Source organism: Arenibacter flavimaris, from assembly GCF_030291335.1.
Classification (GTDB): Bacteria; Bacteroidota; Bacteroidia; order Flavobacteriales; family Flavobacteriaceae; genus Arenibacter.
The window spans coordinates 1-57,671 of the sequence record NZ_JASWIM010000034.1; the positions used below are offsets into that span (position 1 = coordinate 1).

35 protein-coding genes and 1 pseudogene (1 of these 36 running past the window's edge) are annotated in these 57,671 nt (G+C 40.8%); 28 read left to right on the forward strand and 8 right to left on the reverse strand.

Annotation, left to right across the window (positions count from 1 at the left end):
• Positions 1–118 precede the first annotated feature (118 nt).
• From QSE00_RS20255 to QSE00_RS20270, 4 genes and pseudogenes are all read left to right on the forward strand, one after another.
• Positions 119–1,180, forward strand: a pseudogene (locus tag QSE00_RS20255) (efflux RND transporter periplasmic adaptor subunit); the annotation flags it as partial.
• Positions 1,177–4,473: an efflux RND transporter permease subunit gene (locus QSE00_RS20260; protein ID WP_286107267.1), complete on the forward strand. Its 3,297-nt coding sequence runs from the start codon at positions 1,177–1,179 to the stop codon at positions 4,471–4,473. The pseudogene QSE00_RS20255 and the gene QSE00_RS20260, both read left to right, overlap by 4 nt.
• A 4-nt stretch (positions 4,474–4,477) precedes the next feature.
• Entirely contained in the window at positions 4,478–5,842 is a 1,365-nt protein-coding gene (locus QSE00_RS20265) for a TolC family protein (protein WP_110354678.1), read from the forward strand.
• Between the two features lie 76 nt (positions 5,843–5,918).
• On the forward strand, positions 5,919–6,101 hold the full coding sequence (locus tag QSE00_RS20270) for a CPXCG motif-containing cysteine-rich protein (protein WP_286107268.1): 183 nt from the start codon (positions 5,919–5,921) through the stop codon (positions 6,099–6,101).
• A 249-nt stretch (positions 6,102–6,350) separates the two neighbouring features.
• On the opposite strand, the gene QSE00_RS20275 is transcribed toward QSE00_RS20270, so the two are convergent.
• A complete protein-coding gene (locus QSE00_RS20275) occupies positions 6,351–9,065 on the reverse strand; it encodes a M16 family metallopeptidase (RefSeq protein WP_286107269.1) in 2,715 nt (904 codons plus the stop codon).
• A gap of 163 nt (positions 9,066–9,228) precedes the next feature.
• Here QSE00_RS20275 and QSE00_RS20280 point away from each other — a divergent pair, with 163 nt between their 5' ends.
• Both QSE00_RS20280 and QSE00_RS20285 read left to right on the forward strand, forming a co-directional pair.
• Entirely contained in the window at positions 9,229–10,260 is a 1,032-nt protein-coding gene (locus QSE00_RS20280) for a formylglycine-generating enzyme family protein (RefSeq protein ID WP_110354681.1), read from the forward strand.
• Positions 10,261–10,307: 47 nt separating this feature from the next.
• On the forward strand, positions 10,308–10,856 hold the full coding sequence (locus QSE00_RS20285) for a YceI family protein (RefSeq protein ID WP_286107270.1): 549 nt from the start codon (positions 10,308–10,310) through the stop codon (positions 10,854–10,856).
• A gap of 67 nt (positions 10,857–10,923) precedes the next feature.
• Here the strand turns inward: QSE00_RS20285 and QSE00_RS20290 are convergent, their stop codons facing one another.
• Entirely contained in the window at positions 10,924–11,793 is an 870-nt protein-coding gene (locus QSE00_RS20290) for a helix-turn-helix domain-containing protein (RefSeq protein ID WP_286107271.1), read from the reverse strand.
• Between the two features lie 194 nt (positions 11,794–11,987).
• Here QSE00_RS20290 and QSE00_RS20295 point away from each other — a divergent pair, with 194 nt between their 5' ends.
• The 9 genes from QSE00_RS20295 (at position 11,988) to QSE00_RS20335 (ending at position 26,649) form a co-directional block, all read left to right on the forward strand.
• Positions 11,988–15,209, forward strand: a complete 3,222-nt coding sequence (locus QSE00_RS20295; RefSeq protein WP_286107272.1) for a DUF1553 domain-containing protein — start codon at positions 11,988–11,990, stop codon at positions 15,207–15,209.
• A 34-nt stretch (positions 15,210–15,243) separates the two neighbouring features.
• Entirely contained in the window at positions 15,244–16,755 is a 1,512-nt protein-coding gene (locus tag QSE00_RS20300; protein ID WP_110354816.1) for a DUF1501 domain-containing protein, read from the forward strand.
• Positions 16,756–16,806: 51 nt separating this feature from the next.
• Positions 16,807–18,201: a c-type cytochrome domain-containing protein gene (locus QSE00_RS20305; protein ID WP_286107273.1), complete on the forward strand. Its 1,395-nt coding sequence runs from the start codon at positions 16,807–16,809 to the stop codon at positions 18,199–18,201.
• A 220-nt stretch (positions 18,202–18,421) separates the two neighbouring features.
• A complete protein-coding gene (locus QSE00_RS20310; RefSeq protein WP_286107274.1) occupies positions 18,422–20,764 on the forward strand; it encodes a PSD1 and planctomycete cytochrome C domain-containing protein in 2,343 nt (780 codons plus the stop codon).
• Positions 20,765–20,769: 5 nt separating this feature from the next.
• Positions 20,770–22,230, forward strand: coding sequence for a DUF1501 domain-containing protein (locus QSE00_RS20315; RefSeq protein WP_286107276.1), 1,461 nt, complete (start codon positions 20,770–20,772; stop codon positions 22,228–22,230).
• A 3-nt stretch (positions 22,231–22,233) separates the two neighbouring features.
• Positions 22,234–23,670 carry a c-type cytochrome domain-containing protein gene (locus tag QSE00_RS20320; protein ID WP_286107277.1) on the forward strand — a complete coding sequence of 479 codons (1,437 nt, stop codon included), beginning with the start codon at positions 22,234–22,236 and terminating at the stop codon, positions 23,668–23,670.
• Between the two features lie 125 nt (positions 23,671–23,795).
• The gene (locus QSE00_RS20325; RefSeq protein ID WP_286107278.1) at positions 23,796–24,710 is read left to right on the forward strand and encodes an FAD:protein FMN transferase; all 915 of its coding nucleotides are present in this window, start codon (positions 23,796–23,798) and stop codon (positions 24,708–24,710) included.
• 174 nt (positions 24,711–24,884) lie between these two features.
• Positions 24,885–25,262, forward strand: a complete 378-nt coding sequence (locus QSE00_RS20330; protein WP_286107279.1) for an endonuclease domain-containing protein — start codon at positions 24,885–24,887, stop codon at positions 25,260–25,262.
• Between the two features lie 208 nt (positions 25,263–25,470).
• Positions 25,471–26,649 (forward strand): M20 metallopeptidase family protein, encoded by a 1,179-nt coding sequence (locus QSE00_RS20335; protein WP_286107280.1) that lies wholly within the window; start codon positions 25,471–25,473, stop codon positions 26,647–26,649.
• Positions 26,650–26,657: 8 nt separating this feature from the next.
• Here the strand turns inward: QSE00_RS20335 and QSE00_RS20340 are convergent, their stop codons facing one another.
• Genes QSE00_RS20340 through QSE00_RS20350 form a run of 3 tightly spaced genes read right to left on the reverse strand, consistent with a single transcriptional unit; the run spans position 26,658 to position 30,674 of the window.
• Positions 26,658–27,902: a cation:proton antiporter gene (locus tag QSE00_RS20340; protein WP_110354692.1), complete on the reverse strand. Its 1,245-nt coding sequence runs from the start codon at positions 27,900–27,902 to the stop codon at positions 26,658–26,660.
• Between the two features lie 59 nt (positions 27,903–27,961).
• Positions 27,962–29,311 carry a sensor histidine kinase gene (locus QSE00_RS20345; protein ID WP_286107281.1) on the reverse strand — a complete coding sequence of 450 codons (1,350 nt, stop codon included), beginning with the start codon at positions 29,309–29,311 and terminating at the stop codon, positions 27,962–27,964.
• Positions 29,304–30,674: a sigma-54-dependent transcriptional regulator gene (locus QSE00_RS20350; protein WP_286107282.1), complete on the reverse strand. Its 1,371-nt coding sequence runs from the start codon at positions 30,672–30,674 to the stop codon at positions 29,304–29,306. Before QSE00_RS20350 ends, QSE00_RS20345 begins: the two co-directional genes overlap by 8 nt.
• A gap of 390 nt (positions 30,675–31,064) precedes the next feature.
• Between QSE00_RS20350 and QSE00_RS20355 the strand changes: the two genes are divergently transcribed.
• The 13 genes from QSE00_RS20355 to QSE00_RS20415 all read left to right on the forward strand — a co-directional run bounded on the left by QSE00_RS20355 (position 31,065) and on the right by QSE00_RS20415 (position 54,591).
• Positions 31,065–32,411, forward strand: a complete 1,347-nt coding sequence (locus QSE00_RS20355; protein ID WP_286107283.1) for a TolC family protein — start codon at positions 31,065–31,067, stop codon at positions 32,409–32,411.
• A gap of 1 nt (position 32,412) precedes the next feature.
• On the forward strand, positions 32,413–33,663 hold the full coding sequence (locus QSE00_RS20360) for an efflux RND transporter periplasmic adaptor subunit (RefSeq protein ID WP_286107284.1): 1,251 nt from the start codon (positions 32,413–32,415) through the stop codon (positions 33,661–33,663).
• Positions 33,664–33,741: 78 nt separating this feature from the next.
• Positions 33,742–34,437, forward strand: a complete 696-nt coding sequence (locus tag QSE00_RS20365) for an ABC transporter ATP-binding protein (RefSeq protein WP_110354697.1) — start codon at positions 33,742–33,744, stop codon at positions 34,435–34,437.
• 238 nt (positions 34,438–34,675) lie between these two features.
• Entirely contained in the window at positions 34,676–34,852 is a 177-nt protein-coding gene (locus tag QSE00_RS20370; RefSeq protein WP_286107285.1) for a hypothetical protein, read from the forward strand.
• Between the two features lie 69 nt (positions 34,853–34,921).
• A complete protein-coding gene (locus tag QSE00_RS20375; RefSeq protein WP_286107286.1) occupies positions 34,922–37,354 on the forward strand; it encodes an ABC transporter permease in 2,433 nt (810 codons plus the stop codon).
• Between the two features lie 96 nt (positions 37,355–37,450).
• Positions 37,451–39,862 carry an ABC transporter permease gene (locus tag QSE00_RS20380; RefSeq protein WP_286107287.1) on the forward strand — a complete coding sequence of 804 codons (2,412 nt, stop codon included), beginning with the start codon at positions 37,451–37,453 and terminating at the stop codon, positions 39,860–39,862.
• Positions 39,863–39,970: 108 nt separating this feature from the next.
• Complete coding sequence (locus QSE00_RS20385; RefSeq protein ID WP_110354700.1) at positions 39,971–42,370, forward strand: ABC transporter permease; 2,400 nt, start codon at positions 39,971–39,973, stop codon at positions 42,368–42,370.
• Between the two features lie 154 nt (positions 42,371–42,524).
• Positions 42,525–44,885, forward strand: coding sequence for an ABC transporter permease (locus tag QSE00_RS20390; RefSeq protein WP_286107288.1), 2,361 nt, complete (start codon positions 42,525–42,527; stop codon positions 44,883–44,885).
• A gap of 122 nt (positions 44,886–45,007) precedes the next feature.
• Entirely contained in the window at positions 45,008–47,491 is a 2,484-nt protein-coding gene (locus tag QSE00_RS20395) for an ABC transporter permease (RefSeq protein WP_286107289.1), read from the forward strand.
• Between the two features lie 125 nt (positions 47,492–47,616).
• Positions 47,617–50,034, forward strand: coding sequence for an ABC transporter permease (locus QSE00_RS20400; RefSeq protein ID WP_286107290.1), 2,418 nt, complete (start codon positions 47,617–47,619; stop codon positions 50,032–50,034).
• A 19-nt stretch (positions 50,035–50,053) separates the two neighbouring features.
• A complete protein-coding gene (locus tag QSE00_RS20405; RefSeq protein ID WP_286107291.1) occupies positions 50,054–52,471 on the forward strand; it encodes an ABC transporter permease in 2,418 nt (805 codons plus the stop codon).
• A gap of 98 nt (positions 52,472–52,569) precedes the next feature.
• Positions 52,570–53,232, forward strand: a complete 663-nt coding sequence (locus tag QSE00_RS20410; protein WP_286107292.1) for an ABC transporter ATP-binding protein — start codon at positions 52,570–52,572, stop codon at positions 53,230–53,232.
• Positions 53,233–53,370: 138 nt separating this feature from the next.
• Positions 53,371–54,591 carry a hypothetical protein gene (locus tag QSE00_RS20415; protein WP_286107293.1) on the forward strand — a complete coding sequence of 407 codons (1,221 nt, stop codon included), beginning with the start codon at positions 53,371–53,373 and terminating at the stop codon, positions 54,589–54,591.
• Between the two features lie 1,160 nt (positions 54,592–55,751).
• On the opposite strand, the gene QSE00_RS20420 is transcribed toward QSE00_RS20415, so the two are convergent.
• The 3 genes from QSE00_RS20420 to QSE00_RS20430 form a co-directional block, all read right to left on the reverse strand.
• The gene (locus tag QSE00_RS20420) at positions 55,752–56,375 is read right to left on the reverse strand and encodes a hypothetical protein (protein WP_286107294.1); all 624 of its coding nucleotides are present in this window, start codon (positions 56,373–56,375) and stop codon (positions 55,752–55,754) included.
• 150 nt (positions 56,376–56,525) lie between these two features.
• A complete protein-coding gene (locus tag QSE00_RS20425; RefSeq protein ID WP_286107295.1) occupies positions 56,526–56,981 on the reverse strand; it encodes an SRPBCC family protein in 456 nt (151 codons plus the stop codon).
• A gap of 571 nt (positions 56,982–57,552) precedes the next feature.
• Positions 57,553–57,671, reverse strand: partial view of a VOC family protein gene (locus tag QSE00_RS20430; RefSeq protein ID WP_110354709.1) — the end only. The gene runs 235 nt beyond the window's last position; only the last 119 of its 354 coding nucleotides appear in the window; the start codon falls outside the window, past its right edge; its stop codon occupies positions 57,553–57,555.

Sequence of the window (57,671 nt, forward strand, 5' to 3'; positions counted from 1 at the left end):
TATCGGTAGAAATCATAAGCAGATAATTGGTTAAATATTTGAATGTCAATAACTTAAATATACCAATTTTCTGCTTTTCCTGCAATATAAAACACCCATTTCTTAAGTCGAACTCACGTTAAATAGCAAGTCCACTCCAAAACCACGGCCGGAAAAAGTGGTAAAAACGGTTATTGTAGAAACTGTCAAGAATGGCAATGTGCCAATTATTGTTCCCGCAAACGGAAATCTCGTGGCTAAAAGAAGGGTGGAACTCTATGCTGAGGTCCAAGGTGTTTTTAAGCCTGGGAACAAATTATTTAAACCAGGACAGGAATATAGGGCAGGCGAAATACTAATAAGAATTGACGCTGCCGAATATTATGCCAACGTTCAATCTTCCAAAAGTAATTTATACAATTTAATCACTTCTATAATGCCCGATCTTCGATTGGACTATCCAGAGGTATTTAATAAATGGCAAACATTTTTGGCCAATTTTGACATCGACAAAAGTGTTCCTTCTCTTCCTGAAATGACTTCGGACAAGGAAAAATATTTTATTTCGGGACGAGGAATTCTGACCAATTATTACACTGTAAAGAATTTGGAGCAGCGATTGGCCAAGTATACTATTGAAGCGCCTTTTAATGGGGTTTTGACCGAGGCATTGGTCACAGAGGGTACCCTGGTCAGATCTGGTCAAAAATTAGGGGAATTTATCAATACCAATGATTATGAGCTCGAAGTTGCCATTAGTAAAACTTACAGCGATTTACTGAGTGTTGGCGAAGTGGTGGAGTTAAAAAGTATTGATAGGAACCTAACCTACCAAGGGAAAGTCACGAGGATAAATGGCCGGGTAGATTTGGCTTCACAGACCATTACGGCTTTTATAGAGGTGAAGGACCCGGACCTTAAGGAAGGGATGTACCTAGAGGCCCACCTTAAGGCCAAGGAAGAGCCAAATGCCATTGAAATAGATAGGAGTTTATTGCTGGAAACCGAAGAGATATTTGTGGTACGGGACTCCGTATTGGATTTGATACCGGTGAAACCGGTTTATTTTTCGGATAACAGCGTAGTTTTAAAAGATGTGCCAGACGGAATAACAATCCTATCCAAACCTGTAATGGGTGCCTATTCCGGTATGTTGGTAAAAGTATTTAAGGACCAAGAAACCAACGATCAGGACCTATGAGGAATATTATAGCCTATTTTATTAAGTACCATGTAGCCGTTAATGTAATAATTTTGGCTTTCCTCATTTTCGGTATTGTTGGGGCATTATCGTTAAAATCTTCATTTTTTCCTTTAACAGATTCTAAAAATATTACTATAAATGTCACCTATCCAGGTGCTTCGCCCCAAGAAGTGGAAGAGGGCATTGTTCTCAAGATAGAAGATAATTTAAAAGGATTGGAGGGGGTAGATAGGGTTACTTCCACTTCAAGGGAAAATAGTGGAGTCATAAATGTGGAAATTGAAAAGGGCAGGGATATAGACTTTATGCTCCTTGAGGTTAAAAATGCGGTAGATAGGGTGCCTTCATTTCCAACGGGTATGGAGCCCTTGGTGGTTTCCAAACTGGAGACGGTGAGGCAAACCATTAGTTTCGCCATCAGTGGTGAGGATATTAGTTTGTCCGCCTTAAAACAAATTGGCAGGCAGGTAGAGAATGATATCAGGGCCATGGAAGGTATCTCCCAAATCAATATTACCGGATATCCTGCAGAAGAAATAGAGATTGCCGTAAATGAAAATAGTCTTTTGGCCTATAATGTTTCATTTGACGAGGTAGCGCAGGCCGTATCCAATGCAAATATCCTGGTTACTGGGGGCAATATTAAGACCAACGCAGAGGAATTCCTTATTAGGGCCAACAATAGGTCCTATTATGGCAATGAATTGTCCAATGTGATCGTCAGGGCCAATGCGTCAGGGCAAACAGTGCGCCTAAAGGATGTAGCGGTTATTAGGGATCGGTTTTCCGAAACGCCCAATGCTACCTACTTTAATGGGAATCTAGCAGTGAATATAGCTATTACCAGTACCAATACAGAGGATTTAATAACCTCATCGGAAAAGGTAAAGGATTATATAGAGCAGTATAATCAAAAGCATAACAATGTAAAGTTGAGCGTAATAAGTGATCAGTCCATAACACTTACGCAACGAACCCAATTGTTGACAGAGAATGCCATAATGGGGATGATACTGGTGCTAATCTTTCTTTCACTGTTTCTAAATACGAGGTTGGCATTTTGGGTGGCCTTCGGCTTACCGGTGGCTTTTTTGGGAATGTTCGTCTTTGCCGGTTTTTTCGATGTAACCATCAATGTTTTGTCGCTTTTTGGAATGATTATCGTTATTGGGATCTTGGTGGATGATGGTATTGTAATAGCCGAAAATATTTATCAGAATTACGAAAAAGGCAAACCCCCCATTCAGGCTGCGGTAGATGGTGTTATGGAGGTGTTGCCTCCAATAATCTCAGCTATCATAACCACGATTTTGGCTTTTTCCATTTTCCTGTTCTTGGATAGTAGGATAGGCGAATTTTTTGGGGAGGTCTCGGTAATTGTAATTTTAACCTTGGTGGTGTCCTTGGTTGAGGCTTTAATAATTTTACCTGCGCATTTGGCCCATTCCAAAGCCCTTCAGCCTTTGGATAACAAACCTAAAGAAGGAATAGCCAAGGTATTTGCAAAATTGAGGGTTATCAATGAATGGGGCGATAGCCTTATGGTATGGATGCGGGATAAATTATATGGTCCAGTACTGCGTTTTTCCCTTCGCTACAAAATATTGATGTTCTCTATTTTCGTAATGTTGCTATTTTTAAGCTTTGGTTCCATTGGGGGTGGTATTATAAGAACTTCATTTTTTCCACGGGTGGCAAGTGACCGAGTTTCCGTAGACTTGTTAATGCCTAACGGGACACATGAAAGGGTAACCGATTCCATTATTAGCTTAATTGAGGAAAAGGCCAAAATCGTGGACCAAGAGCTAACGGAAAAGTACTTAAAGGGCAGTGGTAAAAAGCTTTTTGAAAACATGATCCGGAAGGTGGGGCCTGGCTCCTCCACCGCCTCTTTGGATATTAATCTCTTGCCAGGGGAAGAAAGACCGGACGCGATTAGGTCGGACTTGATTACCAATAGATTACAGGAATTGGTAGGTCCGGTTATTGGAGTTGAAAGTCTGATATATGGTTCTGGCGGCAATTTTGGGGGCAGCCCCGTCTCGGTTTCCCTATTGGGCAATAATATAGGGGAATTGAAAGAGGCGAAAAAAGAGCTTAAGGAAATCTTGCAAAATAATGCCCTTTTGAAGGATGTGGCGGACAATGATCCGGCTGGAATAAAGGAAATAAGATTGGAGCTGAAGGAGAATGCCTATCTGATGGGGTTAGACTTGAGAAGTGTTATGAATCAGGTACGGGCCGGATTTTTTGGAGCCCAAGCGCAACGCTTTCAACGTGGGCAGGATGAAATTCGCGTATGGGTTCGTTACGACCGTTCCGATAGGTCATCCATCAATGATTTGGATAATATGAGAATCAGTACTCCCAATGGAAGTAAGGTTCCGTTAAAGGAAATTGCCAGTTACGTAATAGTTAGGGGGGATGTTGCCATTAATCATTTGGAGGGTCAGCGCGAAATTCAGGTTTCTGCGGATATTAAAGATGATAAGACCACTAGTGCCACCGATATTATGAACGAAATAAGGACCGTTATCATGCCGGATATACATTCTAGATATCCCACTGTAACAGCATCCTATGAAGGTCAGAACAGGGAGACCGCTAAGCTTTTTGGGTCTTTAAAATTTGTTGGCCTATCCGTTTTGCTCTTGATCTATATTACCATAGCCTTTACCTTCAGGAGTTTTAGTCAGCCCCTTATGTTGATTGTTTTGGTGCCCTTTAGTATCACTGCAGTTGCCTGGGGACATTGGATCCATGATTTCCCCATTAATGTTTTGTCCATGCTGGGAATTATAGCCTTGATAGGAATAATGGTAAACGATGGCTTGGTGCTTATTGGAAAATTTAATGGCAATCTTAGGGAAGGGATGAAATTTGATGATGCCATTTATGAAGCTGGTAAATCTAGGTTTAGAGCTATATTTTTAACTTCTATAACGACCATTGCCGGTTTGGCACCCTTGCTTTTGGAAAAAAGTAGACAAGCACAATTTTTGAAGCCAATGGCCATATCCATTGCCTATGGCATTGGGTATGCAACCGTATTGACATTATTGATGTTGCCTTTGTTCCTAGCTTTTAGCAATAAAGTTAAGGTAGGTTCCAAATGGCTGATTACGGGGGAAAAAGTGACGAAGGAGGAGGTAGAACGGGCCATAAAGGAACAAAAGGAAGAAAGTCATATGCAAAGTTTCGAAAAATATGAGCAAAATGGTCATTCTCGGGTAATATCAACAGCTATGGAAGATGAAACCGTAATATCTAACAAATTGGAAGACAAATAAGTAAATGGGGTATAAATATATTATTACAGGCCTGCTAATCGGTTTTTACGGAGTTGTCAGTGCCCAAGAGGGCTTATTGTCTAAGGAGGCTGCCATATCAATGGCTCTGGAAAACAATTTTGGTATTAAGGTGGCCAAGAACCAGGTGGCAATTGCAGATAATAATTCGAGTATCCTCAATTCAGGTTACTTGCCCAGACTCACAGGTACAGCTGGTGCTACCTACAACGAACTGAATAGCAATACCGAGTATCCGGGCCAATTTGAATCCAGTGGTAGCCCAAGGGCTGATTTGGAGATAAATGATGCGGAATCCCAAGCCTATAATGCCGCTCTTAGTTTAAACTATACCTTGTTCGATGGAATGGGCAGGCTCTATAATTTTAAAAGATTAAAAGAGCAGTATCAACTGACAGAGCTGCAAGCAAGGGAAACCATAGAAAATACGATTCTACAATTATTTAGTGTGTATTATGAGATTGCTAGGTTGACCGAAAATGAGAATGTTTTGAGACAGGCTCTTGAAATTTCCAAAGACAGGATCAAAAGAGCGGAATATTCTTTTGAATACGGACAGAATACCAAATTGGACATCCTTAATGCGCAAGTGGATGTTACCAATGATAGTATTAGTTTAATGAACGTGAAACAGAGTTTGGCCAATACAAAAAGGGATTTGAATGTGGTACTCAATCAAAATCTCAATGAAACATTCGTAGTGGATACCTTGGTAAGTTTTATTCCTAAATTGGAGTTGGAGGACTACATTGCCCAGTTCAAAGAAAACAATGTATCCATACTTCAGACAGAACGCAACTTGACCATCAACGAGTATGATATTAAGGTGAACAGATCGGGCTATTTGCCCTCAGTGGGATTAAGCGGTAGCTACGGTTGGAATTTGAACCAAAGTGCTGCAACTTCATTTCTCCCTGGTCAGATTATACCAGGAAGCAATAGGAATAGTTTAAATTTGGCTTTAGGAGCCAACCTTACATGGAATTTATTTGACGGGGGAGGAACAACCGTAAGGTTGAAAAATGCCAAGATAGCCTATGAGAATCAGGAAATATTCAAGGAGCAAGTAATGCTTGAAGTGGATAGGGATATTTTGAATGCCTTGGAAATCTATGAAAACAGATTGCAGATTTTTAAAATCCAGGAACAGAATGTTGTGACCAATCGAAATAATTTTGAACGCTCCAAGGAACAATTTCAATTAGGACGTATAACATCCATAGAGTTCAGGCAGGCCCAAATAAACTTGCTCAATGCACAGACCAATAAAAATTTGGCAAAATACGATGCCAAGTTGGCGGAATTACAACTCTTGCAATTAACAGGGCAGTTGTTGTCGGTGGAGTTTTAAGATTTTTATATTCCGTTCAATAGGAAGAAAGCAGACTTATACAGCTACTTAGTTGAGCTAATTAAACGTTTGATCCATGTACGAACACTTCTTTCAATGTCCCTATTGTTGGGAAGGGATATCTATGTTATTGGATCCATCCGTTTCCCGGCAGACCTATGTGGAAGATTGTGAGGTTTGTTGTAATCCTATATCCGTAACCCCGGTTTTTAGTGAAGGGGAGCTACTTTCTTTTGAGGCTCTGGATATTGGACAATAATATGTTTGGAGCACTTATGTCCCCATAAAAAAGACAGCCTAAATACGATAATTTAAACTGTCTTTTTTGAGGCCCGTATTAGAGTCTAAATTTATTAGTGAAACTCAATTTTGAGAAGTCGGTAAGACGCAATTAAAATTGCGAGTGGAACTAATCCCGCCTTTTTCGGCGGGATCCAGGTTCAATACCTCTACCCTAGGGTTCAGGGCCTGCCTTTGTCGGCAGACAGGCCCTGAGGTTTAATACCTTTTATTTCTTATAATCCCCTGCATTTATTACCGTCCAATTCTCGAAGGGTTTAATGTATTTATGAATGGCATTGTTGATATCGCTTATGGTTAAATTCTTCACTTTTTCTTCCAGGTTTTTTTGGAATTCCATAGTGCGATCGTAATAAATGTTGTTGTTTAATAGATTGGCCAGTTCCGCATCCTTGGCCCTGGAAACATTTTCCTCCTGCACCCAGCCATTTACGGCATTCTTCAATTCTTCCTCTGTAATGCCATCTTTAATGAATCTATCCAATTCCTCTTTAAACCCTAATTGCACCTTTTCATAGTTCTCCGGGGCGTATATGGCGTATAGGTACATGGATGAGTTTTGGTCGTCCACATTGGAATCGGCTTGGAATCCAGCACCGGCACCATAGCTAACACCGTCTTTCTGACGTAGCCTATCCGCTATCCTCGAATTTAGAAAACCGCCGCCCAGGATGGTAACCGCCATATTTAAGGCAGCATAATCTTCATCGTCCTGGCTAATTTTAACCTTAAGGTTTCCAAGGGTCATGGCATTTTTTTTGTCAGGGGTAAGTATGTCTTCATTTACTTTTTGGGAATCAGTAAATGGATCCTCTATTCTGGCGTAAGTATTTTTGCTCTTGAAGTTGGCAAACTCTTTTTCCATGTAGGTTTTTAGTTGTTCTGGTTGCATATCCCCTATACCAACCAGAATGGACTTGCCCAAACCGTAAAACGCCTTGTGGAACTTTTTAATATCTTCTATGTTGATTGCCCTAATAGCCGCTTCCTCTTCTTCAACCGACATGGCGTATAGGGGATGCCCTTTGGGAAAGGTGTTGTTTATCTGGGATAATCTTTTGGAGGCCAAAAATTGAGGTTCCGTCTTATTGCTTTCCAAATAGGCCAAAGACTCGGTTTTTAATTTTTCCAATTCTGCAGCTTCGAAGGATGGGGTTTTGAGCATTTCCGACATCAAGGCCAATGTGGCCATAAGGTTATCTTCTGTAGAAACTACATTGGCATAGACATTCCCGTTACTGGCCCTGAAGGACACCGAAGATTTTAATTTGCTCAGTTCATCCTCTATCTGTTGTCTGGATTTGGAGCGGGTACCTTTGTTCAGCATACTTGCGGTAAATGAAGGTACAACCCCTTTGTTTTTAAGGGATTCCTCGTTACCATTTCTTATACTGAAACTAAGCCTAACGGTTTTGCCCCGATTATTCTTTTTAATAATACCATATGCAATTCCGTTGGAAAGTTGGCCCTGGTCCAATCTGGATTGAATGGCATCATAGGAAACATCAAAGGCCTCACCCGTACCCATATCTTCTTTACCTTTGTAGTCCGATACAAGGGCGTCGAGATTTTGGGTGTGCTCAATCTCTACTCTTTCAGGTTTTTTGGTAGGATTGAATCTGCCTATGGTTCTATTGGTGGTAATTAGGTATTTTTTGGCCACTTCATTTACTGCTTCAAGACTGGCGTTTTCAATTCTATCCCGTTGTATAAATGCTAAACGCCAATCGCCTCCACCGATAAATTCGCTCATATAAGTTCCCAAATACGAAGAATTCCTAAAGATTTGATCGGTTCGTTTTAAAAGATTGGCTTTGGCACGATCCAATTCCTCCTGGGTGATAGGTGTGGTTTTTACCGCATCCAATGTTTCCTTTAGTACTTTTTCCACTTCGTCCGCATTTTTGTCCGAAGGCACATCTACGTTGATATACAAAAATCCGGGTTCTTTGGTGAATGGGGAAAAAGACCAAAGCGAAGAGGCTTTCTTGGCCTCGATCAAAGCTTTGTAGAGCCTTCCGGAAGGCTCATCGGTAAGGATGTTTTCTATGATGGAAACGGCAGCATAATCCTCATGTGAACCTGCTGGGGTATGGTACATGGCGGAAACTATTTGTAGATCGCCAACACGGTTTAGTTGAACCGTTTTTTCCCCATCCTGTGCCGGCTCTTCGGTATAGGATTCCCTTAGTGGGGTAGAGGGCTTCACAATTTTACCAAACTTTTTTTGGATCAAGTCAAGTGTTTTGGCTTCGTCAAATTTTCCGGTAACCATTAAAACTGCATTGTCCGGGCGGTAGAATTTTTTATAAAATGCCTGTAGGTTTTCTATAGGGACACGTTCTATGTCCGATCTATTCCCAATAGTGCTGTTGCCATAGTTGTGCCATATATAACCGGCATTGATGACGTTCTGCATTAGAACCCTTGAAGGGTCGTTTTCACCACTTTCAAATTCATTCCGTACCACACTGAATTCCGATTCCAAATCTTTTTTGGCAATATATGAATTCACCATACGATCTGCCTCTAGGTCCAAGGACCAATCCAGATTTTCATCAGTGGCATTAAAGGTTTCAAAGTAGTTGGTCCTGTCGTACCAGGTGGTTCCATTGGGACGGGCTCCATGTGAGCTTAATTCTTTGGGGATATCAGGATGGTTGGGAGTGCCTTTAAAAACCATGTGCTCCAAAAGGTGGGCCATGCCTTTTTCCCCATAACCTTCATGTCTGGAGCCTACCAGATAGGTAATATTAACGGTAATGGTCTGAGAGGAATTATCGGGAAATAACAATACTTTAAGCCCGTTATCCATTTTGTATTCCGTTATTCCCTCTACGGAGGCTACCTTTTGTAATTGCCCAAAGGAAAGACTACTGTATGTCAGGAATAGTAGTATGAGTGATATGCTTTTTATTTTCATGGTAGTGTAGTTTTTTTGATATTCAATAATACAAAAATTAAAAGGTGTTTTATGAGTTGTAACCTTAGAAATTTTGAGTTTTGGATGTATATTGCAAGATAGGGATGGCTCTTTAGAAAAAATGTAATATTTTTAGCCCTTCAACCTAAACTAAATATTTAAAATGCTAAGTATAGCTCCTAGATTATCCAATCTACCACTTTTCAATTTTCTCGCATTGAGTTTATTACTGATTTCCTTGCAGTCCTGTAAATCGGGACAGGCGGTTACGGCCTCCTCGGATAATAAAATTCAGGTTTCAGAAGTGATTACGGAGAAAATTCCGGCTACCGATATTTCTTTTGACATGGTATTGATTCCTGAGGGGACATTCAAAATGGGAAGTCCGGAGAACCAAGTGAACAGAAAGGCAGATGAAGGTCCTATGAAAACTGTTGAACTGGATGCCTTTTACATGGGAAAATATGAACTGGGCTGGGAGGTTTTTGAGTTGTTCTTCAAGCAGAACAAGAATTTGTTCGAGAGTTTGGAAGCAGATAGGCTAAATGGCATAGATGCCATTACACGGCCCAGTCCTCCATATGAGGATCCTTCCTATGGTATGGGAAAGGTTGGGTATCCTGCAATAAGTATGTCAGCCTATTCGGCATTGGTGTTCTGCAAGTGGTTAAGTACCGTTACGGGAAGATTCTATAGATTGCCAACGGAAGCCGAATGGGAATATGCAGCCAAGGCCGGAACCAATACGGCCTATTCCTTTGGGGATGATATTTCCAAAATTGATGAATATGCCGTGTATTATAAAAACTCCAATAACCAGTACGCCAAGATGGGAAGCAAACTGCCCAACCCTTGGGGTTTGTATGATATGCACGGAAATGTCTCGGAATGGACCTTGGATGAATACAAGGAAAATGCTTTGGCCATTACCGAATCCAAGAACCCTTGGGTAAAACCTACCGTAATCCATCCCAGGGTATACAAAGGTGGGTCTTGGGACGATGATGCAAAGGCACTTAGGTCGTCCGCTAGGATGGCATCCAGCTTAAAATTGCAAAAGAGGGATCCACAGATTCCAAAAAGTTTTTGGTGGAACACCGATTCCAATTTTATTGGATTTAGATTGGTGAGTCCAAAAGTTCAACCCTCAAAAGAGGAACAAAAACAATTTTGGCAAACTGTGTTGGACGAGTAGAACTACCAAGGGAACCCCTATTGTAAACCAATCATTAAATTAAAAAGATGAAAAATATACTGTTCATATTATTGTCATTGCTGGTTTTTACCGGATATGCCCAAGAATCATATACGTTGTCAAAAGAAAGTGTCCTCAAAATCAATGGTTCGTCTACCATTCATGACTGGACTGTGACGGCCAATTCACTGCAGGGGTCCATGAAAATGAAGGATGGTACTGTAAAGAATTTGTCGTTGCAAGTTGGGGTATCCGAAATAAAAAGTGAACGTGGGGCGGCCATGGATAAAAAGATGCATGCCGCCTTAAAGATGGAGGAGCATCCTGAAGTATCCTTTAAATTTCAAGAAATCAAGAAAAATTCCGAATCGGAAAATGCTTATGAGATTCATGGGGTGCTCAATATAGCTGGTGTTGAAAAAGCTGTCACAATTGCTTCCGAATTAAAGGAAGAAGGTGTGAATTATATTTTTAAGGGAAGTAAGGAGATAAAGTTACAGGATTTTAATATGGAACCTCCTACGGCAATGTTTGGCCAGATTATAGTGGGGGATAATGTCACTATCGATTTTGATCTGGTATTTGCCAAGGGCTAGGGCAACGTTAAATTGCCCGTTCGGATAGTTAAGGGGTTTGGTTTAAATATCAATAATTGTTGGGGCGTTATTTCTTTGACTGTTCTTCCCGAAAACTTCCAGGGGTCTTTCCAGTATGGCTTTTAAATATTCTCGTAAAATAGGACAGGTTCTCCAATCCGACCTTTTCCGCAATTTGCTTCAGGGAATTGTTGGTGGAAAGCAACAACAATTGCGCCCTTTCAATTCGCTTGGATTGAATGTATTTATTGGGCCGCATCCCAAAATTTTCATTGAAGATCCTAGAGAAATAATCGGTGTTTAAATGACAAAACTCGGCCAACTGGCTCACTGTTAAACTTTCGTGGAGATTCTCATGGATATAGTTAAGAACCATACCAAATTCCTTTTTTACATTGTTCTTTACGGACAAGGAGTTGGTATCCTTTATGAATCTGGATAGCAAGATCTCTAAAATGGCATGGGTTTCCATGAATTCCGAAGGACTTAATTCTTCATTCTTCTTTTCAAAGTCCATTAGGGTAGGTCTGTTATCATATACTTTTGGGTTGTAATTTTCCAATTGCCTATTAGGATTTATTTCCAACAATCGCTTAAAGTAATATAGGTCCATGGGGTTTGCCTCCAAGTCGTAATCAAAACTACCAAAATTGAAAATGGAATATCCACTTTTTAATTCTTCCAAACAGCATATGTAATATTGTTCATGATATACATCGCATTTATACCTGCCAAAAGTATAACTCGGTATTAGATATATGTGGCCAGGCTTCAATTCAATGGCTTCATTACTGTGATATATCATGGCTTCTCCTTTGGTAATATAATAGAGTCTGATAAATGGGCTAATAACATCATCATAGTCCCATAGAGGGTCCAGTTTGGCATAGCCTACGTTTAATAATGACAACTTTAGAGATTGAAGTATTTTGGACATGATTAATATTTTGTCGGATTTGGAGTAATGGTTTTAAATGGATATTTAAACACCTAATTTAGTACAAAATGTAGGATAAATTATATATTGTTGAAATAACAATGTCGGAAATGTGCAAGACTTGAACTGATTTGGATGTGAAAAATGAATCCTTAAATTTTATCTTTGAAAAAGTGCTAATAGTATGATGGTATATGGCAATTATTAGGAATATTTTAGTTTATGTTTGGGTTTTATCGGTTATATCCTGTGGCGGCCCCGAATTGCCCGAATTGGTATCACTGGAATATGATAGATTACCAAAGGATATAGATTTTAATCTGCACGTAAAGCCTATTCTTTCTGATAAATGCTTTATATGTCATGGCCCGGACAAAGCAAAAATAAAGGCCGACCTTCAGTTGCATACCCCTGAAGCAGCTTATAGGGAGCTAAAGGAATCCCCGGGAAAGTTTGCCTTAACACCAGGGAGTTTAAGAAAAAGTGAGGTGTTTCACAGAATTTTATCGGACGACCCCAACTATGTAATGCCGGAACCTGATTCCCACCTGAGCTTGTCCGACCATGAAAAGGCCGTTTTAATAAAATGGATTGAACAAGGTGCCGAATATAAAGATCACTGGGCCTTTATTAAACCAAAAAAATACCCTGTACCGGAAGTTAAGGGCAGGGACATGGTAGAAAATGCTATTGATAATTTTGTGTTGGCCCGCTTGGAACAGGATAAATTGCAGTTCTCCCCTAAGGCCGATAATGAATTATTGTTGAGGAGATTGTATCTGGATTTAACAGGCTTGCCACCAACTTTGCAGGATATGGATTCCTTTTTGGAGGACCCTTCTTCCGAAGCATATGAAAAAGAGGTTGATAAATTGTTGGACTCTCCCCATTACGGTGAACAAATGGCCTTGGATTGGATGGATTTGGCCCGTTTTGCGGATACACACGGATACAGTGTAGACCGTTATCGGGACATGTCGCCTTGGCGGGATTGGGTGATAGATGCCTTTAATAAAAACATGTCCTATGAGCAGTTTTTAACATGGCAACTGGCAGGGGATCTAATTGAAAATCCCACTCGGGAATCAATATTGGCCACAGCTTTTAACCGTGTTCATCCACAAAACATGGAGGGTGGTATTGTAAATGAAGAGTTTTTGGTGGAATATGCGGTGGATAGGGCCAGTACAGTTGGACAGGCTTTTATGGGGCTTACCGTGGCCTGTGCCAGATGTCACGATCATAAATACGATCCCATATCCCATAAGAATTTTTATGAACTTACCAGTTTTTTTAATAATGTGAACGAGTCGGGGCAAATTTCATGGAATGATGCCACCCCGGTACCCACCTTAATGTTGACCACCGAAGAGGAGGAAAAGGTACTTTCCTATATGAAGCAGCTTATTCAGGAGACGGAGGTGGAAATAAAGAAAGTGGAACAGCGGGAGGTTGCTGTAAATTTTGATAAATGGTTATCCGAGAAACAATATAAATCCATTGGGGCCAAAGTCGCTTCGAGAGGATTGACGGCCTATTTTGATCTCAATGATCAAAGTTTGCGCAATGTTATCGATCCATATCAAAAGGGAACTATGAAACGGGAGGGCACCGAAGGGCAAAAAATAAATCTTTCGAGCGGAAAACAAGGTAAAGGGGTTCTTTTTGATGGAGATACGTGGTTGGATTTAAGAAAAACGGGTGTTTTTGGAAGAAATGATGCCTTTAGTATAAGTCTATGGGCCAATATACCCTCAAATATTGAGAACGGAAATATTTTTCACAAAGGCGATGGCGCTATTTTGTACAATTGGCGTGGATATCATCTTAAGATTGTGGACAATAAGTTGGAACTGATGATGGCCCATACTGCCCCGAACAATGCCATTGTGGAAATTGCCGCAGAACCATTTCCAAGGGACCAATGGGTTCATTTTGCCATTACCTACGACGGGTCTAGTAAGGCAGACGGATACAAGCTATTTGTTAATGGCAAGGAAATGGAGACCCTGGTGAAAACCGATAATTTATATAAGGACATTCTTTTTAGAAATAATAATGAACCAGGGTTGCAATTGGGAGCCCGATTAAGGGGGAAAGGGATAAAGGGTGCCGTGGTCGATGAAATAAAGGTTTATAAAAGGGACCTGTCTTCCCTTGAGGTAATGCAATTGGCAGGTAGTCCCCAATTAAATGAACTGATTAAAAAGGAGGCAGGTAGTATTGGGTCCAGGGATAAAAAATTATTACAGGAACACTATTTAAAAGTGGTCTCTGTGGCAACCCAATTGCAAGGCCGAAAATTGGACGAACTGCGCAAGAATTATGTGGATAGTGTTGAAAAAGTAAAGGAGGTAATGGTCATGGAGGAGACCCCTGAACCGGTACCGTCCTATATACTGGATCGAGGAGTGTATAACGCCAGGGGGGAAGAAGTGGTTCCCAATACCCCTGAAGCCATTCTGCCTATGCAGGAAGGATACCCAAAAAACCGATTGGGATTTGCGCAGTGGTTATTTCATGAGGACCATCCACTTACGGCCAGAGTGGCGGTCAACAGGTTTTGGCAACACTACTTTGGCAATGGCTTGGTGAAGACTTCGGAGGATTTTGGGAATCAGGGTGAAATGCCGAGTCACCCCGAATTACTGGATTGGCTGGCATTGGAGTTTAGGGATTCAGGATGGGATGTGAAGGCTATTCAGAAGTTGATAGTGATGTCTCATACCTATCGGCAATCTTCTATGGTAAGTGGGGAATTGATGGAAATGGATATGGACAATAGACTTTTGGCAAGAGGACCTTCTAAGAGGCTCTCCGGGGAGATGCTGCGCGATAATGCTTTGGCCAGTTCGGGATTGTTGAACAAAAGCATTGGAGGGGAAAGTGTAAGTCCATACCAACCAGAAGGGTTATGGCGGGTAAACAACGCTACCTATAGGCAGGATACCGGGGATAAATTGTACCGAAGAAGTATGTATACCATTTGGAAGCGTTCCGTGCCACATCCTACCTTGGCTACTTTCGATGCTCCCGCACGTGATGTATGCACCATTAGGAGACAGGAAACCAATACGCCCCTACAAGCTTTGGTGTTGCTAAATGATCCCACTTATATTGAGGCATCCAGGGTTTTGGGCAAGCACATTAGCGATGCGGAAAATTTAAAATTGGGTGTTTCCAAGGTCTTTAGACAGCTTACTGGGCGTAAAATAAAAGACAATGAACTGCAATTATTGGTTGAGCTCCAAGAGAAGGAATGCAAAAAATTCGCGACCAACCTGGAAAGAACAAAGGGATGGCTAAATACAGGGGAATTTAAATTGGGGGACGGGGACGATAAGGCAATGGTAGCTGCCAATGCGGTGGTGGCCAATACCATTATGAATGGGGATGCCTGTATTACCAAAAGATAATAAGTTAAAGAATAGTATAATTAATCGGGAGGATATGTGCGATCATCATAATAAACTAAGGTCTAACAATCGGGATCTTCAGAGCATTGAAAGACAATTGGATAGGAGGGAGTTCTTTAAAAAGACTTCCCTGGGGATCGGGGCTATTGCGCTTAGTTCTTTATTGAATACAGAAAAGGTTTGGAGTGCTGTTAACCCCGTCGCAAATCCAAGTAATTCCATAGGTTCTTTCACTAGAAATAAATTGGGACTGCCACATCATTTGCCCAAGGCCAAACGTATTGTGTATCTGTTTCAAAGCGGTGGGCCCTCACAATTGGATCTGTTCGATTATAAACCAAAGCTTAAGGATATGTTCGGTCAGGATTTACCGGATTCAATTAGGGCGGGTCAGCGTCTTACGGGGATGAGTGCGGATCAAACGGCTTTTCCCATTGCTGCGTCCACCTTAAATTTTAAGCAGTATGGGGAATCCAGGGCTTGGGTCAGTGATGCTATGCCCTATTTATCAGAGGTGGTGGATGATCTATGTTTTATAAAAGGAATGCATACCGATGCTATTAACCATGATCCGGCCATAACCTTTTTTCAAACTGGGAGTCAACAGCCGGGAAGACCCTCCATAGGATCTTGGATCAGTTACGGACTGGGATCCGACAATAATAATTTACCAACCTTTATTTCCTTAGTCTCAAAAAACGGTTCAGGGCAACCCTTGTATTCCCGTTTATGGGGCAATGGCTTTTTGCCAACGGAGCATCAAGGGGTGCAGTTCCGTTCCGGAAAAGACCCGGTGCTTTATTTGGGGGATCCCGAAAATTATGACGGTGATGATCGTAGACAGATGTTGGATTATTTAAAAAAATTGAATGGGATAGCTTATGATGCCTACGGGGATCCAGAAATTAATGCGCGAATAGCACAGTACGAAATGGCCTATAGAATGCAGACTTCCGTTCCAGAAGTTACGGATACTTCTGATGAACCAGACTATATTTTTGACCTGTATGGGCCAGATAGTAGAAACCCGGGAACATATGCGGCAAATTGTTTAATGGCCCGTAAACTTTTGGAGAAGGATGTGAAATTTGTACAATTGTACCATCAGGGCTGGGATCAACATGGCAATTGTCCTGGGGGTGTAAAATATCAAAGCAAGAACACCGATCAGGGAACTGCGGCCTTGATAAAAGATTTGAAACAAAGGGGCATGTTGGAGGACACCTTGGTGGTGTGGGGTGGAGAGTTTGGACGCACGGTCTATTCGCAAGGCCAGTTGACCAATACCAACTACGGTAGGGACCATCACCCGAAAGCTTTTACCATGTTCATGGCAGGGGCAGGGGTGAAACCAGGATTTACTTACGGTGAAACAGACGATTTTGGATATAATATTATTAAGGATCCAGTACACACCCACGATTTTCAAGCTACTTTATTACATCTTTTTGGGATAGATCACGAGAGGTTGACATATAAACATCAGGGTAGGCGGTTTAGACTAACCGATGTGCATGGAGATGTGGTGAAAGATATTCTTACTTAAAGCATGGGGATTATTTAGGTTATAAGTTATAAGTGGTATTAAAAGTTAGGAATGGATAGTAGTGTGCCCGATTTTGTATTGTTTTTAGGTAGATTTCACCCACTTGTGGTGCATTTGCCCATAGGTTTTTTATTCTTTGCGATTGTTCTGGAATTATACGGGCGCTGGAATAAGAATCCCCAACTGTACATGGCCATTGATTTGGCTTTGTTGGGTGGTGGTATAAGCGCCTTGGTGGCCAGTGTACTGGGATATATGCTTTCATTGAGCGGAGACTATGACGAAAGCACGTTGGATACCCATTTTTGGTTTGGGCTAGCGACAACCTTGATTACTTTTTTTGCTTGGGGCATACGTTCCGGCAAGCTTAGGATAGCACAATTAAACGGTCTAAAACCCAACATGGTTGCCCTTACCTTAGTGGTGGTTTTGGTGAGCGTTACGGGTCACTATGGAGGGAATTTAACCCATGGAAGCGATTATTTGATAAAATACGCACCTTTCGGGAGATCGGAAAAGGTTGTTCTACCACCTATTGCCCAATTAGAGGAGGCTGCCGTATATGACTATTTGGTAAATCCTATCCTTGAATCAAAGTGTACCAGTTGCCATAATTCCAGTAAGAAAAAGGGAGGACTCTCATTTCAGGATACCATTGCCATAAAAAAGGGAGGTAAAAACGGGGAGGCTTTTATTGCAGGTAATGTTGCCAAATCCGAGATGATAAGACGCATTATGTTGGATCCACACGATGAGGATTTTATGCCTCCGGAAGGAAAGACCCCTCTTACTGGGGAAGAGAAATCAATATTGACCTTTTGGATAGATAATGCCAATGCCGATTTCAGGGTAAAGCTGGCCGATTTGGAAACCCCTGAGGAAATAACAAGTATTGCTTCCACTATGTTAGGTTTGGAAGATGTGACCGGCAAAAGTGGAATCCCCTTGCCCAAGGTGGGCCTAGTGAAAGAGGAAGTAATTGGAAATATTGTGAGTGCCGGATTTAAGGTTCGGGAATTAATATTTGAATCGGGTTTGTATGAAGTTGTATTGCCCCCAAATTTTATTAATTCCTCGAATAGCGATGACTTGGATGGGAAGCTGGAAATGTTACTTCCGATGAAGGACAATATTATTTGGCTTTCCCTCAAGGACAACGATGTGCAGGATAGACATTTAAAGACCATCGGTCAATTTGTAAACCTTCAAAAAGTGGAGCTGGAAAAAAATCCGATCACAGACAAGGGTATTGCTGAAATTATCGGAATCCAAAGTATAACTGGACTTAATCTATATCAAACCAAAATTACGGCATCCAGTTTGGATAACTTTTTAAAAATGAAGGGTTTGAAGCGTGTGTATGTCTGGGGAACGGCAATAACTGAAGATGAGGTGGCAAGATTTGCAGAAAAACAAAATCGTCCCGACATAATAATGGGAATGTAAAAGTATTGATAGTCCGGAAGCCTAGGGGATATTATAGGTATTTGGTCCAGGTTAAAGTTAAATGAGCTTAGTCTAGGTCTTTTAATTAAAATATGTTTCTATTTTTAGTATAAATAATATCATATATGTATATTGAGGAGCAGTATCCCATCGTAGGTGTGTAAGGTGTAATACAGTTCTTTCCTCCTAGTAATCAAATAAATAAAAATTTAGTTCCCTAATGAAACAGAAAATAGGTATAGTAATAATTTTGTTGGGCCTGTTAGGTTTGCTGTTCGCATTTAAATCGGGGTTTTTCACATCTTCCCAAGATGGGTATGTTAACCAGAAATTACCGGAGGTGGTCGATTATAATTTCCACATAAAGCCTATACTTTCTGATAATTGCTATACGTGCCATGGCCCGGACGCCAATAAGCGGAAGGCCGGTCTACGCCTGGACCTGGAAGAGGCTGCATTTTCGGAATTGCCGGAGAATCCGGGAAAATATACCATAGTATCGGGTAAACCGGGTAATAGTCTATTGTACCAACACGTGGTCTCCGATGACCCCAAAAAGCTTATGCCCCCACCGGATTCACAATTGGCATTGAATTCCTATGAAAAGAAGCTATTGCGAAAATGGATAGAGCAGGGTGCCAAGTTTGCCAAGCACTGGGCCTTTATACCTCCTAAAAAAGCTGAACTGCCAAAAACTGAATTGACGGATTGGATCCAAAACGAAATAGATGCCTTTATTTCGGAGAAATTGGAGGAGAACAATCTGGTCCCTTCGGCAAAAGCGGAGGAACATACACTGGTCAGGAGAATGAGCCTGGACCTTACGGGCCTTCCCCCCAATGCCGATCAGGTGGATCGATTTCTCAACAATACCTCTGCGGATGTTCTGGAGCGGGCCATAGATGAATTTTTGGACTCCCCCAGCTATGGGGAGCGGATGACGCAGGTATGGCTCGATGTTGCCAGATATGCGGATTCCCATGGCTACCAGGACGATAGTTATAGGAGTATGTGGCCTTGGCGCGATTGGGTGATCCATGCCTTTAACAACAATATGCCTTACGATGAGTTTTTGAGCGTGCAACTGGCGGGCGACCTTATGCCCAATGCCACCAAGGAGCAGATCCTTGCCACCGGGTTCAATAGGAACCACCCCATAACCCAGGAAGGCGGTGTAATACAGGAGGAATACCAATCGTATTATGTGGTGGACCGTACCAATACTTTGGGGAAAGGCATTTTGGGCCTTACTTTGGAATGTGCCAAATGCCATGACCATAAATACGATCAATTGTCCCAGAAGGATTATTTTGAAATCTATTCCTTTTTCAACAATGTGGATGAAAAAGGGTTACGTATGGATGCCGTACAGGCGGCCAATCAGAAATATTTTGCCGATGCTCCCTTTATGACCATTACCGATGAGGAGACCAGCGGAGTTCTGTCCTTCGTCAATAAGGCCGAAGGGGAAGCCGTGAAGGTGATGGTGATGAACGATTCCATGCCCAGAACAACCTACATTTTCAATCGTGGGGAATATGATAGTCCGGGAGAGGAGGTGAGTCCCAATGCCCCTGAAATAATCCTTCCCTTTTCCGAAGATCTTCCAAAAAACAGATTGGGGCTGGCCCAATGGGTGACCGATGAAAACAATCCATTGACCTCTAGGGTCTTTGTAAACAGGATCTGGGGGATGTTGTTCGGGAAAGGACTTGTGGAAACTTCGGAGGATTTCGGGGTTCAGGGCAGTCTTCCCACCCATCCACAATTGTTGGACTGGTTGGCCAGGGATTTTATGGAACACGGCTGGGACATCAAATATCTGTTGAAAAAAATAATGCTATCCGCTACCTATCAGCAAAGTAGCATAGCTACCGAGGAGTCCAAAAAGGCGGACCCCGATAACAAGTGGCTTTCCAGGGCTCCCAGATTTAGGATGAGCGGGGAGATCATTCGGGACTACGTTCTGGCCACCAGCGGTTTGCTGAATAGAGAGATCGGTGGCCCCAGTGTAAAACCTTACCAGCCCCCAGGGCTTTGGGAGGAGACCAATGCCGGTGGCAATAGGGGGGTGCTTACCACCTATGTGGCCGATGAAGGCGATAAACTGTACAGACGTTCTTTGTATACGTTGTGGAAAAGGACCTTGCCACCACCCAGTATGTCCATTTTTGATGCGCCCAACAGGGATATCTGTGAAGTCAGGCGCCAAAAGACCAATACGCCCTTACAGGCATTGGCACTTCAAAACGATGTTCAGATGTTGGAAGCTGCACGGGTACTTTCGGAAAATATCATCGCGGAAATTCAAGATCCGCAACAATGGGTTACCACGGTCTTTCAACGCATATTGGTAAGGCATCCCAAGGAAGAAGAAAAGAAGGTTTTGGAGGAATATTATACGGATGCCCTGGAGAATTTCCTGAACAGCAAGGAAAATGCCGAGAAATTGGTTGCCCAGGGAGAATATAAGAGGTTGGATACGGATCCTGCAAAGACAGCTGCGCTGATGTTGACGGCCCAGGTAATCTACAATCTAGATGAAACAATTACCAAAGAATAACTATTATGGAAGAAGACAAATCAAAATCTGAAAATCCACTTAAGGTAAACCGTAGGCACTTTTTTTCCCAATTAAGTGTGGGAATCGGTTCTTTGGCCCTAGGGTCTTTATTGATTCCAGACCTGTTCAAAGGAGGTAAGGGGCCTGTGGCCAGCCAGCCTCTTGGTATTCCCCATTTTGCCCCAAAGGCTAAACGGGTAATCTATTTGTTTCAATCCGGGGCCCCATCCCAATTGGAGTCGTTTGATTATAAGCCAACCCTGGTCAAACGTATGGGAGAGGATTTACCGGAATCTATACGTAAGGGACAGCGACTTACCGGTATGACCGCTGGCCAGGATAAATTCCCATTAATGCCTTCGGCCGCCAAATTTTCCCAACATGGTAAAAGTGGTGCATGGGTAAGCGAATTTTTTCCTCATATTGCGAAAATTGCGGACGAGATATGTATTGTTAAAAGTATGCATACCGAGGCAATCAACCACGATCCGGCCATTACCTTTTTTCAGACTGGGAGCCAGCAATCCGGAAGACCTAGTATGGGTTCTTGGATGAGCTATGGTTTGGGCAGTGAAAATCAAAACTTGCCTTCTTTTGTGGTGCTTACCTCCAGGGGTAAGGGCAATAGCCAGGGCCTATACTCCAAATTATGGTCCAGTGGGTTCCTGGATTCCAAACATCAGGGGGTATTGTTGCGTTCCGGTAAGGATCCGGTTCTTTATTTGAACGATCCTGAGGGACTTTCCCGTTCCGATAAGCGTCATTTATTGGATCACGTCTCTTCACTCAATAAAATTCATCATGTTGAAACTGGGGACGATGAGATAGAATCTAGAATTGCCCAGTATGAAATGGCCTATAGGATGCAAATGTCGGTACCCGATGTTATGGATATTAAAAAAGAACCGGAATCCATTATAAAATTATACGGTGAGGAATCCCAGGTACCCGGTACTTATGCGGCCAATTGCCTTCAGGCCCGAAGGCTAGCTGAGAACGGAGTGCGTTTTATACAGTTGTACCACCAAGGTTGGGATCAGCACGGTAATCTGCCCAATGAAATGGCAGGACAGGCCAAGGATGTGGATCAGGCATCCGCAGCACTTATTTTAGACCTAAAACAACGCGGCATGTTAGAGGATACCTTGGTCATTTGGGGAGGTGAGTTTGGAAGGACCAATTATTGTCAAGGTAATTTCGACCCAAAAAATTACGGTAGGGACCATCACCCCAGAGCTTTTAGTATATGGATGGCAGGTGGTGGAATAAAACCGGGTATTACCTATGGGGAAACCGATGAATTTGGGTATAATATTGTGAAAAATCCAGTGCATATCAACGATTTTCATGCCACTATCATGAATAATTTAGGCTTGGATCATGAACAATTGATCTATAAATACCAGGGACGCAGGTTTAGGCTCACGGATGTTGCCGGTAATGTTGTAAATGATATTTTAACATAGTATATGGCTCAAAAAAATAATTCTCCTTGGGTCGATTATGTTATTTTCGGTCTTACCATATTTCTTATTTTCTGTTTAATTTTTGAATCTTTTATAGATATTCCCGGTCTTGTGGCCTGGATGGGGCGCTGGCATCCTCTGATTCTGCATTTCCCTATAGTATTGTTGTTAATGGCGGCTGCACTTGGGCTTTTCAATAGAATAGTCCCCAATGTTCTGCTTACGATTGCAACCCTTTCCGCATTGGTTACTGCCATTACCGGATTCTTTTTGGGAACGGAGTCCGCTCCCAAGGGCGATCTTATTTTTTGGCACCAATGGATGGGGGCAGGAGTGGCTTTCTTGGCGGTGGTATGGTATTGGCTGAGCAACAATCATTTGCAACAAACCTATTTGGTCAAGGGAATACAAGTAGTATTGATTCTACTAGTGGGACTCACTGGCCATTACGGGGGAATGATTACCCATGGGGAGGATTTTCTCGCTTGGCCAAAAAGCAAGAAATTGGAAAAAATTCCCGAAAACCCGCTGATTTATGAACATATAGTGCACAGGGTCTTGGACAACAGTTGTATAGGTTGTCATAATCCCAACAAGACAAAAGGGGAGCTTTTAATGACCAGTATTGACGAATTAATAAAAGGCGGTGAAAGTGGGCCGGCTTTGGTCATAGGTGACCCTGTGAACAGTGAATTGATCAGGCGTCTACATTTGCCTGTGGAGGATGAGGAGCATATGCCTCCTGAAGGCAAAAAACCGTTATCCGATAATGAAATACAGATATTGGAACGTTGGATAGCCTTGGGTGCCTCGGACACCTTAAAGTTAAGCGATTTGGACAACAGTGAACCTCTGGTGGGGTTGGTCAAAAAAATGATGGATAGTGGAACCACAAATTCATGGGCAAAACTTCCTAAAGTAATGGATAGCACCTTGCAAAATTTGGCTTCGGATTACATTACCATAAAAAGGATCAGCAGTAATTCACAGGCGTTGAGTATTTCCGTGTTTTTACCACCAGATTACAATTCTAAGAATATTACGGATTTAAAACGTATTTCGAACAATATCATTGAATTGGATCTAAGCGGTATCCCTATTGGTGAAAAGGAAATGGAACTGGTGGCCATGTGCAAAAATCTGGAATGGTTGGAAGTGGACCGTACCCCCATCACCGATGCGGAATTTATTAAATTGTCGGGCCTTGCCCAATTGAGAGTGCTAAAGGCTTATGAAACTGGTATTACCGATAAAAGTGTCGCCGTTCTAAAGGATTTGAAGGGGTTAAAAAGTCTTTATGTGTGGGAGACCCAAATTTCCGGGGATGGATTTGCGCAGCTTAAGGAGGCATTGCCCAATTTGCAACTGGACTACGGAATTGACCCGGAACTAAAAACAGAATTTATCCAGAAGGACAGTATTGTGGATAGTATACAGTAATTTTGTGGACGAATTTACAATTCCCTAACATGATTAGAGCTTTCTGCTTCCTAATTTATATTTGTCTATTTCTCAAGTGTTCTTTGCTAATAGCCCAAACACGGTTTCAATTTACCCATCAGCAAATGGGGACCCAAATTGGTTTGATATTTTACGATAAGGATAGCGATGAGGTAAGGGCAGATTCCATTGCACAATTAGTGTTCAATAGAATAGACGAACTGAATGGCACTTTAAGCAACTACCTACCTCAGAGTGAGATTAACAGACTTAGCAGAAGTCCAAATAAAAATGTGGCTGTAAGTAATGATCTGTTTCGGCTATTGCAGATTTCAGGGGACTTTTCCGCAAATACTAAGGGTGCCTTTGATATTACCTTGGGACCATTAATTGAACTTTGGCGTAAGGCTCGGAAAAATAGTCAACTTCCGTTAATTGAAGAGATACAGTCTGCCTTGAAAAGGATAGGCTATAACAATTTGGAATTCTTGGATGGGAATATTATAAGATTAAGGAAAGGAGGTATGCAATTGGATGTCGGAGGGATAGGCAAGGGGTTTGCAGCCGATGAGGCAATAGAGTTGTTGAAAAGGCGTGGTATAACGGCTGCCTTGGTGGATATGGGTGGTGATATCACCGTCAGCGATGCCCCACCCAATAAGGAGTTTTGGATTTTGGGATTTAATTATTTTGACAATAATGGGGAGGAGGTTTTCCAAAAATTAAAGTTGAAAAATCAGGCGGTGGCCACTTCCGGGGATTTGTATCAGTATGTTTTAATTGATGGAAAGCGATTTTCCCATATTATTGACCCAAGAAATGGTAAGGCACTAAACAATAATATACAGGTAACGACTATTGCCCCAAATGGAAGTATGGCTGACGCCTATGCCTCGGCTTTAAGTGTTTTGGGTATAGAAGAAGGCATGGAAGTTGTCCAAAAAGCACCTTGCCTAGAGGTATTTATGGTGGAGGATATACCTGGAGCATACAAACAGTGGAACAGTTCTGGGTTTCTAAATTATATAATTGGGGATTGAAATAGGAGTGTAACCAATAAAAGGCTGCTTCCCCAAGAAGGGGTAGGGGTAATTGGGGGGATCATTTGGAGTTCTGTGTTGGATCCCTTCCGACTTTTGTCCCTGAAAAAGGTCCAAAAGCCACCTTCCCTTGTCAAGGGAAGGAGCAAAAGGAATATTATATTTGGAGGGGATATGAAGCCTAAAAAAATACATAATAGACCTGAAACCAAAATAAGTAGAATAAAACTTCGAAAAAGCTTGACTTCTGCCGAAGCATTTCTTTGGAATGAATTGAAGGGCAAAAAACTGGATGGCAGAAAATTTAGAAGACAGCACGGTATAGGAAATTATATTACTGATTTTTATTGTGCAAAAGAGAATTTGATTATTGAATTGGACGGAGAAGTACACAACAATACAATATCAATAGAAATGGATGATAAGAGGACTGCATTTTTGAATGGGGAAGGATACACGGTTGTCCGTTTTGAAAATAAAATGGTTTTTGAAAATTTGCCCAGCGTTTTGCAAGAAATAAGGGATAATTTTAAGAGAAATAAACATAAATAGGGTTCCTTCCCCTAGCAGGGGAAGGTGGACTGATCCACTGAGGAGTGGATTGGGACGGAAGGGGTAATTGGGAGGGTCATTTGGAGTTCTGTGTTGGATCCCTTCCGACTTTTGTCCCTGAAAAAGGTCCAAAAGCCACCTTCCCTTGACAAGGGAAGGTGCAAAGATTTTGATAGGAACATTTAGGTTTAATACAATTTGTATGAATATGAAAGATAAAATAAAAGAACTGGCACATATCTATAGCCCAGCGTTTGTAAGTGTAAGGAGGTATCTGCACCAGCACCCGGAACTGTCTTTTAATGAGTACGATACTTGTAAATACATACAGCAGCAACTTAAGGGAATAGGAATAGAACATATTCAATCTGTTGCAGAAACAGGTTTATTGGCTACTATTCATGGTTCCGATAATGGTAAAACCATCCTTTTAAGGGCAGATATGGATGCTCTGCCCATACATGAAGAAAATACGGTGGATTACGCTTCTCAAAACATTGGGGTAATGCATGCCTGTGGACATGATGTGCATATGACTTCCTTGTTGCTGACCGCTAAAATACTTTTTGAACTTAGGAATGAATTTTCTGGAACCGTAAAATTGTTATTTCAGCCGGGAGAGGAAATAATGCCAGGGGGTGCCACCTTGGTCATGAAAGAGGCTGCCTATACCTCCTTAGGCCCCATTCCCCATCTAGGACAGCATGTAATGCCAAATCTTCCTGTTGGTAAGGTAGGTTTCAGACCAGGACTTTTTATGGCCAGTATGAATGAGATTTATATTTCTGTGATTGGCAAGGGAGGGCACGCTGCGGTTCCGGAAGAATGCATAGACCCCATTTTAATAGCTTCCCATATAATTGTAGCGGCCCAACAAGTGGTAAGTAGAATGGCATCGCCCAAAACCCCCAGTGTATTATCATTTGGCCGTATTATTGGGGATGGAGCCAATAATGTAATACCGGACAAGGTAACCATTGAAGGTACTTTCAGAACCTACGATGAGGAATGGAGATCAGAGGCTATAGAAAAACTGACTAAGATGGTAAAATCCATAGCAGAGGGGATGGGCGCAGAATGCATAGTGGATATTCCTAAGGGTTATCCACATTTAAAAAATGATGTAGCCCTGACCAATTCCATGAAACAAGGTGCAATATCGTTCCTAGGAGAAGATAATGTGGTAGATTTGGATCTATGGATGGCTGCAGAGGATTTTGCTTATTATACCCAAAAGAACCAAGCCTGCTTTTATTTATTGGGAGTAGGGAATACACAAGAGGGCATTACTTCCGGATTGCATACACCTACCTTTAATATAGACGAATCGGCTTTGGAAATAGGAGGCGGATTAATGGCATGGTTGGCTTTGGAAGCTATGGCCTAGTGGTGGGATTATGGTTCCCCGGACAATTTCTTTACTAGTTTTCCAACGGTCAAGCCCTGCGCCAGAATAGAAAAAACTACCACTACATAGGTAACAACAAGGAAAAGGTCCCTGTGCATTTCAGCGGTCAGCCCCAATGCCAAGGCTATGGAAATGCCACCTCTTAGGCCGCCCCAGGTCATAATAAGGTTGGTGTTGGGGACAAAATCCAATTTTTTCTTAAAGAAATTAATGGGGAGTAAAAGAGATAGATACCTACATGTCAATACAATGGGAATAGCTATTAAACCGGCAATAAAATAATTAAGTTCAATCGTAAGGACCAAAATTTCCATTCCTATAAGAACAAATAGGACGGTGTTCAAAAGGATATCCAGCAATTCCCAAAATTTATCCACATAGATTTCTGTATTCTCGGACATGGCCGTGTTCCTTACTTTGTCATTGCCTACAATTAATCCGGCCGTAACCATGGCCAAGGGTGCAGAAAGATGAAGTTGATGTGCTATGACGGTACCGGTCATAACGGCCGCTAAGGTAATTATAACCTCTATGTCGTAATCATCAATAGACTTCATAAGTCTAAAGGTGACCCATCCAAGAAGAAGTCCTAAAAAAAGTCCCCCTATTACTTCTTGACCAAACAATTTAAATATGTCGCTCGCTCCCATTTCACTACTTCCAAAGGAAGCTATCTGAAAAATGGTCAAGAATACGACCACACCCACCCCATCGTTGAACAGGGATTCGCCAACAATTTTGGTTTCCAATTTTTTGGGTACTCCTGCTTTTTTTAAAATTCCCAGTACGGCAATAGGGTCTGTAGGGGATATAAGGGCTCCAAATAGTAGGCAGTAAATATAATCTATCTGTAGACCTGTAGTTTGCAAAATATAGTACATGGCTGTTCCTACTAGAAACGTAGAGACTACCACCCCAAGGGTAGCAAATGCAAATACGGGCCATCTTTGTACTTTAAGCTGTTCGAAATTAGTGTGCAATGCCCCTGCGAACAGAAGAAAGCTCAACATAACATCCATTAGGACAGTTCTAAAATCGATATGGGTTATGATGTATTTTTCTGCATTCAACAAAGTGTCATTAACGCCGCTTATAGCAAACACCGCGAGGGTAAATAAAATAGTGATCAACATTAGCCCAATGGAATTAGGAAGTTTTAGAAATCTAACATTGAGGTAGCCAAAGGCGGCGGAAAGAAATATAAGTACTGTGGCAATGGTAAAATAATCCATAGGAAGGTGGGTTTATTACAAAAATAGAGCTTGGGAATTATTTAATAGTAAGGTTGGGCCTAAAAAAACAATGTAAAAGTGGTATTCTTGTCAGGTATTGATTTCACTTTTAAATTGCCGCCGTGCATTCTTAATATTTGTTTTGAAAGGCTTAATCCTACCCCTGTTCCCGAATTCTTGGTTGTAAAAAAAGGTACAAAGATCTCGTTGATCAATTCATGCGGTATTCCTGGGCCATTGTCCTCCACTTCAATGTATTTCTCTCCTGCGGGGTCTATACCGGCGATTAATTTTATGGAACTGTTTTCTTGATTGGATAGGGATTGTAAGGCATTTTTACATAAATTGATCAATACTTGGGTAATTTGTTTTTCATCTATAAAAAGCTCCAGGGATGGAGTCGCTATTTGCAATTCAATGGAGGTGTTTGAAAATTCGGGATTTTGGCTTACCAGTAGTTTTACTTTTTCCAACAAGCTTTGCGCCAATACAATTTTTTTATCCGGTACAGGAACGTTCAAAAAGCTTCTGTAAGATTGTACAAAACTCATTAGGTTCGCCCCTTGATCCTTAATGACTTCCAACCCCTTTATGGTGTTGTTAAAGCGCTTTTGATATTCGGAGCCATCTTCAGGTGTACTATCTCCTTTTTGGTAATATTTTAAAATGGAATCGGAAATGGAGGTTATCGGTGTAATGGAGTTCATAATCTCATGGGTCAGGACCCTAATTAATTTGGTCCAGGATTCGGTTTCCTTTTCGTCCAATTCCTGATGGATGTCCTGGATAACTACCAATAATAACTCTTGTCCATCCAAATTGAAGGATGAGGATTTTATCGCCAAATCAATTTTTTCACGTTCATTGGTCAATTGAAACATGCGACGTTCAAAAGGCTTCAATTCACTAAAGACACGATAGAGATTTTCATCAATTTGGGATAGTTGTTTAATATGGTTAAGTGGCGTATAATTTAGCATATGCTCCAATCTGGGATTGGCAAAAAGGATATGTCCTTTGTTGTTGATCGCTAAAATGCCAATATCGGCTTGTTTTAAGATCTCTTGGTAAAATCGTTCTTGGGTTTGATTTTTTAAATGAATTTTTTGAATCATTTCATTTAGCATATTCAAGCTATGATTAAGCTCTTCAAGAGATTTAAGTGTCAATTTTTCGGGAAATCTAAGGGTGAAATCCTCATTCTTTATAGCATCGAAGAAATAGGCTATTTTTCTGTTGGTCTCATTTACATATTTTATTAAATAAAAGGCCTGAAGTACTAGTGCAATTAAGGTTAGAACACTAAAAACATAGTTTTCCCGGACCAATAGAAAGGCGAGCATTAAGGATGTGGCGGTAATAAAGACTACTCGGCCTATGGTTTGGAAATAGAAGTTTTTACTAACCATTGGTATCCTGTTTTTTAATTTTATTGTAGAGCGTTTGCCTGGATATGCCCAATTGTGCCGCCGCTGCACTATAGTTGCCGTCATGGCTTTGCAAGGCGTTTGCAATCATAATTTGTTCCATTTCCTCCAAGGTTTTAGGTCCTGTGGGAATTAGTTGGGATGGTTTCGCATTCAATATAAAATCGGTAGGTTTCAGAATATTTCCTTCACACAGAATTACCGCCCTTTCCAAAGTGTGCTGTAGTTCCCTCACATTTCCCGGCCATGAGTAATGCATCAACTTTTCTTCGGCAATATCGTTTATTCGGAGTCCATGTTTTGCATACTTGGCGCTATATTTTTTTAGATAAAAATCAGCGAGGATCAAAATGTCATCCCCCCTGTCCCGTAGTGCTGGAACTTGAATATGTATAGTGTTTATTCGATATAAAAGATCCTCTCTAAAGAGACCGTCGGTTACCATTTGTTCCAAATTGCCATTGGTGGCACAGACCAATCTAATATCTACAGGAATGGGCTTGTTGGAGCCCACCCGTACTATTACCTTATTCTGAATGGCCGAAAGTAATTTGGCCTGCATTTGTAGGGATAGGTTGCCTATCTCATCCAAAAACAAGGTACCTCCATTGGCAGCTTCAAATTTTCCGGTCCTATCGTCCTTGGCATCGGTAAACGATCCTTTAAGGTGGCCAAATAGCTCACTTTCAAATAAATTTTCAGATATAGACCCCATATCGACCGAGATGAAAACTTCATTTTGTCTAGGAGACATTCGGTGCAGTTGGCGTGCAATCAGTTCTTTGCCGGTACCATTTTCTCCTGTAATTAAAACATTTACATCGGTTTTGGCCACCTTATTGGTAAGGTTTAAAACGGCGGTGAGTGCCCTGGAATTACCAATTATATAATTTTTGTCCTGATTAATTACCTGCTTTAAATTACTTTCCTTTTGTTTTAATTTACTGATTTCTTTCTGGGATTTGCGAAGCATATAAGCCGCTTTTACCGTTGCCAGGAACTTATCGTTGTTCCAAGGTTTGAGAATAAAATCGGATGCTCCCTCTTTAAGCGCCTGTACCGCTAGTTCTACCGCCCCATAGGCGGTCATCATGATAACTGCGGTAAGAGGTGCCTTTTTCTTGATTTCCTTTAACCAAAATAACCCTTCATTTCCCGTATTTACTCCGGCAGAAAAATTCATATCCAAGAGGACTACGTCAATCGAGCTTAAGTCGGGAAAGGAAGACAATTGATTGGGATTGGTAATGCTGGTGATGTTGGTGTATTCAAATTGCAACAAGATTTCCAAGGCACTCAAAACACTTTTATTGTCGTCTATTACTAATATTTTTCCTTCGACCATAATTTTGATGATAAGGCAATTTTTCTTTTTGTTGATTGGCTTTTATATATTTCGCCTCTTTCTTTATAAGAAGTAGGGTAGATATTTGTATGTTGTTCGTACTGAAGTTTGGCATTGAATCTAGTTTACTTCCAATCCTTATACTATCACTTGGACAATTACTCCCTTTATCAAAACTACAATATCTAAGTTTAACTCCATTAAAAGTGTCCAAATATTGGACAATTGTTGTACAACTATTTTACAATAGAATTTATTATGTTTATTAAATATGAGTTAACTTACTGTAAATCAATAATATAATTATTTGGCATGGACTTGGAATAGGGTACTTTGACGATGTCTTGACATAGTAGTCGGATTGGTGATTTTTTTAACCCTGTTTGTATTATGAATTTTATTGAAGGAAAATTGCTTCTTTTGTTTTTGTTTATCAGTGTTGTCGTCACTGGCCAGGAGAACTGGACCTTGGAGAATTGCATCTCCTATGCCTTGGAGCACAATCTTACGTTGCTGGATTATCAATATCAGGAAGATTCTGGTAAAGAGAATTATAACCAGGCAATAAGGGATATGCTTCCTAGTGTTAATGGTTTTGCCGATTATAATATTCGATATGGTAGATCTACAGATCCGAATACCAATGATATTATTGATACCGAATTCTTTTCCAATGGTTATTCCTTGAGCGCTTCAATAGATCTTTTTCGAGGCTTCCAAAAGGTCCACACGATTAAGGCAAGAAAGCTTTTGTATAAGGCTGCGCAGGAAACATCACAACAGCAGCGATTTTTACTGGCTCTAAGGATTATGACGGCCTATCACGATATTCAGTTTTATGAGGGTCTCCTGGCAATTTCAAAGGAGCAATTGACCATCTCGGAAGACAATTTTAAACTGGCTAGTAAACAAATTGAAATAGGGTTGAAGGCCAAGGCCGATCTGTATGAGGCAGAATCCGTATTGTACACGGATCAACTAAATGTTACCCAGAATGAAAATTTGTTACAGGCAGCAAAGCTTAGTCTGATACAGGAAATGAATCTGGAAAATGCCCATACCTTACAAATAAACCCTATTGTTCCCAAGACACTGGTGGATAACAAACTGTCGACAGATAGTATTTATGGCTTGGCCAAGGATTTTGTTCCCCTTCTCAAGGCCCAAAAGTATAGAACCGAAGCGGTTAAAAAACAACTGAGTGTTGCCCGGGGAGGGCTCTACCCTTCACTGTCGTTTGCTACTGGTTACGGAACCGGTTTTTATGAAACTACGAGGGACACCTTGGGAGTTACAATTCCATTTAAAAATCAAATTGAGGACAATGCCTCAAGGTTTGTGGGTTTTTCGCTTAATGTTCCCATTTTTAATGCTTGGTCTACTCGTTCTGCCATAAAACAACAGAAAATTGCTTTGAAGAGGGAAGAAAATAATCTTGAAATACAGGAGCAGGAAATTTTTAAGGCCATACAACAACTTGTCCAGGAGAACAAGGCCTTAAACGTGGAACTTATTCAAAGCGAAAAACAAATTTTGGCGCAAGAACAGGCTTTTGGAGTAGCACAAAAAAAATATGAAAAGGGCTTGTTTACGATAATGGAACTCAATCTGGCAAAATCTATGTACGCAACGTCACAAAATAAAAATTTACAGGTAAAACTGCTACTTCAGATTAATCAAAATACACTGTCTTTTTACCAAGGCTTACCTATTTTTAACATTAATAGCACCAATTGAAATGGATATACAATTAGAAAAGAAGAAAGGATTAAGGCCAAAACACTACGGGTATATTGCCATTGGGGTTTTGCTGCTATTTATGGGTTGGAAAATGATAACAGCTAATACGGGCCATACTTTTAGAACGGAAAAGGATAAATTGTCCATCGCAGAGGTGGTACAGGGAAAATTTGATGATTATATCACCATCAACGGTACGGTGGCCCCCATTGCTACCATTTACATGGATGCTTACGAAGGGGGGCGTGTAACCGAAAAACTGATAGAGGAAGGGGCCATGGTACAAAAAGGGGATATTATCCTAAAACTGGAGAATATTGGTCTATATGAGCAAATATTGAACAGTGAAAGCAATTTGGCACTAAAGCAGAACGACCTAAGGTCTACCAAAATAACATTTGATTCCAGACAGGTGGAGGGTAAAAAATCTTTGGCCAACGCACAGTACGAGTTAACAAAATTGAAACGAAATTTTGAACAGAACCAGGTTTTATATGATGACGAATTGATTTCGAAGGAAGAGTATTTAATATCAAAGGAGAATTTTGAGCTATCCCAAAAGCAATATGATATAGTTAAACTACAGACCGAACATGACGATGAAATGAGAAGCACCTCCTTGGCGGGATTGGATACGGATCTGGAACGTATGCGCAAGACGCTTACTATGGTTTACGAACGTTTGGACCATTTGAATGTACGGGCACCGGCAGATGGGCAATTAGGGTTTTTGGATGCGGAAATAGGACAGAATATCGGTCAGGGTGAACGTATTGGTCAGATTAATGTCCTTACGGATTATAAGATCGAGGCGGATATAGATGAACATTATATAGATCGTGTGAAACGCGATTTAAATGCAACTTTTGAGCGCAATGGAATAGAGCATTCCCTGCGGTTGAGAAAGGTATATCCTGAAGTTCGAAATGGTAAGTTCAAGATAGATTTGGTCTTTACAGGTGAAAAACCACAGAACATCCGAGCAGGACAAAGTTATAATATAAAGTTACAGTTGGGCGAATCCAGTGATGCACTCTTACTGCCCAAGGGAAGTTTTTTCCAAAGTACTGGCGGACAATGGATATTTGTAGTTAACCCGGATGGTAATGAGGCATTAAAGCGGAATATAAGAATAGGAAAACAAAACTCCAGATATTATGAAGTGTTGGAAGGATTGGAGAACGGTGAAAAAGTAATTACCTCCAACTATGATAGTTTTGGAGATGCCGATAATATAGTGTTGAAATAGAAACATAAAATATACATCCAAAACTGTCACAAATGGGATGGCAAGTACATCCTTTAATTAACGTGTAAACCTTTTAGTATGATACAAATACAGAATCTTAAAAAAAGCTTTAGGACCGAAGAAGTGGAGACCCTGGCATTGAACAATGTTAACCTCAAAGTTCAGGACGGCGAGTTCGTAGCCATAATGGGGCCCTCGGGTTGTGGCAAATCTACCCTGTTGAACATTATAGGTATGCTGGACAACCCTACCTCAGGAAGCTACCAATTTGCCGGACATGAAGTGGGGCATTTAAAGGAAAATCAGCGAACACAATTGCGAAAAGGAAATCTGGGCTTTGTCTTCCAGAGTTTTAATTTGATAGATGAACTTACCGTCTTTGAAAATGTTGAATTGCCATTGATCTATCTTAAAATGAACAAAAGTGAGCGCAAGCAAAAGGTAATGGCCGTATTGGAGCGAATGAAGATAGCACATCGTGAAAAGCATTTTCCACAACAACTTTCGGGAGGTCAACAACAGCGTGTGGCCATTTCACGGGCCGTTGTTACAAATCCAAAGTTGATTTTGGCGGATGAGCCTACGGGAAATCTGGACTCCAAAAACGGAATCGAGGTAATGAACCTCTTAACAGAGTTGAATCAGGAAGGTACCACCATAGTGATGGTAACCCACTCGGATAGGGATTCGCACTATGCGCATAGAGTGGTAAACCTATTTGATGGGCAGATTGCCACCGAAAGCCATAATAGGGCTATGGGAGCAATGCGTTAGGGAGACCTGCAAGGTGTAGTCCGCCTTTTGCGGACCTCCTTGTAGGTCTTGCCTGGGATTTGAAAGTGGAACCAATAAGGTTCGGGGATCCGCATGGTAATGAAAACCTATAGGGTTTTGGAGACCTTGCAGGTTCATGAAGGGGGGAGTGTTTGTAGTCCGCCTTTTGCGGACCTCCTTGTAGGTCTTGCCTAGGATTTGAAAGTGGAACCAATAAGGTTCGGGGATCCGCATGGTAATGAAAACCTATAGGGTTTTGGAGACCTTGCAGGTTCATGAAGGGAGGAGTGTTTGTAGTCCGCCTTTTGCGGACCTCCTTGTAGGTCTTGCCTGGGATTTGAAAGTGGAACCAATAAGGTTCGGGGATCCGCATGGTAATGAAAACCTACAGGGTTATGGAGACCTTGCAGGTTAATAAGAGGTATAGAGTTTATTCATCAATGAAATAAGTGCTGAACTTATTTCTGCATCAAAAACAATCATCATGTTTCAAAATCACATTAAAATTGCTTGGAGAAGTCTTAAAAGGCAACCTTTTTTTACCTTCCTGAATACTTTCGGTCTAGCCATTGGTATGGCCGGTGGCTTGCTCATATCGTTATACATCTATGATGAGATGAATTTTGACACCATGTTTAAAGATGCCGACCGTATTTATAGAATAAATTCGGATATCAGATTTGGCGGCAAAATTATGAGGTCCGCTCAAGTGGGTGCTCCTATGGCGGCGGCTATCAAAAGCGATTTTCCGCAAATTGAGTTAGTGACAAGAATAAGGAACCGAGGGAGTCTGCTATTAAGAAAACAGGGAACTGAAGCCAATACCAAAGAATCCAATGCGGCTTTTGCGGATTCTACTTTCTTTAAAATGTTCGGCATCGACTTGCTTGTAGGTGATGTACAATCTGCTTTGACCGAACCAAATACCTTGGTGTTAACGAAAACAGCGGCCGAAAAGCACTTTGGTATGAACAATGCCTTGGGGCAACACCTTTTGCTGAATAACACTGACACCTATACCGTAACCGGAGTTGTCGCCGATTTCCCTAAAAACTCAATGCTTAGGGACCACGATGTTTTAATGGCCATGGCCGGGTTTGATGACGCAAACCAAATGTTATGGACCAGCCATAACTATTTCACCTTTATAAAATTGCTGCCGGGGGCCGATATTGCTGATTTTCAAGCTCCCTTGCAATCAATGTTGGAAACGTATATCTTACCGTATGTACAGAAGTTCTATCCCGGTATTACTGCGGAATCCTTTGAGGCATCCGGAAATTATTTGAAGTATAGTACTATTCCTTTGACCGATATACATTTGTATTCCAACAGGGAGATAGAGCTAAGTGCCAATAGCAGTATTCAAAATGTCTATATTCTTTCCTTTATTGGTTTGTTCTTAATCCTCTTGGCCAGTGTAAATTTCATGAATTTGTCAACGGCCCATTCCTTAAAAAGGGCCAAGGAGGTAGGTATTCGAAAAACCTTGGGTTCCAACAAGCTGGATCTAGTACGGCAATTCTTAATTGAAGCAGGGCTGATTTCATTTATTTCATTGCTACTGGCCATTGGTATTGCCATAGTTGCCCTTCCTTTTTTCAATGACCTTTCCGGAAAGTCCATTTTAATACCGTTCATTAATCCTGTTTTCTGGATAATCGTATTGGCCGCCGTAACTTTTCTAGGTCTTTTTTCAGGAAGTTACCCTGCATTTTTTATGTCCAGGTTTGTGACTGCCAAAGTACTTAAAGGTGGGGGAGGGAATAGCATTGGTGGAGGAAAGATCCGAAATTCCCTGGTCGTTTTTCAATTTGCCATTTCCGTTTTATTGATAATAAGTACCCTAGTGGTCTTTCAGCAATTAAAGTACATACAAAGCAAGGATCTTGGTTTTGTCAAGGATCGGGTCTTGCTTATCGATGATGTGTATACCGCGGGAAATCGGGTGCAATCTTTTAAGGAGGAAGTGATGCAATTGGGCCAAGTGGCAAGTACAACATTGACCGGTTATATGCCTACCCCTTCTTTCCGCAATGATAATTCCTTTTTTAAGGAAGGTTCAACAGAACAGGAAAATGCCCTTCAAATGCAGAATTGGGTGGTAGACCATGATTATTTAAAGACCCTGGACATGCAGCTAATTGCAGGAAGGAATTTTGATAAACGCTTCCCCACTGATTCCACCGCAACTATACTTAATGAGTCAGCAGTTGCAAAATTGGGGGTAACTCCCGATGAAGTATTGGGAACACAGATTTCTGGGAATCTCGGTTTAGAAAGCCAGGTTTTTTATACCGTGATCGGGGTGGTCAAAAATTTTCATTATGCGTCTCTAAGGGAAGATATCGGGGCTTTGGGCTTATTTCTCGGAAATTCCACGGGTTCTATGGCCATTAGGCTAAAAGCCGGTGATTTTTCAAATGTGATAGCCAATATAGAAAATATCTGGAACAAAGTGGCACCTGGCCAATTGTTCAGCTATCGTTTTATGGAAGATTCTTTCAATACGACCTACCAAGCAGAGCAAAAGTTGGGGCACATTTTTGTGGTATTTACGGTACTATCCATTTTGATTGCCTGTCTTGGCCTTTTTGGCCTAGCGGCCTTTAATGCCGAAAAACGGACCAAGGAGATTGGAATTAGAAAAGTGCTAGGGGCAAGCGTGGGCCAAATATCCACAAAACTTACTTTGGATTTCTTAAAACTTGTGGGAATAGCAATTTTAATTTCTATCCCCATAGGTTGGTATGCCATGGGTAAATGGTTGGAAGATTTCTCCTATCGAATAGATATTTCTTGGTGGATATTTGCTCTGGCTGCTTTTATGGCCGTTTTGATATCAGTGCTTACAGTAAGTTACCAAAGTATTAAGGCGGCCATGGTGAATCCTGTTAAAAGTTTACGTACGGAGTGAACAGTTGGCAGTGAACAATCAACAATGAATTGGGAGCAGTACACAGTTAGGAATTAAAACGCATATCATCAATCAAATCAAATCAAAACGAGAATCATGTTTAAGAATTATTTTAAAATCGCTTGGCGGAATATTAGGAGAAATAAATTGCATTCCGCCATCCATATTTTTGGTTTGGCCATCGCTTTTTCCATCTGTATCCTTTTATTTTTGACGGCCTATTTTCATCTGAGTTTCGATTCTTTCCACAAGGATAAGCCTCAGCTGTTTAGAACTTTCCGCCATATAAACAGTGCACAGGGTCCTGAAATGAGTTCCCAAATGCCATTGCCGGCCGCTGCTGCTTTAAGGACCGATATTCCGGAAGTGGAGACTGCTATAGTGGTGAATATGGGGATGCCTGAAAATTTATCATACGAGGAAAAAAATTTGGAACGGGTGGTTGTTAGGACCGATCCGGATTTTTTTGAAGTGTTCAATTTCCCGGTACTTATCGGTAATGGCAGCACGGCACTTTCCGGTTTGCAGGATATAGCCTTAAGTGAAACTACGGCCAAAGCCATTTTTGGGAATTCGGATCCCATTGGGAAGGAGCTAAAAATAGGCAGAGGCGAAGACGTTGAATATTACACCGTAACTGCAGTGGTCAAAGATTGCCCAAAGAATTCAAGTATTCGATTTGACGCAGTCGCCCGGACCGAATCGCTTCCCAATTATGCACAACTTCAAAATGATTGGGGCTCCAATGGATCCAGTGTTTTTATTAAAATCTCCAAAAATAGCGAGCCACAAAAGGTTGCTATGAAACTGGAACCTTTTGTGGAAAAATACTATCCCGATCAGTTGGCACAACTTAGGGCCGATAGGCCGGATGTAAAGGAATCCTCCGAATTGTTGAGTTTAGACCTCACCAATATTAATGATGTTCATTTTTCTGGGGAAAGGAGTGCCCCCAAGGTATTGGTATATGCCCTCATGTCCTTGGGGGCCTTTATTCTATTGATTGCCTGTTTTAATTTTATAAACCTTAACATGGCCAACTCTTTTAAAAGAAGTCGTGAACTGGGGGTAAGGAAGACACTTGGGGCCTATAAGGGGCAACTTTTTATGCAGTTATGGGGAGAAGCATTTCTGCTTTATTTTGTTGGTTTTATGTTGGGATTGGGACTAGCTTCCCAATTGATACCCGCCTTTAATGCACAATTTGGAGGTGGTATGGAAATTTCGGCCCTATTCCAACCCTCTTTTTTGGCCATTATCTTTGGGGTCTTTTTATTGGTAACCCTGATTGCTGGGGGATACCCAGCCTTAAAGATGGCCAACTTTAGTTTGGTTGGCGTTTTAAAGGGTAAGGTCTCCACCAAGAGGCCGGGAGCCCTTCGCAATAGCCTTTTAGTGAGTCAGTTTGCCATTTCCAGCCTGCTGATCTGCATAAGTTGGATAGCAGGACAACAATTGGATTTTTTACGGGAAGTACCTATAGGTTTTGAAAAGGAGCAGGTTATAAGTATTCCTGTAGGTTACCAGCAAGACGGTAGAAAAATATTGGCGCGTATGCGGAACCAACTTGTAAATGATCCCAATATTGTTTCCATTACTGGGACAGGTGGTAACTTGGGAAGGGGCTTGGATAGGGTTACCGTTAGGTCTGTTGTAGGGTTCGATTATAAACAGAACCAGGTTTCGGCCGATTGGCTCTTGGCGGATTATGACTTTTTAAGGACTTTGCAAATTCCTATTCTTAAGGGAAGGGATTTTGATCCTGCCTATGCCACGGATACAATAAATGCGTTCGTGGTTACTGAGAGTTTTGTAAAGGCCATGGGAGAACCTGATCCCATTGGCAAATATTTTGGAGGGGAAGAAGCAGGATTGGGAAATAGGATCATAGGTGTAATACCGGATTTTAATGCCTATTCCCCGTCCGAAAAAGCTTATCCAATAGCCATTCATCTATCGGCATCGGAACGTATAAATTACATTTTCCTAAAGGTTAAATCGGATAATCCACAGATGGTGATGGAACATATCGCTGCAGTTTGGGAAAAGCTTACGGATAATGCCCTCTTCAAAGCTTCCTTTTTAGATGAGAATCTGCAGGCCTGGTACGAGGGCGAAATAATTATGACCACAGTCTTTGGTATTGCATCGGCCATAGCCATATTCCTTTCCTGTTTGGGCCTTTTTGCCATTTCATTAATGGTGATTGAATTGAGGACCAAGGAGATAGGAATTCGGAAAGTTATGGGAGCATCGGTAAATAGTATTGTTGGTATGATATCAATTCACTTTTTAAAATTGGTATTGCTCAGTCTATTGATTGCAGTCCCCTTGGCCTGGTATGCCATGGAGATTTGGATCGAGAATTATGAAAATCGTATATCCATAGATCCGCTCACATTTTTAGGGGTGGGCACTGTGGTAATAGTGGTGGCATTGTTTACCGTTAGTTTTCATACCATAAAGGCAGCCATTGTTAACCCTGTAGACAGTTTAAGAACGGAGTGAAAAAGTAAGTAGTAAACAATAAGCAATTAACAATGAATTGGGAGAGGTAGATAGTTAGGAATTAAAACGCATATCATCAATCAAATCAAATCAAAAAACGAAGAAACCATGATTAAGAACTTTTTCAAAATCGCTTGGCGGAATCTTTGGAACAATAAGGGATATACTGCCATTAATGTAGGCGGATTGGCGTTGGGTATGGCCGTAACGCTCATCATAGGTCTTTGGATCAATGATGAATTATCCAACAATAGTTATTTTTCCAAAAAGGATAAGTTGGCACAGGTATTTCAGTCGCAAACTTTCAATGGAACCACAGGTACGGGGCCAGCTATACCCAGACCTTTGGAAAGGGCTTTAAGAGACGGTTATGCAGATAACTTCGAACATCTGGTTATGTCTTCCTGGAACATAACAAGATATTTAAAGTACAAGGACAAGAGCCTTTCCAAAACCGGGAACTTTATGCAGCCTGAAGCTCCTGAAATGTTGGACTTAAAAATTTTAAAAGGGGAAAAAGATGGCTTAAGGGAGTTAAATTCCGTAATGCTGTCCGAATCGGTCGCCTATGCACTTTTTGGGGATGAGGAACCTATTGGTAAGACCGTACAGGTCAATAACCAATATGATGTAATGGTGAGTGCAGTATATGAAGATATTCCTTTTAACAATTCTTTTCATGACACCGAGTTTTTAATGCCCTGGGACAAAATAATCGCAACCCAAGAATGGATGAAAAATGCTGTGGACAATTGGGGGAACAACTCCTTTCAAATGTTCGTTCAGATTGCCGATAACACCACCATGGAAAAAGTTACCGAGGCTATTTTAAATGTGAAAAAGGATCTGAATGAAGATACGGCGGAATTCAATCCACAAATATTTCTCTTTCCCATGAAGGATTGGTACCTACGTGGCAATTTTGAAAACGGAAAGCAGTCCGGGGGCAGAATAACATATGTATGGCTCTTCGGAATAATTGGGGTGTTCGTATTGCTTTTGGCCTGTATAAATTTCATGAACTTGAGTACGGCCAGATCTGAAAAAAGAGCTAAAGAAGTAGGAATCCGGAAATCCATCGGCTCGCAGAGAAATCAGTTGATCAATCAATTTTTGTGTGAATCTTTTTTAGTGGTATTGTTTGCCTTTTTTATGGCTGTGGTAATAGTGATTATGTCCTTAAACGGATTTAATGATCTTTCCAAAAAGGAAATTTCCTTTCCATGGACCAATGGAATTTTTTGGATCAGCTCTTTAGCATTTATTTTATTTACGGCCTTGATAGCAGGTAGTTATCCTGCATTGTATTTATCCTCTTTTAAACCTGTGGATGTTTTAAAGGGGACATTTAAATCTGGCAGGTATGCAGGGTTGCCCAGGAAAATCCTGGTGGTCCTACAATTTACGGTTTCGGTGGCTTTCATTATAGGTACCGTAATCGTTATGCAACAGATCAACCATGCAAAAAACCGCCCTGTTGGTTATAATAAGGAAGGACTTATTCAAATACCAACATTCAGTCAAGATTTTGAGGGTAAGTACGATTTAATGAGAAGTGAATTTTTAAATTCTGGTGCGGTAATCGAAATGTCGGCGTCCAGCAGTCCCACTACCGAGATTTGGTCCAACCGCAGTGGATTTGAGTGGGAAGGCAAGCCTGAAGGTTTTCAGGAAGATTTGGCATGGACTGAAGTGACCCCGGAATACGCCAAGTCTTTGGGTATGAAAATTATTGAAGGCCGTGATTTTTCAAGGGAGTTCGCAACCGATTCCAACGCTGTGTTGATCAACCAGACCGCAGTAAAATATATGGGAATCAAGGATCCCGTTGGCAAGTTTTTAAAAGAGGATGACGAGGAGGATCCAGGTCCACCTTTGAAAATTATTGGGGTAGTTGAAGATATGATAACACAATCCCCCTATAAGCCCGTCAAGCAAGGACTTTATGTTTTTGACAAACATGGTAATTCCAGTTATTATAATTTACGTCTAAATCCCGACCGAAGTGCGAGTCAGAATATAGCCATTATAGAAAGGGTCTTTACAGAACATTTTCCGGATCTTCCTTTTGAGTATGATTTCGTGGATAGCCAATACGGCAGAAAATTTGCTTCGGAGGAGCGTATTGGAACACTTTCCGGAATTTTCACTGCTTTGGCAATTTTGATCAGCTGTCTTGGTTTATTTGGGCTAACCTCTTTTGTGGCCGAGCAGCGCACCAAGGAAATTGGGGTACGAAAAGTGTTGGGAGCAACCGTGTTCAATGTTTGGACTATGCTTTCAAAGGATTTTCTAAAACTGGTCACTATCTCTTGTTTTATTGCGGTGCCCATTGCCTACTATGTGATGAACGGATGGTTACAGGATTATCCCTACCACATGCTTCTTGAATGGTGGATTTTTGCCTTGGCCGTTTTCGGTGCCATGGCAGTAACGGTTATTACGGTAAGTTTTCAAGCTATCAAGGCAGCAAATTCGAATCCGGTAAAGAGTTTGCGAACAGAGTGAAGAAGTGAACAGTGGTCAGTTGGCAGTAAACAATTAACATTATCGTTGAACATAGAATAACTATCAATGTGCAATAAATACGAAAGACAATAAAATTTAAATCAAATATCAACCCAGTTTCACACCTAAGCGGGGAGGATTAAAAACGAGATTCATGTTAAAAAACCATATTAAAGTTGCATTTCGAAGTTTAGCAAAAAGAAAGGCCTTTGCACTGATCAATATTGTGGGACTTTCCTTAGGGCTATGGTGTACTTTATTGATCGCCCTATGGATTTCCGACGAGTTGGATAAAGACGCATTTCACATAAAGGGTAACCAAATTAGTCAGGTAATGACCAATGTTGGCTCCGATGATGAATCTGTCAGCACATGGGACGGTACCGGATATCCGGTCGCAGAGGCTTTGATGTCCCAACTACCCGAGATAGAGACTGCTGTACGTAGAACAGGGCCAAGAGGGGGACTCTTAAAAATTGGGGAGAAGTCAATTGAAGCACAACTAATTGGAACCGATATCGGATTTTTCGAACTATTTAGTTTTCCCTTGAAAGTAGGGGAACCCAAAACCTGCTTAAAAGACCTAAAAAGTATCGTACTATCTGAAGAAATGGTTACTATGTATTTTCCAGATGGGGAAGCTATGGGAAAAACAGTAGATCTAATGCTTTCCGAAATTTCCGAGCCCTATCTGGTTACAGGGATATTCAAGAAAATTCCGCGGCAATCCACTTTAAAATTTGATGCAGTTGTGCCGGTGGACAATTTCTTGCCGATGAACAATAAAAGTTGGGGCAATACATGGGTGAAGACTTATGTACTGCATGGAGAAGGGGCGGACCTTGATCTCCTGGGGAAAAAGTTGCAACATCTTCCCGAAAAAATGGGAGACGATAAATGGCGAACACTCTCATTACAACCCCTTAATGACCGATACCTTTATTCGAAATTTGAAAATGGTCAACCCATTGGTGGTCCAATTGATGATATAATCCTCTTTGCCATCATTGCCATTTTCACTTTACTCATTGCCTGTTTTAATTTTATAAACCTCACTACGGCCTTGGCCGTTAAGCGTTCTAAGGAGGTAGGGGTCAAAAAAGTCCTTGGCGCAGGGAGGGGCTCATTACTAGTACAATTTTTCACGGAATCGGCAGTTCAAGTGGGCATCTCCGTTGTGTTCGCAGTTTTGTTGGCGGCAGTTTCCATGCCTATGTTCAATGCAATTACTGAAAAGGAATTGATAATCGACTTTTCGGACGGTCGAATCTATGGCATTTTAGTGCTTATTTCATTGGCCACAATATTGTTTTCAGGGCTCTATCCTGCTTTTTCACTATCTTCTGTCAACGGGATAAATGCCCTGAACGAAAAACTAAAGGGTAATAAAGGCGAAAATTTTTTAAGGAAAGGCCTGGTCGTATTTCAGTTCTTTCTCTGCATGCTTATGATTACGGGAACCATGGTGGTCTACCTGCAGCTTCAATTTATAAAGGATAGAAATCTAGGCTTGGATAAGGAGAACATTGTTTATATGCCGATGAACCATGAAACGTATTTAAAATCAAAGACATTTAAGGCCGAGTTGGCAAATTTTTCGGGAATTAAAGAACTGAGTTCTGCTAGTAGTAATTTTATTGATTCTTGGGGTACCACCTCCGATCCGGTTTGGGAAGGACAGAGTCCTGATGATGGGCAACAATGGTTTACCATCCTTACAACCGATTTTGGCCTTATGGAAATGCTGAACATTCCTATTAAGGAGGGCCGGAGTTTTTCTCCTGAATATGCCACTGATACTTTGAATTATTTGGTCAATGAGGAAGCGATAAAAGCCATGGGGATGAAAGATGCAATTGGGAAATCATTAAGTTTTTGGGGTGATGAAAGCGGGAAAATTGTTGGGGTGGTCAAGAACTTTCACTTTACCTCCCTGCATAACCCTATACAACCAATGATTATTCGTTGTAGGCCCGCAGAACCTGACCTTGTGTATATAAAAACCATGCCCGGGAGAACCAAGGAGGCCATCGCCCATATGGAAAAAGTACACGCCCAATTTAGTAGCTTACCATTTGCCTATCATTTCTTGGATGAAACTATTGGGAATGGATACAAGCAAGAGCAAAAAACACAGCAATTAGTAGGTGCCTTTACAGCCTTGGCCATCTTTATTTCCTGTATAGGTCTATTTGGACTGGTAGCTTTCATGGCCAATCAGCGGGTCAAGGAAATTGCCGTAAGAAAAGTATTGGGAGCAAGTGTTTTTGGGCTGTTTAACCTGCTTTCAAAAGATTTTGTAAAGCTTGTAGGTATAGCCCTTTTAATTGCTGTTCCCGTTGCCTGGTATTATATGAATGAATGGATACAAGGCTTTGCCTATCATATGGCCATTAATTGGTGGCTGTTTGCTTTGGGGGGAATAATGCTATTGGGAGTAGCGCTAATAACAGTAAGTTATGAGACTATCAGGGCCGTTAGAACAGATCCTGCCAAAAGTTTAAGAACGGAGTGATTAAGTAAACAGTAAGCAGTTGCCAGTGAGCAGTGAACAATGGGCAATTAACAATGAATTGGGAGCGGTTTATTGTTAGGAGTTAAATCGCATATCATCAATTAAAACAAAACACGGGAATCATGTTAAAAAATCATTTGAAAATTGCCTTACGATTTTTTTTAAGGAACAAATTGTTTACTGGTATCAATGTCTTAGGCCTTTCCATAGGAATAACGGCATTTATCTTGTTGATACAATATATTGCCTTCGAAAAAAGCTACGATAACTTTATTCCCGATGTGGATAACCTCTACAGGGTTACCCTGACCACCAATTTGGGTGATAATGGTTTTGTTACTTCCGCAACAAATCATCCTATGACAGGCCCGGCAATGTTATCGGATTTTCCGGAGGTTGAAAGTTACACCAGGATTGCTGACAAGCCAATGGCATTTTCTGGCACTATGAATATTTCTTATACCAATACCTTGGGTGACGAAATAAAATCTGATGCCAATGATGATCATATCTATTTTGCGGATAATGCCATTATAGATCTTTTCGATTTACAATTTGTTCAAGGCGATGCGGCAACGGCACTAAAGGAACCTATCTCCGTAATTCTAAGTGAGAAAATAGCACATCGCTTTTTCGGGAACGAGGACCCTATAGAAAAGTTGATAGAGGTAAATGATAATTTCAAATTAAAGGTAACAGGTGTTTTTAAAGAACGTCCGGACAATACACACTTACCTATGGGAATGATTGTTTCCTATAACATCTTTGGCCCAAATGGCGATCATGCCAACAGTTGGGTATGGCCAGAATTTTACAATTATATTAAACTTAAACCTGGGACCAGTCAGAATACCGTAGAAGCTAAGTTTCCTGCATTTGTAAAAAAATATTTGGGGGATATCATGATCGAGCATGGGTTTGAAGCAAGAATGGCACTGCAACCCGTTAAGGATATTCATTTAAAATCGCATTTATTAAAAGAGATTTCACCCAATAACAGTGAAGGTACTTTGTACTTTTTATTGGTTGTGGCCGGTTTTATCATTGCCATCGCCATGATTAATTTTATTAACCTTTCTACCGCCAAATCTATGGAGCGCGCCAAAGAAGTAGGAATTAAAAAAGTAGTTGGTGCACCCAGGTCGGTACTCGTACATCAATTTTTATTCGAGTCGCTCCTCATTAATTTCTTTGCCGTTATTATTGCCTTTGTACTGATCAATTTGTTAATTCCTTCCTTTAACTCCTTAGTAGGTATAGAGGTTTTAAACTTTGGAATGTGGGGTAAATGGCAAGTGTGGTTGGCCTTGCTGGGCATATTTCTAATAGGGGGAGTTTTAGCAGGCCTTTACCCCGCTTTCGTATTGTCGGGTTTTGTACCTATTGAAGTTCTTCGGGGAAAGTTTCATAAAACCACCAAAGGGAATACGCTACAAAAGACTTTGGTAGTTTCCCAATTTGCCATTTCAATTGCTTTAATTGCGGGAACCTACATTGTTTATAACCAATTCTCATACATGCAGAACCAGGACCTTGGCTTCAATGCTGAACAAAATCTTGTCTTTGCAGCACCTACGTATGCCGATACCACCACGCAACGGAAAGTAGAATCTTTTAAACGGGAACTGATCCAAAACCCGAGGATAAACAGTGTTGCCTTGTCCGATGAAATACCCGGTAAACCAATTGTTCAGGGGAATACCATACGGCAGGTTCATAAACCAAGAGAGTTGGGGGTCAGTGCCAATTTCGCAATCATAGATCAAGATTTTATAAAAACCTATGACATTGATCTCTTGGCAGGAAGGGATTTTGTTAAGGAAGATGCCAGCTCATTGTATACAAGGGAGGGTCCGGTTCCATCCGGACATCGGGTCCTAATCAATCGTTCTGCAGCAAAAATATTGGGTTTTTCAGACCCTGGAGCGGCTATTAACAAAAAGATGATATTCAAGTTTGGTCCTATCGATCGAACAACCGAAATTATCGGGGTGGTAGAGGACCATCATCAACAATCCCTACAAAAAGGGTACGACCCTATAGTCTTCATGCATATCGAGGGCTATACTGCCTCGTTTATGACCGTAAATATTGTAGCGGGTAATATTTCTGAAACAACGGCCCAAATAGAGGCCAAGTTCAAAGAGTTTTTCCCGAACGATTTGTACAACTCCTTTTTTATGGATGATTACTTTAATCGGCAGTATCAGGCCGAATCTAAATTTGGAATTATTTGTTTGGTGTTTTCCCTATTGGCCATATTTATAGCGGCCTTGGGACTGTTTGGCCTGGGATCGCACATGGCCATGCAAAAGACCCAGGAGATAAGTGTACGAAAAGTTATGGGTGCCACTGTGGCACAAGCCTTGGCCATAATTCCAATAAAACTACTGAGCCTGGTCCTACTATCAGGGGCAATAGCCTTACCCATCATCTATTTTGTCACTAAAAAATGGTTGGAAAAATATGCCTTTAAAATCGATTTGAGTATTTGGATGTTCGCAATACCCCTATTGGTAGTTCTTGTGGTCGCGGCATTGTCCATCCTCTCACAATCATTTAAAACGGCCATGGTTAACCCAGCGGAATCATTGAGAAACGAATAAAGTGAATACTATTTCCCACAAAGGGTGGCGCATACATAGGAAAACAACGTGAAAAGATAAATTAAAAGACCGAACCGATTCCCCCTCTCTTGGAGGGGGTTAGGGGGAGGTCAAAATCAACAATCATGTATAAAAATTATCTAAAAATCGCTTGGCGAAGTATTAAAAGAGATAAGCTCTTTACCTTTATAAAGGTTGGGGGCTTTGCCATGGGCATTGCAGCTTGTCTGTTGATTGCATTATTCATTAATGACGAACTCAGCTATGACCAACAATACAAAAATAAGGATCGTATTTATAGGGTTGTTTTACAAGGTGTAATGGATGGTGAGCTAAGAAAAAGTGTTCATTTTCAATTGCCTTTTGCAGATGCCCTACAATCCGATTTTCCAGAGATAGAAAAGGCAGGGAAAATAAATATGAGCGAGCTCTTTGGGGCTGGGAAACGTGGCTTGCGATTGGCGGGTGATTCCCAGAACAATTTTGAGGACGGATTTGTATTTGCCAATCAGAACATCCTTGAAATTCTTGAGATTTCCTTGGAACAAGGCAATGCTAAGGAAGCCTTATTACAACCCGGGAATATGGTAATTTCAAAATCCAAGGCAGATAAATATTTCCCTAATGGGGCGGCTTTGGGTAAGACCATTGTTTTGGACAATAACACTTCAAAGCCCTATACTATTACCGGGGTAATGCCAGATTTCCCCAAGAATTCCCACTTACAGTTTAATTTTCTGTTACCTATAGAGGATACCAACATGAGTTGGACCAACCAGAACTACTTCACCTATATTCTAGTGGATGAAAACACCGATATCCCGGCCTTGGAGAAAAAAATGTTTTCTATTATGGAAAACTATGTGATTCCTGCCCAAATGGCTCGTGGTCGTGCCCCTGATTTTATCGAAATTTTAAAGACTATAGAATACAAATTACAGCCTATAGGGGATATTCATTTACGATCGGACCTGGCCATGGGCGATGGTTTAAAACACGGTGATATTCGTTTTGTATGGCTCTTTGGTGCCATTGCAGGTTTTATTTTAATGCTGGCTTGTATCAATTTTATTAATCTTTCCACAGCCAAATCGGCCAATAGGGCCAAGGAAGTTGGTCTGCGTAAAACCGTGGGCGCGTATAGGAGTAATTTGGTTGGACAGTTTTTGACCGAATCGGTGTTGTTCAGTATAATCTCATTTCTGTTGGGAATTATGTTGGCCTGGGCCTTGCTGCCTTTCTTTAACAGTATAGCGGCAAAATCGATTTTATTTCCCTGGCAGGTGTGGTGGTTTGTTCCGCTAATGGTTTGTTCCGCTTTATTCGTTGGAATCTTGGCCGGAATGTACCCCGCATTTTATCTCTCTTCCTTTAGACCGGTAAATGTGCTGAAAGGGAGCATTAGTGTTGGTAGTAAAAGCGGCAAGCTGAGGAGCGGTTTGGTCGTGTTTCAGTTTGCCATATCGGTAATCCTGATTATAGGGACACTGATTATTTACAAGCAGATGGATTATATACAGCACAAAGAATTGGGTTATAACAAGGAGCAGGTTGTTATTTTGGATGGGGCCAATATCCTAGGAAACAAATCGGAGAGTTTTAAGGAACAACTCTTACAGCTTCCCCAGGTACAAACAGTAACAAAAAGTGATTATTTGCCGATAGATGGCGCCAAAAGAAACGGAAATACCTTTAAAAAGACAGGGGAGGGTATTGAGGACCGTGGGGTTCCTGCACAGATTTGGAGAGTGGATTATGACTATATAACAACTTTGGGAATCCAAGTGAAGGAGGGCCGGGATTTTTCACGGGAATTTGCTTCGGACTCCGTGAATTCGATGATTATCAATGATCAAATGGCCCATGAACTGGGTTATGATAATCCCATAGGAAAGCAGATAAATAACGGAATGGATTGGACGATTGTGGGGGTCGTGGAGGACTTTCATTTTAAATCCTTGAAAGAAGATATAGCCCCGCTTAGCCTGGTGATTGCCAATAATGATAGTGGTGCTATTTCAGTAAAGCTCAAGCCGGACAATATTGGGGAGTCCTTGGCCTCTATTGAAGCAATTTGGAATAAAAATGTTCCCAATCAAGTTTTTTCTTATTCCTTTTTAGATCAACAATTCACCCAAATGCACGAAGATGTGGAACGCATGGGGAAAATATTCAACAGCTTTGCCTTGTTCGCAATTCTAGTGGCCTGTTTGGGCTTGTTTGCCCTTTCTGCCTTTATGGTGGAACAACGTAAAAAGGAAATTAGTATTCGGTTGGTTTTGGGGGCTCCTTTTGAAAGTATCTATAAACTGTTGACCTTGGATTTTCTAAAATTGATTCTTTTGGCCATTCTTATTGCGATACCCCTAGGATGGTATATGATGAACCGATGGTTGGAGGATTTTGCCTATAAGATTGATATTGGATGGGACATATTCTTTGTTGCTGGTGGAATAGCTTTGATCATTGCTGTGGCAACCATTAGTTATCAGTCCATTGGGGCTGCATTGATCAAACCCTTAAAAAGCTTAAGGACAGAGTAAATTATATAAAAGAATTACTATGTACACACTATTCCTAAAAATCGCGACAAGGTATTTGCTTAAGAACAAGTTGTATTCCTTTATCAACATCTTTGGCTTGGCCATTGGATTGGCATCCTTTGTTTTAATTATGATATACGTGAACCATGAGCGGAGTTATGACACTTTTGAGGGCTCTGAAAATGTATATCGGGTGTATATGGATTATTTGGAAGGGGAAGAGTGGGTTCCTGGTGATGCCAATGCCTACATTGTAAGTGGCCCTACCTTACAGGAGAAATTCCCGGAAATTAAGGATTTTGTGCGGCTTCGTCGCATGAAAGGAGTGGTTTTGATGCGCGACAAGGATATTTTTGACAACAACACTGGGTCTTTGGCAGATAGCAGTTATTTCGACATTTTTGATCGCACTTTGGAAAAGGGTGATATTAAAACGGCATTGAAAGAACCGTATTCAATGGTGCTGTCCACTTCTCTGGCACATAAGATTTTTGGTTCGGAAGACCCTTTGGGAAAAACCCTGAAAATAGGAGGTGACGAAAATTCTTTATTTACAGTATCTGGGGTTTTGAAAAACAGTTTACAAAACACCCACATTGATAACGATTTTCTGGTCACGTTCAACACCTTCTATACTTGGAAGGAATTTGAACGCGATTGGAAGTATACCTGGAATCAAAACGAATATTTTACGTATATAAAAGTGGACAAAAATGCTGATATACCAAGGCTCAATCAAAAGGTCATGGCTTTTGAACCTAAAGGTTTATTGAACGAAAGGCATCATTTGGAGCCATTGGAAGATATTCATTTGCATTCCAATAAGCCTTATGAGGCGGACACTAATGGTAGTGCCAATAGTATTAGGCTTTTGGCCATAATCGCATTTATAACCATTCTATTATCTTGGATTAACTATGTGAACCTTTCCACCAGCAAATCTATGGAACGGGCCAAAGAAATAGGTATACGGAAAGTAGTAGGTGCCAAACGGCCACAATTGATAATGCAGTCCCTTTTTGAATCAAGCATACTTAATTTCATTGCCATCTTGTTGGCGATGGCTGCAGCCTATCTAATGTTACCTGCTTTTAATAAGTTCGTTGGGTCTAATTTCGAGCTGGACAATACCCAATTAAAAGTCCTATTGCCTTATTTCGGTTTTATTTTCCTAGGAGCCGTTTTGTCTGCCTTCTATCCTGCGTTTGTGTTGAGCAAGTACAAATCAGTGACCGTGTTAAAAGGAAAATTACAGACTTCCAACAAAGGCCTCAACCTACGAAAAGGCCTGATTATTGGTCAGTTTTTTGCCACAATAACGCTGTTGACAGGTGCTTTCGTGGCTAATAAGCAAATTCGTTTTCTTCAAAATAGGCCGATTGGCACAGAACTTCACAATTTGGTAGCATTAAACGGTCAAGTATTGAACAGGGAACATGATTCCCTTTTAAAACGGGATTTTAGTAGCTTGATGGACGAACTTAAAAAAAGTCCGTTCGTTAAGAATGTGGCATTGGCTCAGACGTATCCAGGTGATGATTTTTCAAATTTGAATTCGAGTTTAGGCCTTGTTTTTCCTGATGGAAGAACGGATGATAAGCGGGTGTGGTATAACTACACGGTGCAGCCAAGCTACTTTGATGTAATGGGTATGGAATTTGTGGCAGGAAAAGCCTTTCCCCAAACAGCTATGGAATGGAGCCATAATATTGTCATCAATGAAAAATTGGCCCGGTTCATGGGCGTTTCCGATATGCAAAACCTTATAGGTAAAACGATAAAATTTTGGGATCAAGATTGGACCATATCGGGAGTGGTTAAGGATTACCATCATTTTGGACTGAAATCTCCCATTGCGCCAATGATAATTACGCATAACAAGAGCATTGGAAATATTTTGGTAAAGTTTGATGAAAGGGTTGCTACATTGGCAAATACGAACGTTGCCCTGGAGGATTTAAATAAAATTTGGTATCAAGTTTTTCCAGAGAGCACGTACAATTACATTTTTTTGGATCAGAATTTTCAAAGGCAATATATAGAGGAAAGAAAGTTTGCCAGGGCCTTTCAGATTTTCACAATTTTGGCGATTCTCATTGCATCTATGGGCCTCTTCGGGCTTACCACCTATACTGTTTTACAACGTAAAAAGGAAATTGGGATTAGGAAAGTCAATGGAGCCAAGATTGGGCAAATCCTATCGCTTCTCAATAAAGATTTCGTAAAATGGATAGGGCTTTCTTTTGTAATGGCCGTACCAATTTCATGGTATGCGATGAATATATGGCTAGACGGTTTTGCCTATAAAACCACAATGAGTTGGTGGATTTTTGCCTTGGCAGGGATTGTGGCTTTATTAATTGTCTTGCTAACCGTGAGTTGGCAGAGTTTTAGGGCAGCAGTGGCAAATCCTGTGGAATCTTTGAGGGATGAATGAACAATAACAAATATTTATGGTCGTGAAAAGACGTTTTTAAATATGTAAATGAAAAACTAGTAACTTTTAAATATAATTAGGGACTTAAAACTTAAATTATGCTACTACAATTAAACAACATTTTTAAATGGGTAAACTCAGGAGGGCAACGTGTCTTCCTCCTAAAGGATATCAACCTTACTGTGGAAGAAGGAGAGTTTATTTCCATTATGGGACCCTCCGGTTCCGGCAAATCCACATTGCTCAATGTTGTTGGCATGTTGGATAGTTTTGATGAAGGGGAATACAGTTTTTTGGACGAGCCCGTTCACACCCTAAAAGAAAAACACCGCGCCAATTTGTACAAACAATATATAGGCTTTGTCTTTCAGTCCTATCATTTATTGGACGACCTTACCGTTCAGGAAAATCTGGAAATGCCCTTGCTCTATAAAAAACTGGGGAGTTCCGAACGAAAATCCTTGGTGGCGGATACCCTGGACCGATTTAATATAGTAGGAAAGAAGGACCTGTTTCCGGCACAGTTAAGTGGTGGCCAACAACAGTTGGTAGGGGTTGCGAGGGCGTTGATTTCTTCTCCAAAACTTATTCTGGCCGATGAACCAACCGGAAATTTAAACTCTAAACAGGGGGAGGAGATTATGGAGCTTTTTAAGCAATTGAATGAAGAAGGGGTTACCATAATTCAAGTAACGCACTCTGAAAAAAATGCTACCTATGGTTCACGTATTATCAATCTTTTGGATGGGAGGAAAATATAGGTTTTAGAAGTTTATATTTTAATGGGGGTCTACATTATGGAAATAATTGTACTTTTTCCAGACGGTATTAATTGTTTGGTATCATAACTACCAACTAATGTTTTGTGTACTTTTAGGTATTCCATTGGTGAGTTGAATATGAAAAATTATTGGCAGTATCTTATAGGTTTTTTGATGGTGCTACTGATCTATGGGATTCATATGCTCCCCGTATCGGATAGTATGTTGAATGAAAACAACACCAAACTATCCCATGTTTTTCTGGCTTCCCAAATTAGATATCATCAGGAATTTGCACCCTTCGCGAGGCGGCCATTAACATCCTTGTTGATCAAAGGTTCTTCCGGTATTTTTGGGGTGACCTTGGGGGAGTCTTTTGTTCTAGTGAACTTGTTATTGTTATGGATTAGTGGCATATTGATCTTTACCCTATCATTAAGACTTAAAGCATCAAAGGGTCAGGCAATGTTTAATCTTGTGGCATATTATCTAAGCTTTTCAATACTATTCGCTTTTTTTCCTCCAGTGTTCAGTTATGATGAGCCACTTCAATATTGCTTAATTTTGCTCAGTATCCTTGCTTTGATCAAGGAAAATTGGAAATATTATGTTCCATTATTTTTAATGGCAACCATAGCTAGGGAAAGTACTGTTTTTCTTTGGCCAGGTTTGGTCGTTATCTTTGCCGGTCTAAGTCTGAAGTCCAAGAATTTATGGTCTGCCACTGTCAAAAAAAAATTGTTCCTTCTTTTTCTACCGCTTCCTTTATACGGTATTTATTTGGGGATATTTATATGGGCAACCGGCATTTGGAAGGAAACTTCGGAGGTGGTTGCCAATAGGCTTGGTTGTTACTTTCAGAACTTTGGAACTTTTGCCAGTTCAGTTGAAACCTTAGTGTCTTTTTTCTTGGTTTTGGGTCCAGGTCTTTATTTTCTTTATATGTCCATAAAGCCCAAGACTTATACCATTTTGGAAAAAAAATACATCTTGGCCTTTCTACTTGCCTTAGTGATAAATACTCCTATTGTAATGACTGCTACTTTGGCTAGGGAAGCTAGATTATTTGCATTGCCTCTTTTTTTTATATGGCCTTTGGCCGGACAATTGTTCGGAAAGGAATTAAGGCTTTTATTGATGCCCAGCTTGTATCTGGATGGCCTTAAGAACTGGCGATGTAGTTTGGCGGTGTTGGCTTTGTGGCTAATCAGTTATTTGATTGCGTTTAGATTGTACGTTCCCAGTTTTCCTTCCCAGGACAACTTTTTTAATGAATATCTCTTTGTGCTTCTGTTGATCATGTCCCTGCACTTTGTGCTTAAGAACTTTTTGAAAAAAAATAACAAGGCTTTACTTTAGTAATTCTATGTACTGCAGCATTTATAACTAAATTGGGAAAGCCACTTTTCGTTTATTTGGCCATGGGCAGGTCTACTATTACAATAAATTTATGGTGCTTTAAAATTTGAAGGATATACTTATATTATGTATGTTTGGAACAGAACCAATAAGGTGTAATTTGCACTGATATTGTTGAATGAAACCCCATACTAGAAACTGTTTAAGTTTTATTTATGGATGCTTTTTCGAATTATTTTTTGAATAGCCGGGCTATGGAAAAAAATTCAACGGAACATGGGTGAATGTCTTGTCCGGGGATAAGCCGTAGATAAGCCATAGATAAGCCGTATATAAGCCGTATATAAGCCGTATATGAAAATAGGGGAAAACAGGCTAAATCCACCCCTTTTTGGTGCGCTAAAATAGCTCCGTTTCAAGACACTTTTTACCTTTCATGGACGGCAAAAGACACTCCGGGATCCCTTGCGGAAAACAAAGCCAAAATGCAGTGTCTTTATGAAGCTATTTTTTTTCATAAGAATATTTGCGTAAGCACAACAATTGATCCTGATCCAATGAAACAGTATTTTTTATTCATTATGGAAGGCCATTATTTTAATACAATAGAAATATACCACTTAGGTCAAGATCAAGGTGCTTTTAGTTTATTAGGATCTTTGGCCCAGCTATATTCGCTCAATTATTTGATAAGAAAATCGAAAATTATCTTCCGGAATATTTAGGCGCCCGCGAGTGTGCTTAAAACAATCCTATAAACCTTACGCCCATTTTTTTGGTAACAATGGTTGTTTATCTTGTAGTTACCATGACTCGTAGGTAATGGTTTTAGTGCCCTAGGATTGCCGTTTTACATTTTTTTATTTATTAATTATTTAAAATTATTATCATGGCTAGAGGGAAGAAATTAAAAGCCCCAAAAGTGGATTTAAAGACAAAGAAACAGGAGAAAATCAAGCAAAAATTGGAAGCTAAGCAGACAAGAAAGCGCAAATGATGCGGCTTGGTTAAGTTGTAATATTTCTGTTAATTCAGTATTACTTGGTTCATAAAGAAGATGAACAAACCCCCTTTGAGAACTATTTCATAGGGGGTTATTATTTAATATGATAAGATAACGATTATCTATTCAGCGTATTGGACATGTCCTTATGTATAAACTATTCCCGCACCTTCTTTTGTATAACAGTAGCCACCAATGTGGGGTCGGGAGGTATGGTGGAATGGTCAAATTCCCTTCTGTGCATAATTCCCATAGTATCATAGGTAGCCAATACTAGATCTAAATAACCTTTTTCCACGATGCTTTTGTCCCTGTCCATTTCCGGATCGAACTCATATGCCGGCAGTGCCTTGTAGGCATATATTATACCATTTATAAAATTGTATTCCTCAACTCGATCCGTGACATCAATTCTGCTGTACCCCAATTCAAATTCATCGAACAATGCCAATTCTTCCGGGGTTACGAAATACAAAGTGCAGTTTAACCGTATATCCTTATTCTCAATAATATTTAAAAAAATGGACTTTTCGTAAGCTATGGTGCTGCTATTTTCAAAAGAATTGGATTCATAGTTTATATATTCTGCAGGAAAATTCGGGTCGTTATTGGGGGCTACAAAATTCCAGGCCCGCTGCAGACCTTTTAGATGAACCAAATAGATGGAATCTTGGTATTTTTTGCCTAGTACTTCTTCAACACTCTTTAGGGAGGAAAACATTCCATAGCCTATCATTCCCACTTTCCCCTCTGGAATTTTTATAGTGGATTTTTTATTCATATTGTTTTAATATAATGAATTGTGCACAAGTGTATTGTGTAGAAATTATGAGGGACTCCAACGTCATTCGAAATCCTGTTCCGATTTGATAAACTAGGTGGCCATTGGGCTCAAATTTATCGAATTTTGGCAATGTTATAATGGTTGTTCTTAAAATATTTCTTCCAAAGCGTTGGTTCTATACTCAAATATCTCCTGTAGCTTTCCTTTTATAATTAGTTCATTGGCGATACTTCCCAAAAAACCTAGAGGTGGTTGGTAGCTCACAATATCGGTCATTAAGGCCCCATTGGTAATGGGTTTGACAATATGTTGATGGTGCCAAATCCTATAGGGCCCTACCCGCTGCTCGTCTACGAAATAGCTGTTTTTCTTTAAATGGGTAATTTCAGTTACCCAGGTGGTTTTAATGCCAAGCAAAGGTGAAACTTTATAGCTAATGATCATCCCTTCGTACATTTGGGAGGGAATATCTTCTGAAGTAATATCAAACCCCATATAATCCGGTGTAATTAGCTTTAAATTGCTAGGGTTTGAAATAAATTTCCATATTTCATCGACTGAGGTTTTTATTTCCTGTGTTCTCTTAAATTGATAAAACCCCATAGATTGAAATGTTAGGTTAAAAATTGATTTTTAGAGTGGTGTTTATTTTAATATACGAAATACTATGTATAACGGTATTTGTCCAAGGTATAATTATTAATTATATATGAGGATGAATTTTTATTAGTGAAACTCAATTTTGAGAAGTCGGTAAGACGCACTTAAAATTGCAAGTTGAACTAATCCCGCCTTTTTTGGCGGGATCCAGGTTCAATATCTCGACCCTAGGGTCGATTCCTATTAGTGAAACTCAATTTTGAGAAGTCAGGAGGACGCACTTAAAATTGCAAGTTGAACTAATCCCGCCTTTTTTGGCGGGATCCAGGTTCAATACCTCGACCCTAGGGTCGATTCCTATTAGTGAAACTCAATTTTGAGAAGTCAGGAGGACGCACTTAAAATTGCCAGTTGAACTAATCCCGCCTTTTTTGGCGGGATCCAGGTTCAATACCTCGACCCTAGGGTCGATTCCTATTAGTGAAACTCAATTTTAAGAAGTCAGGAGGACACATTTAAAATTGCAAGTGGAACTAATCCCGCCTTTTTCGGCGGGATCCAGGTTTAATACCTTTTATTTTACTTGATCCGACCAAACAGCAAGTTCATTGCCGGAAGGATCTTTAAACTGGAATCTGCGTCCACCGGGAAAGGAAAATATATCTTTGGAAATTTCGCCCCCACTTTTCTCTA

What these genes read in the sequence shown, in the direction of transcription:
- QSE00_RS20425 (WP_286107295.1), bottom strand. Translation starts at nt 56,981, where the DNA reads ATGGGGTTTTATCAATTTAAGAGAACACAGGAAATAAAAACCTCAGTC.
- QSE00_RS20355 (WP_286107283.1), top strand. Translation starts at nt 31,065, where the DNA reads ATGAATTTTATTGAAGGAAAATTGCTTCTTTTGTTTTTGTTTATCAGT.
- QSE00_RS20380 (WP_286107287.1), top strand. Translation starts at nt 37,451, where the DNA reads ATGTTTAAGAATTATTTTAAAATCGCTTGGCGGAATATTAGGAGAAAT.
- QSE00_RS20330 (WP_286107279.1), top strand. Translation starts at nt 24,885, where the DNA reads ATGAAGCCTAAAAAAATACATAATAGACCTGAAACCAAAATAAGTAGA.
- QSE00_RS20320 (WP_286107277.1), top strand. Translation starts at nt 22,234, where the DNA reads ATGGCTCAAAAAAATAATTCTCCTTGGGTCGATTATGTTATTTTCGGT.
- QSE00_RS20395 (WP_286107289.1), top strand. Translation starts at nt 45,008, where the DNA reads ATGTTAAAAAATCATTTGAAAATTGCCTTACGATTTTTTTTAAGGAAC.
- QSE00_RS20290 (WP_286107271.1), bottom strand. Translation starts at nt 11,793, where the DNA reads ATGTCCAAAATACTTCAATCTCTAAAGTTGTCATTATTAAACGTAGGC.
- QSE00_RS20275 (WP_286107269.1), bottom strand. Translation starts at nt 9,065, where the DNA reads ATGAAAATAAAAAGCATATCACTCATACTACTATTCCTGACATACAGT.
- QSE00_RS20410 (WP_286107292.1), top strand. Translation starts at nt 52,570, where the DNA reads ATGCTACTACAATTAAACAACATTTTTAAATGGGTAAACTCAGGAGGG.
- QSE00_RS20415 (WP_286107293.1), top strand. Translation starts at nt 53,371, where the DNA reads ATGAAAAATTATTGGCAGTATCTTATAGGTTTTTTGATGGTGCTACTG.
- QSE00_RS20420 (WP_286107294.1), bottom strand. Translation starts at nt 56,375, where the DNA reads ATGAATAAAAAATCCACTATAAAAATTCCAGAGGGGAAAGTGGGAATG.
- QSE00_RS20305 (WP_286107273.1), top strand. Translation starts at nt 16,807, where the DNA reads ATGGATAGTAGTGTGCCCGATTTTGTATTGTTTTTAGGTAGATTTCAC.
- QSE00_RS20315 (WP_286107276.1), top strand. Translation starts at nt 20,770, where the DNA reads ATGGAAGAAGACAAATCAAAATCTGAAAATCCACTTAAGGTAAACCGT.
- QSE00_RS20260 (WP_286107267.1), top strand. Translation starts at nt 1,177, where the DNA reads ATGAGGAATATTATAGCCTATTTTATTAAGTACCATGTAGCCGTTAAT.
- QSE00_RS20285 (WP_286107270.1), top strand. Translation starts at nt 10,308, where the DNA reads ATGAAAAATATACTGTTCATATTATTGTCATTGCTGGTTTTTACCGGA.
- QSE00_RS20340 (WP_110354692.1), bottom strand. Translation starts at nt 27,902, where the DNA reads ATGGATTATTTTACCATTGCCACAGTACTTATATTTCTTTCCGCCGCC.
- QSE00_RS20400 (WP_286107290.1), top strand. Translation starts at nt 47,617, where the DNA reads ATGTATAAAAATTATCTAAAAATCGCTTGGCGAAGTATTAAAAGAGAT.
- QSE00_RS20405 (WP_286107291.1), top strand. Translation starts at nt 50,054, where the DNA reads ATGTACACACTATTCCTAAAAATCGCGACAAGGTATTTGCTTAAGAAC.
- QSE00_RS20390 (WP_286107288.1), top strand. Translation starts at nt 42,525, where the DNA reads ATGTTAAAAAACCATATTAAAGTTGCATTTCGAAGTTTAGCAAAAAGA.
- QSE00_RS20295 (WP_286107272.1), top strand. Translation starts at nt 11,988, where the DNA reads ATGGCAATTATTAGGAATATTTTAGTTTATGTTTGGGTTTTATCGGTT.
- QSE00_RS20350 (WP_286107282.1), bottom strand. Translation starts at nt 30,674, where the DNA reads ATGGTCGAAGGAAAAATATTAGTAATAGACGACAATAAAAGTGTTTTG.
- QSE00_RS20325 (WP_286107278.1), top strand. Translation starts at nt 23,796, where the DNA reads ATGGGGACCCAAATTGGTTTGATATTTTACGATAAGGATAGCGATGAG.
- QSE00_RS20385 (WP_110354700.1), top strand. Translation starts at nt 39,971, where the DNA reads ATGATTAAGAACTTTTTCAAAATCGCTTGGCGGAATCTTTGGAACAAT.
- QSE00_RS20280 (WP_110354681.1), top strand. Translation starts at nt 9,229, where the DNA reads ATGCTAAGTATAGCTCCTAGATTATCCAATCTACCACTTTTCAATTTT.
- QSE00_RS20310 (WP_286107274.1), top strand. Translation starts at nt 18,422, where the DNA reads ATGAAACAGAAAATAGGTATAGTAATAATTTTGTTGGGCCTGTTAGGT.
- QSE00_RS20375 (WP_286107286.1), top strand. Translation starts at nt 34,922, where the DNA reads ATGTTTCAAAATCACATTAAAATTGCTTGGAGAAGTCTTAAAAGGCAA.
- QSE00_RS20365 (WP_110354697.1), top strand. Translation starts at nt 33,742, where the DNA reads ATGATACAAATACAGAATCTTAAAAAAAGCTTTAGGACCGAAGAAGTG.
- QSE00_RS20360 (WP_286107284.1), top strand. Translation starts at nt 32,413, where the DNA reads ATGGATATACAATTAGAAAAGAAGAAAGGATTAAGGCCAAAACACTAC.
- QSE00_RS20345 (WP_286107281.1), bottom strand. Translation starts at nt 29,311, where the DNA reads ATGGTTAGTAAAAACTTCTATTTCCAAACCATAGGCCGAGTAGTCTTT.
- QSE00_RS20335 (WP_286107280.1), top strand. Translation starts at nt 25,471, where the DNA reads ATGAAAGATAAAATAAAAGAACTGGCACATATCTATAGCCCAGCGTTT.
- QSE00_RS20300 (WP_110354816.1), top strand. Translation starts at nt 15,244, where the DNA reads ATGTGCGATCATCATAATAAACTAAGGTCTAACAATCGGGATCTTCAG.
- QSE00_RS20270 (WP_286107268.1), top strand. Translation starts at nt 5,919, where the DNA reads ATGTACGAACACTTCTTTCAATGTCCCTATTGTTGGGAAGGGATATCT.
- QSE00_RS20265 (WP_110354678.1), top strand. Translation starts at nt 4,478, where the DNA reads ATGGGGTATAAATATATTATTACAGGCCTGCTAATCGGTTTTTACGGA.
- QSE00_RS20370 (WP_286107285.1), top strand. Translation starts at nt 34,676, where the DNA reads ATGAAAACCTATAGGGTTTTGGAGACCTTGCAGGTTCATGAAGGGAGG.